Raw genomic sequence first — 55,107 nt, forward strand, 5'->3', positions numbered from 1 at the left:
GCGAGAACGCCGATGCGGCCCTGCCCGAGCTCATAGCCATGGCAATAGGGGCAGTGAAAGACGGCGCGGCCCCAGCGTTCCTGAAGTCCCGGTATCGACGGCAATTCATCGACCACGCCCGTTGCCAGGATCAGCCGCCGCGCCGCGATATTTTCGCCCTGCACCGAGACGACCAGATTGGCCCCGTCGCGGCCCGCCGTATCGGCCGTTCCTTCGACGAAACGCACATTGGGATAGGCCAGCAACTGTTCGCGGCCGTGCGCCGCGATCGCCGCCGGCGCCTCGCCGTCCCGGCTGAGGAACCCATGCGACGATTCGGCAAAGCGGTTCCTGCGCGCGCCCGCATCGACGACGACAACAGAGCGTCTGGCTCTGGCCAATTGGAGTGCCGCCGACAGCCCCGCATAGCTTCCACCCACGATCGCCACATCTACCGGCATCACATCAACCGCCATGGTTCTGCTCCTTCATCTGCTGGCGACGAATGGCGATTCGTCGCTGGAAATCGTTTGAAAGATCCGCCAGGCTTATTCGTTCCAATCGCTGCATGAGAAGCGCCTCGGCATCCCGGAGCGCCCCGTCCATCGCGGCATTGACCGCCTGCTCCACCACGCAGCCGGGAGCCTCGGTTCGGTTGCCGATTGCAAATACGGCCGGTTCACCGAGCGCGGCATGCACGTCCGCAAGGCTGATCGTTGCGAGATCGCGCACGAGCGACCAGCCTCCCCCATGCCCCCTTTCGGAGCGGACGAGACCCGCTTCCCGTAAACCCGCCATGGTTCGTCGGACCACGACGGGATTGGTGGAGAGGCAGGCTGCCAGTTCCTCCGAGGTGATGGTTTCACGCTCCGCCATGTGGAGGAGCGCATGCAGGGTAATGGAGAGTCTGCTATCGCGTTTCATGTAACTCAATGTGTTACGTGACGCCGGGAAAGTCAAGCTTCGAAATCTGGTCTGCACTCGAAATCAGGCGCGCAATTGCGTGCGGCAAGCCGGTCGAGTAGGGTCGCCGGAAACGGACGGGAGCGGCTCAAGCCGAAGCGGAATGACACTGTCGGGCAAGCGCATTCTTCTCATCATCTCCGGCGGCATCGCGGCCTATAAGAGCCTCGATCTGATCCGCCGCCTGCGCGAGCGCGGCGCCGACGTGCGCCCGGTGATGACGGCGGCGGCGCAGCGTTTCGTGACGCCGCTGACCGTCGGCGCGATCTCGGCCTCCCACGTTTTCACGGAGCTTTTCGCGCGCGAGGACGAGCAGGATGTCGGTCACATCCGGCTGGCGCGGCATTGCGATCTCGTGGTCGTGGCGCCGGCAACGGCCGACCTGATGGCAAAGATGGCGCACGGTCACGCCGACGACCTCGCCTCGACGGTGCTCCTGGCGACCGACCGGCCGGTGCTGCTCGCGCCGGCGATGAACCCGAGGATGTGGTCGCACCCTGCCACGCTCCGCAACCGCGCGACGCTCGCCGGCGACGGCGTCCGCTTCGTCGGACCTGCCACCGGCGAAATGGCCGAGAGCGGCGAGGCAGGGGAAGGCCGCATGGCCGAACCTCTGGAGATCGTCGCGGCGGTCGAGGAATTGTTCAGCGAGGCAAGGCCGCTCGCCGGGCGCAAGGCCATCGTCACATCCGGACCGACGCACGAGCCGATCGATCCGGTGCGCTACATCGCCAACCGCTCGTCCGGGAAGCAGGGCCACGCGATCGCCGCAGCACTGGCACGGCTCGGCGCCGAGGTCACGCTCGTTTCCGGGCCGGTGACGATCGCGGACCCCGCCGGCGTCCGCGTCGTCCGGGTCGAGCGCGCCGAGGAGATGCGTGATGCGGTGTTGGCCGCGCTGCCGGCCGATGTGGCCGTCATGGTGGCGGCCGTTGCCGACTGGCGCGTCGCATCGACAGCCGGCAACAAGATCAAGAAGCGGCCGGGAGAAGCCCCTCCTCCGCTGCAGCTTGCCGAGAATCCCGATATCCTGAAGACCGTCGGCCACTACGCATCGCGGCCGAGGCTCGTGATCGGCTTTGCCGCCGAGACCGAGAACGTCGCCGAGAACGGCCGCGCCAAGCTCCAGAAGAAGGGCGCCGATTACATTCTGGCCAACGACGTTTCGCCCGCAACCGGCATCATGGGCGGCGACCGCAATCGCGTGAAGCTTATCGGCCGTGACGGCACCGAGGAATGGCCGGAAATGGGCAAGGACGATGTCGCGGCGAAGCTCGCAGCGCTGATCGTGGCGAAGCTTTCATCCTGAAAACAGACGGGAGGCGGGCGCCATTGCCACATCGGCCGTCCCGAAAAGGCGAACGTCGACGCCGTTTTCCCCGACGATGATCGCGGATCCGTCCGGAACCTCCACCCAGGCGCTGTCGTCGTCGTTGAGCGGCTCGGAGACGAGGCAATAGCCGCCACTCGACCCCATGGGACCTGCATAGAGCGTGGGAGCTTTCCAATCCGTGGCATAGCGGACCGCATAAAGATCGCGGCCGTCGGAGAAGGCCGCCGTGAAGCGCACGAGTGCCGGGCGTCCCAGGCGTTCGGCAAGCCGCTCGACGAAGGCGAGCGCCTCGGCCACGGCACCGAGGGGATCACGGTCGAGACCGAACTGCAGGGCAAGCAGGAAAAGCAGCTCCGAATCCGTCGTGCCGCTGCGCGCCGAATAGAGCTCGTTGTCGAGCATGGTCTCCATCGGCCGCCGCAAATGCTCGAAATCGCCGATCTGTCCATTATGCATGAAGGACCAGCGGCCGAAGACGAAGGGATGGCAATTGTCGCGGCGCGTGCCGCCGCCGGTGGCCGCGCGCACATGGGCGAGGAACAGCGGCGAGCGAATCTGCCTCGCAATGCTCTTGAGATTGCAGTCGGACCAGGCGGGCAGGATGTCCCGGTAGCGGCCCGGCTCCGGGCGGTCGCCATACCAGGCTATTCCGAAGCCGTCGCCATTGGTCGCCGTTTTCGCCCTGACGGCGCAATGGGATTGCTCGATCAGGGAATGCTTGGGCGACGTCACGAGTTCTTCGAGATAAAGCGGCTCTCCGCGATAGGCTGCCCAACGGCACATGCTCGATCACTCCGATTTCGCCCCACCATATGAAAGCGATTCGTCCACCACCGTCACCAGTGATGTTTCAACGCAACATGGTAAAAATGCGTTAACACATTCTTCCCCAAGCATAGCGGGCCGAGCGGGTACGCTCTGTTCCATCAGGCACGTGGACCAGATTTTCGAACAAATATTCCATATTGACAATTCCCGCGCATTTCATTTCATTTCGCCGAGCACAGACGAGGGCCTGGCCCGGGAGAAACGAGATGAGCGGCAAGCGCAGGCTGGGCATTGGCCTGATCGGGACGGGTTTCATGGGCAAGGCGCATGCCCTTGGCTTCACGATTGCGGCACGAGTCTTCGACCTGCCCTTCGAGCTGGATCTCGTGTCCGTCGCGGACGTGACGCAGGAGGGCGCGGAGGCGGCCCGCGGACGGCTCGGCTTCCGCAAGGCGACCGCCGACTGGCGCGAACTTCTGACCGACCCCGAGATCGACATCATCGACATCACCACGCCGAACCTCCTGCACAAGGAGATGGCGCTCGCTGCGTTTGCCCACGGCAAGCACGTCTATTGCGAAAAGCCGCTGGCACCGACGGTCGCCGACTGCGCCGAGATGGTCGCCGCCGCGGAAAAGGCCGGCGTCGTCACCCAGGTCGGCTTCAACTATCTCAAGAACCCGCTCATTTTTCTCGCGAGCGACATTATCGAAAGCGGCGAGATCGGCGAAATACGGTCGTTTCGCGGCATTCACGCGGAAGATTTCATGGCGGATGAGAGCGTTCCGTGGGGTTGGCGGCTGGACCCGCGCAGCGGCGGCGGTGCGCTCGCCGACATCGGCAGCCACATGATCGCCTGCATGCGCCATCTCGTCGGGCCGATCCGGTCCGTGCTGGCAGAGACCGTCATCCACATTCCGCAGCGCCCTGTCGCGCGCGGCGCCACAGCGACCCGGACGGTCGAGGTCGACGACGTCACGCGGGCCTTCGTCCGTTTCGAGAGCGGCGCGAGCGGAAGCTTCGAAGCGAGCTGGATCGCGACCGGCCGCAAGATGCAGCACGATTTCGAGATTTACGGCTCCAAGGGAAGCATCGTCTTCACTCAGGAGCGCCTGAACGAGATCAGGGTCTACTACGCCGGCGACGACATCAGGAGCCGCGGCTTCCGTACGATCTGGGCGGGACCGGAGCATCCGCCCTACGGAGCCTTCTGCGTGGCACCGGGCCACCAGATCGGCTTCAACGAGCTGAAGGCGATCGAGGCCAACGAGTTCCTGGAAGCGATCGCCAAAGGCAGCAAAACCTCGACCGATTTCCGAGAGGGCTACGAAGTGCAGAAGGTCCTTTCCGCGACCTATCACTCCGCGAGGACGAACGAGTGGGTGGAGATTGGCTGACACGATCTGGTCGCGCGGGCACGCCCCTCATCCGGCCTGCCGGCCACCTTCTCCCCGCAAGCGGGGAGAAGGGACATGCCCGATGGTTCGCGGGCGGTCATGGTGGCGAAGGTGGCGCCGCGCGTTTCCTTCGCCCCGCCTGCGGGGAGAAGGTGGCCGGCAGGCCGGATGAGGGGCAGGCTGAGGCGATGCGGGCCTGCGAACTTCGCCTGGGATAAGGAAGCCAAAATGGAACATCCGTTCTATCGCTGCAATGGCTAGTCGATTAGACTGAGGCAAACGACAAGAGCGAGCCCGGAGGCCCGAACGATGCCCACGCCTGAAACGATTGCCGATGTCCCGCAGGATTTCGAAACGCTGAAGGCGGTCATCCTCGAGCGCAAGGCGCAGCTGCCGAAGCGGCTGAAACAGGTGGCGGCCTACTCGCTCGACAATCCGGACGAGATCGCCTTCGGGACTGCGGCGAGCATTGCGACTTCGGCCGACGTCCAGCCCTCCACGCTCGTGCGTTTCGCCCAGCACTTCGGCTTCGAAGGCTTTTCGAGCCTGCAGCAGATTTTTCGCGCACGCCTGCGGGAGCGCACGCCCGGCTACGAGGAACGGCTGAAGGCGCTGCGCCAGAACGATCACAGCAGGCTCGAAAGCGGATCGATCTTCAACGGCTTCGTCGCGGCCGCCCATCGCTCGCTCGACAATATCGCGACCTCGGTCGATCCGGAGGCGTTCGAGCGCGCCGTGGGCATTCTCGCCAAGGCGAACACGATCTACCTCATCGCCAAGCGGCGCTCCTATCCGATCTCCAGCTATATGGCCTACGCTTTCGGCAAGCTGAAGGTGAAGTACCAGCATGTCGGAACGGCCGCCGGAATCGACGAGGACATGCTGGCCATGGCGACGAAGGAGGATGCCGCCTTCGCCGTAAGCTTCTCGCCCTACGCGTCGGAAAGCGCCAGCCAGGCGCGCTTGCTCGCCAACCGCAAGGTACCCGTGGTCTCGCTGACCGACTCCGCCTTCTCGCCGCTCGCCGAATCCTCCAGGGTCTGGTTCGAACTGGTCGAGGCCGATCATGCCGGCTTCCGTTCGCTCTCCGCCAGCATGGCCTTCGCCATGGCGCTGACCGTCGCAATCGCCGAGAAACGGCGTCGCCTCGCCGAGGGCGAGTGAAGCAATATAGAATGGAAATTCCATATTGACGAAACAACGGAATTTATGTTTCATATGCTCGTCACCCATGGCATAGGCATATTTGTCGGCGCCGGTCCGGCGTCCGCGGGGAGGAAGCAGTGAGCCAGATTCCATCGGCCCAAGTTCCATCAGGTGCGGGTGCCAAGCCCCTCGACCTCATCACGATCGGCAGAGCTTCGGTCGACCTCTACGGACAGCAGATCGGCACGCGGCTCGAGGACGTGGCGAGCTTCGCCAAATCGGTCGGCGGCTGCCCCTGCAACATTTCCGTGGGCACAGCGCGCCTCGGCCTGAAATCGGCGCTACTGACACGCGTCGGCGACGAACAGATGGGCCGCTTCATCCGCGAGCAGCTTCAGCGCGAAGGCGTCGAGACGCGCGGCATCGTCACCGACCCGGAGCGGCTGACCGCACTTGCGATCCTCTCCGTCGAGAACGACAAATCCTTCCCGCTCCTTTTCTATCGCGACAATTGCGCCGACAACGCGCTTTGTGAGGACGATATTTCCGAGGATTTCATCCGTTCCGCGCGCGCGGTCCTCGTCACCGGCACGCATTTCGCCAAGCCGAATGCGGACGCCGCCCAGCGCAAGGCGATAAGGATCGCCAAGGAAAGCGGCGCCAGGATCGTCTTCGACATCGATTACCGCCCTAATCTATGGGGTCTTGCGGGCCACGATGCGGGCGAGAGCCGCTACATCGCCTCGGACCGCGTTTCGGCGCATCTGAAGACCGTGCTCGGCGATTGCGACCTGATCGTCGGCACCGAGGAAGAGGTGCTGATCGCCTCGGGCGAAAGCGACCTCCTCGCGGCGCTCAAGACCATCCGCTCGCTCTCCAAAGCCACGATCGTGCTCAAACGCGGGCCGATGGGCTGCATCGTCTATGATGGACCGATCTCGGACGATCTCGAAGACGGTATCGTCGGCAAGGGTTTTCCAATCGAGGTCTATAACGTTCTCGGCGCCGGCGACGCCTTCATGTCGGGCTTTCTGCGCGGCTGGCTCACCGGCGAGCCGCACGCGACTTCCGCCACCTGGGCCAACGCCTGTGGCGCCTTCGCGGTTTCGCGCCTGCTCTGCGCACCGGAAATCCCGACCTGGACCGAACTGCAATATTTCCTCGAACACGGCAGCAAGGAGAAGGCGCTGCGCAAGGACGAGGCGATCAACCACGTGCACTGGGCGACGACGCGCCGGCGCGACATCCCGCTCCTGATGGCGCTCGCCGTCGACCATCGCAGTCAGCTCGAGGACATTGCCGAGGGAAATCCCGAACTGCTCTCGCGCATCCCGGCCTTCAAGGTGCTCGCCGTCAAGGCGGCGGCAGAGGTGGCTCAAGGCCGCTCCGGCTTCGGCATGCTGATCGACGACAAATACGGCCGCGATGCGCTCTATGCCGCCGGTGCCCATCGCGACTTCTGGATCGGCAAGCCGATCGAGCTTCCGGGCTCGCGGCCGCTCACCTTCGAATTCAGCCAGGACCTCGGCAGCCGCCTTGTCGACTGGCCGGTCGACCATTGCATCAAGGTGCTTTCCTTCTACCATCCCGACGATCCGGCCGAACTCAAGGCCGCTCAGGTCGCAAAGTTGCGTTCGGCCTTCGAGGCGGCGCGCAAGGTCGGGCGCGAGATCCTGATCGAGATTATCGCCGGCAAGCACGGAAAACTCGACGACCGGACCATTCCGCGGGCGCTGGAGGAGCTCTATGATGCCGGCCTGAAGCCGGACTGGTGGAAGCTCGAGCCGCAAGCGAGCCGCGCCGCCTGGGCTGCGATCGACGCCGTGATCGAGACGCGCGATCCGCTTTGCCGGGGCGTGGTGCTCCTCGGCCTGGAAGCACCCTACGAGGTGCTGAAGGACGGATTCGCCGCCGCCAGAACGTCGAAGACGGTCAAGGGATTTGCCGTCGGCCGGACGATCTTCGCCGACGCCGCCAAGGCCTGGCTCGCCGGCAGGATGACCGACGAGCAGGCAGTCTCCGACATGGCGGCGAAGTTCAAGGCGCTCGTCGATCTCTGGCTGCAATTGGGTGAGACCAAGGCGGCGTAGCGGTCAAATGAAAAGGCGGCGCAAGGATGCGGCCGCGAGGAGGAAACAAATGAGCCAGAAAACCGTGCGCCTGACCATGGCACAGGCCGTGGCGCGGTTCCTGACCCGGCAGATGACGATCATCGACGGCGAGCGCGTGCCGATCTTCGGCGGCGTCTTCGCCATCTTCGGCCATGGCAACGTCGCCGGCGTCGGCGAAGCGCTTTACGGCGTTCGCGAAACGCTCCCGACCTACCGTGCCCAGAACGAACAGGGAATGGCGAATGCGGCGATCGCCTTCGCCAAGGCGAGCTTCCGCCGCCGCTTCATGGCCTGCACCACCTCGATCGGCCCGGGCGCGCTCAACATGGTGACCTCGGCCGCGCTGGCGCATGTCAACCGGCTGCCGGTCCTGCTCCTTCCCGGCGACGTCTTCGCCAACCGCAGGCCCGATCCGGTGCTGCAGCAGGTGGAGAGTTTCGGGGACGGCACGATCTCGGCGAATGACTGCTTCAAGCCCGTCTCGCGCTATTTCGATCGCATCACCCGGCCCGAGCAGATCATCCCGGCGCTTCGCCGCGCCATGCAGGTGCTGACGGATCCTGCCGATTGCGGCCCGGTGACGCTATCGCTCTGCCAGGACGTGCAGGCGGAAGCCTATGACTATCCGGAATCCTTCTTCGACGAGAAGGTCTGGGTGCCGCGTCGAATCGAGCCTGATCTCGACGAGCTGGCATCGGCAATCGAGGCGCTCAGATCCGCGAAGAAGCCGATCATCATCGCCGGCGGCGGCGTGCTTTATTCGGAAGCGAGCGCCGAACTTGCCGCCTTCGCCGAGAAACACGGCATTCCGGTCGTCGAGACGCAGGCCGGCAAGTCCGCTCTGCCGCATTCGCATCCGCTGAATATGGGTTCCGTCGGCGTCACCGGCACGTCCGCCTCCAACGCATTGGCGGAAGAGGCCGATGTGGTGCTTGCCGTCGGCTCACGGCTGCAGGATTTCACCACCGGTTCCTGGGCGCTCTTCAAAAACGAGGCGCTGAAGATCATCGGCCTCAATGTCCAGGCCTTCGACGCCGGCAAGCACGAGGGACAGCCGCTGATTTCCGACGCGCGGGCCGGCCTCAACCGCATCTCCGGCGGACTCGGCAGCTACAAGGCCGATAGTGCCTGGACCGAGAGGGCAAAAGCGGGCAAGGCCGAATGGCTTGCTGCGGCCGAGAGGGCGACCGCCACCACCAATGCGGCGCTTCCCTCCGATGCCCAGGTCATCGGCGCCGTCCAGCGCGCCCGCGGCGGCAGAAAAACGACGCTCGTCTGCGCCGCCGGGGGGCTTCCGGGCGAGCTGCACAAACTGTGGCAGGCCGAAGAGCCAGGCGGCTATCACATGGAATACGGCTTTTCGACCATGGGCTACGAAGTCGCCGGCGGCCTGGGCGTGAAGCTTGCCAAGCCCGATAGCGACGTGATCGTCATGGTGGGCGACGGCAGCTACATGATGCTGAACTCGGAGATCGCCTCTTCGATCATGCTCGGCGCCAAATTCACCGTCGTGCTGCTCGACAATGCCGGCTATGGCTGCATCAACCGGCTGCAGATGGGAACGGGCGGCGCCAATTTCAACAATCTGTTGAAGGACACGCATCATGTGGAGCTGCCTCAGATCGACTTCGCCGCGCACGCCGCCGCCATGGGCGCCGTGACCCGCAAGGTCGGCTCGATCCCCGAGCTCGAAGCTGCGCTCGCGGAGACCGCCGACGAGGTGCGCACGACCGTCATCGTCATCGATACCGATCCGCTGATCACAACGGAGGCCGGCGGGCACTGGTGGGACGTCGCGGTGCCGGAGGTTTCCGACCGCGATCAGGTGAAGGCCGCCCGCGAAGGCTACGAAAAGGCCCTCCAGGCGCAGCGGTTTGGTTGACATTGGAATCCGGCCAGCGGCCCCTCTCCTCGGGTGTACCCGAGGACTAGTCCTCGGGAGTCCCTTCTCCCCGCACAGCGGGGGAAGGTGGCGGCAGCCGGATGAGGGGCATATCGGCACGCAACAGAGCGAAGCATCCGCCTTAAGATACGACAGCAGAAAGCAAAACACATGATCCGTTACGGAACCAACCCGATCGCCTGGAGCAATGACGACGACCATTCGATCGGCGCGCATCTGACGCTCGAGGACTGCCTCTCCGATTGCCGGAAGATCGGCTTCGACGGCATCGAAAAGGGTCATAAGATGCCGTCCGACCCCGAAGCGCTGAAGCAGAAGCTCTCAAGTTATGATCTCGTCTTCGTCTCGGGCTGGCACTCGACCAACCTCCTGACCCATGATGTCGAAGCGGAGAAGAAGGCTATCCAGCCGCATCTCGACCTTCTGAAGCACAATGGCTGCAAGGTGGCGATCGTCTGCGAGACCTCGAACGCGATTCACGGAGACGATTCCAAGTCGCTCGTGAAGGACAAGCCGGTTCTGCCGGCGGACAAGTGGGAGAAATTCGGCACCGACCTCGAGGCGATCGCCGAATATTGCGCCGGCCAGGGCGTCGATCTCGTCTACCACCACCACATGGGCACGATCGTCCAGACCGGCGAGGAGATCGACCTCCTGATGCGGAACACCGGTCCGGCGACCAAACTGCTGCTCGACACCGGCCATGCCTGGTTCGGCGGTTCCGACCCGGCGGAAGTGGCGCGGAAATATATGGGCCGCGTCCGCCACATTCATTGCAAGAACGTCCGCCCGGCGGTCCGCAAGGTGGTCGAAGGCGAAGGTCTCTCCTTCCTCGAGGGTGTGCGACGCGGCGTCTTCACGGTTCCGGGCGATGAGGAAGGCGGCGTCGATTTCCTGCCTGTTCTCAAAACTGCGGCCGAACACGGCTATGACGGCTGGCTGGTGATCGAAGCCGAACAGGATTCGGCGGTGCGCAACCCCTTCGAATACCAGTCGCTCGGGCTGAAATCGCTGAAGACGTTTGCGAGGGAGGCCGGGCTCGATCGGGCGTAATTGCCCCCTCATCCGGCTGCCGCCACCTTCTCCCCGCGCGCCGGGAGAAGGGATATGCCGCGCCGCCTCCCGTGTCCCTCCCCGCGCCCGGGCCAGTCCTCGGGTAACCCGGGGAGAGGTCAGACCACAGAAACCCGCGTTCAGGAGACCGTACATGTCGAGACTGCTCGTCAAACCCAAGGCCCAGGCCGGCCTGATGCAGGAGATCACGCCCGAGAGCGCCGGCTGGACCTATGTCGGCTTCGCACTTCATCGGCTGCAGCCGGGCGAAACGGCCGGCGGCGAAACGGGGGAGAAGGAGCTCTGCCTCGTGCTCGTCAGCGGCAAGGCGAAGATTTCCGTCGACGGCGAGGACTTCGGCGAGCTCGGCGAGCGCATGACGCCTTTCGAGGGCCGGCCCTATGCGGTCTATGTGCCGAAGGGCAGCAGCTGGCAGGCCGAAGCGGCCACCGCTCTCGACCTCGCCGTCTGCTCCGCGCCGGGCGGCGAAGGCTTCAAGGCGAAGGTCATCCGCCCCGGTACGCATCCGCAGATGACGCGCGGCAAGGGCACCAACACACGCTACGTCACCAACATCATGCCGGAGGACGACGGATCGGCGCAGTCGCTGCTTGTCGTAGAGGTGATCACGCCGGGCGGTCACACCTCCTCCTATCCGCCGCACAAGCACGACGAGGACAATCTCCCGGCCGAAAGCTATCTCGAGGAGACCTATTATCACCGCCTCAACCCGCCGCAGGGTTTTGCCATGCAGCGCGTCTATACCGACGCCCGCTCGCTGGACGAGACCATGGCGGTGGAGGATGGCGACGTAACGCTGGTACCGAAGGGCTACCATCCGGTCGCTGCGATCCACGGCTACGATTCCTATTATCTCAACGTCATGGCGGGGCCGAAGCGGATCTGGAAGTTCCACAATGCGAGGGAACACGAGTGGCTGTTCACCGGCGTTTAACCGGCGGAGGTCGCACTGGACGAATGGAGCCTTCGCCCTATCGTATCTTGCCGAAGCAAGCGACGAGGAGCGATTCATGCATATCGACGGCCAGTGCCATTGCGGCTTCGTTACCTACGAGGCGGAGATCGATCCGGAGCACGTGACGATCTGCCATTGCACCGATTGCCAACGGCTGACCGGCACCGCCTACCGCGTCAGCACCAGCACGCCGCGATCATCGTTCCGGCTGACCGGCGGCGAGCCGAAGCTTTATGTCAAGACCGGCGAAAACGGACGCAAGCGGCTGCAGTTCTTCTGCCCCAATTGCGGCTCACCGGTCTACACGACGGGCACGGACGAGGACGCCGAGGAGATCGGCATCCGCGTCGGCACCGTAAACCAGCGGCGCGAACTTGCACCACGCAAGCAGATCTGGTGTTCCTCCGCCCTGCCCTGGTCCGGCGACATCGGCAAGCTGCCGGGGCTGCCTCGGGATTGACGGTTCAGGCGACCGGATAGGGCCCATCCGTAAAGACCGTGTCGTGGTAGCCCTTGGACCCGATCTCGATCGCGAGCGGGCTGCGAAAATCCTCGCCGCGGCGCAGGCAATTCAACACATGGGCAAAATCGTATTTCGGCCGCCAGCCGAGGCAAGCCGTCGCGCGCGCTCACATAGACCCGATCGATCGTCGGAAAGAGCCGCCACCCGCGTTGCGCATAAAGCGCCTCGCATTCGGGAAAGCGGCTGAAGACGACGGATGGGGCATTCTCCCGAAGAGTTGCGAGATCGTCGCGCGTGAAAGGCGTCGGGGCCGAGACGATGAAGCGGCCAAAGCCGATCTCCCTCGCCCGGTCGAGGGCCGAGAGATGGGCGCTCGCGACGTCCTCGATATCCGCGCGCCGGTAGAGCAATTCGTTCGCCTGCGCATTGGCCGTTTCGAAGCGGCCGCGCATTTCCGCATCGTCATCGGCCTCGGGAAAGAAGCGCGAGGTCCGGAGAATGACGGCCGGCAGACCATGCCGCCGCGCGAAAAGCTCGCAGAACCCTTCCGCTGCGACTTTGCTCACACCGTAGATGTTGCGCGGGATCGGCTGGACATCCTCTGTGATCCAGGCTGCCGGCTCACCGGGCGCCGGTGTCAGGGCCGAACCGAACGCGCTCGTGGTGCTGGTGAAGACAAAGGCGCCGACGCCCGCACCGGCCGCCTCTTCCAGCAGATTGACCGTGCCGGCGACATTGGTATCGACGAATTCGCAATAACCGTGCGTCGCCACATGCGGCTTGTGCAGGGTCGCGGAATGGATGACGGCGCGCACGTCCTTCATTGCCTGACGGACGAAGCGGCGGTCGGCAATCGACCCGACCGCATCGGTGAAAGGGGAGCCCTTGATGTCGATGCCGCGAACGTCGCGGCCCGCCCCGCGCAACACCCGCATCAATGCTTCGCCCAGGTGGCCGGCGCTTCCTGTCACCAATATCGTCATGCGTCGCTCCTTTTACCTCGCTGCCAAGCCTACCAAACCGCCCGCGCTTTGCGACAGGGGGCGGAAGCGCTATACCACCATCGAGGCACAAGGAAGAACGGAGACGGCGAACCGGGCATGGCGAAAGGGCATTTCAGGGTGCTGCCGCGCCGCATCGCCGGCGTCGACGTGGTGGAAGCGACGACGAACCACAGTTTCGCGCGCCATACGCACGAGCAGTTCGGCATCGGCCTGATCCATGCGGGCGCGCAGACGTCGCTGAGCGGCCGCGGAACCGTCGAGGCGGAAGCGGGCGACGTGATCACCGTCAATCCCGGTGAGGTCCATGACGGCGCCCCCATCGGCGACGCGGGCCGGTCCTGGCGGATGCTCTATCTCGATCCGCCGCTGGTCGCCTCGCTCGTCGATGACGTCACCGAAGGGAAAAGGTCGGGTTGCGAATTCTCGGACCCGGTGATCAGAAGCACCGGGCTGGCAGCCCGCTTCGGCGCGATCTTCGCGGCTGCCGGGGCCGCCGACGGCACCGAGACGATGCTTCGCTGGGATGAACTGGCCGTCACCCTGTTCGCGGAGGCGATGCAGCTTGCCCCGACGGATGCACCGGCAGGCGTGCCGAGGTCGGTCGCCTCGGCCATAAGCCTGATCGAGGACGATCCGCTGGCGTCGCTTACGCTCGCGGACCTCGCCCTCGAGAGCGGCCTGAGCCGCTTCCAGCTCGTGCGCGGCTTTTCCAGGGCGACGGGGCTTACGCCCCATGCCTATCTCCTCCAACGCCGGATAGACATCGTCCGGCGGCTGATCGCCGAGGGCACGCCGCTCGCGGAAGCGGCAGCGGCCGGGGGCTTCGTAGACCAGAGCCACATGACACGCGTGTTCGTGCGCAAATACGGCTTCTCGCCCGGTGCCTATGCGCAAGCGGTGAACTGAATTCAACGCCTTGCAATTCCGTACAAGACCGCGCGCTGCCGATCGGTTCTTCTGCCGCCATCATCAATCGGGAACGGTGGCAGGATGTCGAAGCAAGTTCAGGGATATGTCTTTTTGTCGCTCGCCATGGTGCTCGTCGGCAGCACCGTGATCGCGAGCAAGATCATCGCCGCCGGCCTGCCGCCGTTCACGGCAACGGCGCTGCGTTTTGCCATCGCCTTCCCTCTTTTCCTGGGCCTGATGCGAGCAACCGGGGCGTCCTGGCCCAAGCTGCCGAAGAGCGATTGGCTCGTCCTCCTGTTTCAGGCAGGCGCCGGCAGCGTCGGCTATACGACTCTGCTCATTTCCGGCCTGAAGCTCACCTCCGCGGCCGATGCCGGCGTCATCATCGGGACGCTTCCCGTCGTCTCCGCCGCGATCGCCATCATGGTTCTCGGCGAGCGTCCGCATCGCTCCGTGCTCGCCGCCGCTTGCCTGGCGGCGGCCGGCGTTCTCGCGATCGTCTTCCGGCCGGATGCGAACGCCGCGCATTCGCTCGCCGGCAGCGCCCTGATCTTCGGCGCGGTCATCTGCGAAGGCCTGTTCATTCTGCTCAACAAGCGCGTCAGCGTCGCGATTCCGCCGCTTGGCCTGTCGGCGCTGATGACGGGCTTCGGCGGTGCAATTGCGCTCCCGTTCGCGCTTGCAGAGCTTCCTTCGATGGGTGCGACAGGCGTCCCGGCCCTCGCGGCGGTCGCCTATTACGCGCTCGTGCCGACGGTCGGGGGCTTCGTGCTCTGGTATGCGGGACTTCAGAAGGTGAGCGGCACGGAGGCCTCGGTCTTCACCGCCTTGGCACCGGTTTCCGCGCTGCTCCTCGCCGCCGCCGTTCTCGGCGAGACGATCACCGCCAATCAGATGATCGGCATGGCATGCGTGCTGGTCGCCGTGCTGAGCCTCGGCCTTCGCAGGGCCAGTCCGGAGCGGGCCGGAGAGGCGTAATCCGGCGAAGGCGCGATCACGCCGCCTTGGCGACGTGATACTCCTTGATCGCCACCATCTTGACCGCCGGATAGCGCTCCGACTCGTAGCGCAGCGAGAACCCGTCCTGCGCCAGGTATACCGGGTCGCCGTCGAGGTCTCGCGCGATGTCGCCGCGGTGGGTCGCGATGAACTTTTCGAGATCAGCCGGGCTCTCGGCGGAGATCCAGCGGCAGATGGAGAAGCGCGACATCTCGAAGGAGACCGGCAGGCTGTATTCCGCCTGCAGGCGTTCCCTGAGAACGTCGAGCTGAAGCGCGCCGACGACGCCGACGATCGCAGGCGCACCGTCGTCCGGAGAAAAGAGCTGCACGACGCCCTCCTCCGCCATCTGTTGCAGCGCCTCTTTCAGCTTCTTCGCCTTCATCGCATCTTCCAGCCGGACGCGGCGGAGAATTTCCGGTGCGAAGTTCGGCACGCCCTGGAACACGAGCGGCTCGCCCTCCGTCAGCGTATCGCCGATCCTCAGCGTGCCGTGGTTCGGGATGCCGACGACGTCGCCGGCGAAAGCCGTATCGGCGAGCTGGCGCTGCGAGGCAAAGAAGAATTGCGGCGCCGTCAGGCCCATCTGCTTGCCGGTGCGCGACAGCCGCGCCTTCATGCCGCGCTCGAGCTTGCCCGAGCAGACGCGGACGAAAGCGATGCGGTCGCGGTGGTTCGGGTCCATGTTCGCCTGGATCTTGAAGACGAAGGCGGTCATCCTGTCGTCCGTCGCCTCGACGGTGCGGATGTCGGCAACCTGGGCCCGCGGCGGCGGCGCGAAGTCGGCGAGCGCATTGATCAGGTCGCGCACGCCGAAGTTCCGCAGCGCCGAGCCGAAGAACACCGGCGTCAGATGGCCTTCGAGGAAAGCCTTGCGGTCGAAGGGCTTGCACGCCTCGATCGCCAGCGACGTTTCCTCGATGAAGGTGTCGCGTTCGTTCTCGGGCAGACGGTGCGAAGCCATTTCCGGATCGTTGACCTTGGTCAGCCGCTCCTGCGTGTCGGCGCCGCGCACCTCGTCGGTGGCAAGATGATAGGTGCCGCAGAAGGTCTTGGAGCGGCCGATCGGCCAGGTGACCGGCGCGCAGTCGAGCGCCAGCTTCTGCTCGACCTCGTCGAGGATTTCGAAGGGGTCGCGGCTTTCGCGGTCCATCTTGTTGACGAAGGTGATGATCGGGATATCGCGCAGGCGGCAGACCTCGAAGAGCTTGAGCGTGCGCGGCTCGATACCCTTGGCCGCGTCGATCACCATGACGGCTGCATCGACCGCCGTCAGCGTGCGATAGGTGTCGTCGGCAAAGTCTTCGTGACCGGGCGTGTCGAGCAGGTTGAAAACGGTATCGTTGTATTCGAAGGTCATCACCGAGGTGACGACCGAGATGCCGCGCTCGCGCTCGATCTTCATCCAGTCCGAGCGGGTCTGGATACGGTCCTTCTTGGCCTTGACCTCGCCGGCGAGCTGGATCGCGCCGCCGAAGAGCAGAAGCTTCTCGGTGAGCGTCGTCTTACCGGCGTCCGGGTGCGAAATGATCGCAAATGTGCGGCGGCGGGAGACCGCCTCGGCAATGCTTTCGGCCATGATCTGAGTATCCTGTGAGTTGCGGCGTCCTTTACAGGCTCGGGGGCCAATATGCAATTGACTGCGGCAAGCCCGGCCGTGCTTATGACGGAATGACCATGCACACGCCCGAAAATCGACCTGCCCTGACCCCTGGCCTCACCCTCGTCCGTCTGCCTCATGGCGAGGGTCTCGACCTGCCGGCCTACGAGACCGCGGGTGCCGCCGGCATGGACCTGCGCGCGGCCCTGCCGGCCGACGAACCGATGACGATCCGGCCGGGAGAGCGCGCATTGGTCCCGACGGGCTTTATCTTCGAGATCCCCGCCGGTCATGAAGGACAGATCCGGCCGCGCTCCGGGCTGGCCTTCAAGCACGGCATCACCTGCCTCAACACGCCGGGCACCGTCGACAGCGACTATCGCGGAGAGGTGAAGGTGCTGCTCGTCAATCTCGGTGCGGAGGATTTCGCGGTCGAGCGCGGCATGCGTATCGCCCAGATGGTAATCGCCCCGGTGACCCGGCTGGCGATCCGCGAGGCGGGTGGCGCGACGACGACGGCGCGCGGGGCTGGCGGCTTCGGCTCGACCGGAACTAAATAAGCGGTGGCAGGCGCCGCTTGACCGGCGAGGATTTGACGATCGACGTGTTCGTCTGCGCCTTTTCCGCGATGCGATCGAGGATCGTGTCGAGTTCCGCCATGTCGCGCACCAGCATCTTGGCGATGAAGCAGTCGTCCCCCGTGACCTTGTCGCATTCAATGAATTCGGGCGTTTCCTGGATCAGCCTTTCAACGATATGCAGCATGCCCGGCATCGGCCGGATGCGGACGATCGCCTGCAGCGGATAGCCGAGACGCGCCGGATTGACCGAGATCGTGAAGCCGTCGAGCACGCCGCGCTCCTCGAGCTTGCGCAGCCGCTCCGCCGCACTCGGCGAGGAAAGGCCCGCCTCCTGCGCCAGTTCCTTCAGCGACACCCGGGCGTTGGCGGCCAAAATTTCGAGAATGCGGCGGTCGAGCTCGTCCAACATGTAATTCCCTCATAAGCCAAATTAGCCTTACCACCTTAATCCGTTAGGTGTCTTCCTATATTTCCCTCTCAATATCCATATCCCTGCGCCAACAGGCTCATTATTCTTGAAGCACAATGGATGGAGCCAAGGCCATGGATAAGGACATACGGCGCGGAAGCGCGGAAATGACGGCGGCGATGCTTATTTCGGGAACGATCGGCTGGTTCGTGCTGATGTCAGGCCAGCCCGTCGCGGGCGTCGTCTTCTGGCGTTGCGTGTTCGGGGCTGCAACGCTCGCCGCGCTTGCGGCGGTCTTCGGCCTCATCGACCTGAGACATTTGCGGATGAAGGTCATCGTTCTTTCCGCTCTGGGCGGGGTCGCGATCGTCGTGAACTGGCTCCTGCTCTTCGCCGCCTATCCCCGCGCCTCGATCTCCATCGCGACCATGGTCTACAACACGCAGCCCTTCATGCTGCTCGGGCTCGGTGCGCTTTTTCTCGGTGAGAAGATCACCGCCAGCAAGCTCCTCTGGCTCTCGCTCTCCTTCGCAGGCATGATCGCGATCGTCCTCGCCAAGCCCGCGGGCACTTATGAACCCAGCGACTATCTCGCCGGGATAGCACTGTCGCTCGGCGCCGCCTTCTTCTACGCCATCGCGGCGCTCGTCACCAAGCTCCTCAAGGGCACGCCGCCGCATCTGATCGCGCTGGTGCAGGTCATCACCGGAGCGGCCATGCTCGCCCCCTTCGCCCTTGTCGCGCCGCTGCCGCAGGGAATGGTCCAGTGGGCGCTGCTGCTGACCGTCGGTGTAGTTCATACCGGCATCATGTATATTCTGCTTTACGGCGCCATACAGAAGCTGCCGACCCACATGACAGGCGCCCTTTCCTTCATCTATCCGGTAGCCGCGATCCTGGTGGACCGCATCGCGTTCGGCCACGCTCTGCAGCCGGTGCAGATCGCGGGCTCGGTCGCGATCCTCATTGCTGCCGCGGGCACCAATCTCGGCTGGACCCTTAAGCCTTCGTCACCGTCCGCCAAGCGTCCGGCGGAAGGAAGCCTCTAACGCCGCGCCTCCGCGGCCATGCTGATGGCAAGACCCGCGAGCGCCGTGCTCATGAGCCAGCGCTGCACCAGCATGAAGGACGGGCGGCCAGAGAGGAAGGCGGCCACCGCTCCGGCGGTCACCGCGATCAGCGCATTGACGCTGACGCTGATCGCGATCTGCACGCTGCCGAAGACGAGGGACTGCGCGAGCACGTTGCCGGCCTCGGGGCGGATGAATTGCGGCAGCAGCGACAGGTAGAGGATGGCCACCTTCGGGTTGAGCAGGCTGGTGAAGAGGCCCATCGCGAAGAGCTTGCGCGGGCGATCCTTCGGCAGGTCGCGTACTTGAAAGATCGAGCGGCCGCCGGGACGAACCGCCTGCCAGGCGAGATAAAGCAGGTAAAGCGCACCTGCGAAACGAAGGACATCATAGGCAAAAGGGACCGCAAGAAGCAGGGCGGTAATGCCGAGCGCGGCAGACACCATGTAACAGACGAAGCCGAGCGCTATTCCCCCAAGCGAGATCAGCCCCGCCCCCGGTCCCTGGCAGATCGAGCGCGAGATCAGATAGATCATGTTCGGCCCCGGCGTCAGCACCATGCCGAGTGCGATCAGTGCGAAGCCCAGGAGGTTCTGAATTTCGGGCATGGGGCGCCGGTCTCCGATGTTTTCCGGAAGGTGTACGGCTCTACCGCGAAGGGCAACGCCGTTCTTGTCACCCGATCAATTTTCGCGCCTAAATGGGGATGCCAACCGGATTTTCCTCTGCGGCAGATTGCGGTACACCTGCCCCTATCAGGAGGAACGATCGTGACACTTGCGGCTCTTCTCGCCTATAGCGGCGCTCTCTTCATCGCCGGGATCATTCCCGGCCCGGGCGTGACGGCGCTCGTTGCCCGAGCCCTGGGATCGGGCTTTCGGGAAACCTTCTTCATGGGCCTCGGCCTCATCGTCGGCGACATGGTCTATCTGACGGCGGTGGTGCTCGGGCTCGCCTTCATCGCCCAGACATTCACGACCGCGTTCCTGGTCGTGAAGATCGCCGGCGCGCTCTATCTCGGCTATATCGCCTGGAAGCTCTGGACGGCCGGGCTCCTGTCGCAGAACATCGAGGCGCGGAAGTCGACGAGTGCGGCGCTCTCCTTCCTCTCGGGTCTGACGGTCACGCTCGGCAATCCGAAGACGATGCTTTTCTATGTGGCGCTGGTTCCGACGCTGATCGATCTCGCCTCGATCGGGATGCGCGACTACGGACTGCTGCTTGTGGCGACTTTCCTCGTGCTTCTTGCCGTGCTGCTGCCCTATATGCTGCTTGCGGCCCGAGCCCGCTCGCTCCTGAAAGAGCCGCAGGCACTGAAGGTTCTGAACCGGGCCGCGGCCGGCATTCTCGCCGGAACGGCCGCCTACATTGCGACCCGCGCGACCTGAAAAAAGATTTCCCTGCGGGCCGCTTCGCAACGGTTTTTTCCTTCAGCACCATCGATCCAAGGCGTTCCCGCTCTGGAAGGAAGCCCGCATAGCTCCTATTGTCGCAGCGACAACTTCAAGAACGAAGGGAGAAACCATATGCCTGAAGCGCGCAAGCCCGGCCGCGGCCGCGTCTTTTCCTCGATCACCGAGACGATCGGCGACACTCCCATCGTGCGGCTGGACAAGCTCGCCAAGGAAAAGGGCGTGAAGGCGAACCTGCTCGCCAAGCTCGAATTCTTCAACCCGATCGGCTCCGTCAAGGACCGCATCGGCGTCGCGATGATCGAATCGCTCGAGGCGCAAGGGAAGATCACGCCCGGCCGCACGACGCTGGTCGAGCCGACTTCGGGCAATACGGGCATAGCACTCGCCTTCGTCGCGGCCGCCAAGGGCTACAGGCTGATCCTCACCATGCCCGAGACGATGTCGGTCGAACGCCGCAAGATGCTGACGCTTCTCGGTGCCGAACTGGTGCTGACGGAAGGCGCCAAGGGCATGAAGGGCGCAATCGCCAAGGCCCAGGAACTCACCGAGACGCTGCCCGACGCGATCATTCCGCAGCAGTTCGAGAACCCGGCCAATCCGGAAATCCACCGCACGACGACCGCCGAGGAGATCTGGAACGACACGGAAGGCGCAGTCGACATCCTCGTGTCCGGCATCGGCACCGGCGGCACCATCACCGGTGCCGGCCAGGTGCTCAAGGCCCGTAAGCCATCGGTCAGGGTGATCGCCGTCGAGCCCGAAGAATCCCCTATCCTTTCCGGCGGCGCCCCGGGTCCGCACAAGATCCAGGGTATCGGCGCGGGTTTCGCACCGGCGATCCTCGACACGAGCGTCTATGACGAAGTCGTCACGGTAAATGCGGGCGAGGCCATAGAGGCGGCGCGGCTCGTCGCCAGACTCGAAGGCGTGCCGGTCGGCATTTCCGCCGGTGCCGCGCTCCAGGCGGCGATAGAGGTGGGACAGCGCGAGGAAAACGCCGGCAGGAATATCGTCGTGATCATTCCGTCCTTTGCCGAACGGTATCTTTCGACGGTGCTGTTCGAGGGATTGGGAGCCTAGCGCCGGCAGTCGCGGCATCCCCCTCATCCGGCCTGCCGGCCACCTTCTCCCCGCAGGCGGGGCGAAGGAGACTCGCAGCAAACCCGCAGCTCCTTTCTCCGCCGTCTAAATGGAACGAGACGGAGCCCGCATGTCCCTTCTCCCCGTAGAACGCTACGGCATGCACATATCTCTTGCGCGCCGGTGCGGCGGATACTGCTGATGAAAGGGATCCCTCGGGAACCCAACCGGCTCAACCCCGCTCGGTCTCGGTTGCCCCTCAACCGGCTGCCGCCACCTTCTCCCCGCAGGCGGGGAGAAGGGATATGCCGCGCCCGCTCGCTCCCTCGGGCGGACGGTGAATGCGGGGTTCAGTTGGCGCCGCTTGTCCCTTCTCCCCGCCTGCGGGGAGAAGGTGCCGGCAGGCGGATGAGGGGCGGGTGACCGCTAATGCCAATGTTAGCGCATACGGGTTTGATCCCAAGGACCCATCCGCAAGCCTCGCCACAGCTGGAAATGCAGATGCCGCCACTCCGGAGTAAGTCCGCGAAGGGCTGGACAACAAGAGATATGTGCATGCCGTAGCGTCAGAACGGGGAGAAGGTGGCGGCAGCCGGATGAGGGGCGCCCCATCCTCATCGAAGTCGGATCCTACGCGGCGACCGGCAGTCTCTCTCCCGCCACCCTGTAGGAGATCGCTTCGGCGAGGTGGATGCGACCGACCGTCGGCGCCGCATCGAGATCGGCGAGGGTGCGGGCGACCTTCAGCACCCGATGATAGCCGCGCGCCGAGAATTTCATCTTTTCCGCCGCATCGCGCAGTAGCTGCAGGCCGGCGGCGTCGGGCTCGGCGATCTTTTCGATCATCGTCGTCGATGAGCGGGCGTTGCTCGTCAGCTCGGGATGGCCGAGGCCGGCGAAGCGGTCTCTCTGCAGCTCGCGGGCGCGGGCGACGCGGCGGGCGACGGCGGCGCTCGGCTCGGAGGTGCCGGGGCGGATCAAGTCGGCGGCGCTGACGGCCGGGACGTCGACGCGGATATCGATACGGTCCATCAGCGGGCCGGAGATCCGCGCCTGGTAATCGGCCATGCAGCGCGGCCCGCGGGCGCAGCTCCGGCCCGGCTCGCCGGCCATGCCGCAGCGGCAGGGGTTCATGGCGGCAATGAGCTGGATCGCCGCCGGATAGGTGACGCGATGATTGGCGCGCGCGATGATGCAGGTGGCGGTTTCGAGCGGCTGGCGCAGAGCGTCGAGCGCCTGAGGCGCAAATTCCGGAAATTCGTCGAGAAAGAGCACGCCGTTATGGGCGAGCGACGCCTCTCCCGGTTTCGCGCGGAAGCCGCCGCCGATCAGCGCCGCCATGGTGGCGGAATGGTGCGGCGCACGGAAGGGCCGGCGGTCCGAGAGCTTGCCGCCCGGCAATTGCCCGGCGATCGAATGGATCATCGAGACTTCGAGCAGTTCGGCGGGCGAAAGCGGCGGCAGGATGGAGGGGAGCCGCGCCGCAAGCATCGACTTGCCGGAACCGGGCGGGCCGACCATCAGCAGATTATGGTTGCCCGCCGCCGCGACCTCCAGCGCCCGCTTGGCGCTTTCCTGGCCCTTGATGTCGGCAAGATCGGGAAGGCCCCCGGCGGCCGCCCGGACCGCCGGCTCGGGGCGGGAAAGCACCTGCGTGCCGCGGAAATGATTGGCGATCGCGATCAGGCTGCGCGGGGCGAGAATATCGATCTCCGATCCGGCCCAGGCCGCCTCGGGCCCGCTTTCCGCCGGGCAGATCAGCCCCTTGCCGAGCGCATTCGCGCCGATCGCCGCCGGCAGCGCGCCGGCGACGGCTGCGATCGTGCCGTCGAGATTGAGCTCGCCGATGACGACATAACCGGACAGCGCGTCCGCAGGGACAGCGCCGAGCGCCGCCATCAGGCCGAGCGCGATGGCGAGATCGAAATGGCTTCCCTCTTTCGGAAGGTCCGCCGGCGCCAGATTGACGGTCACCCGCTTGGCGGGAAGCGCCAGCCCCGATGCATGAAGCGCCGCCTGGACGCGCTCGCGGCTTTCGGCCACCGCCTTGTCCGGCAGTCCGACGATCTGCATACCGACCTTGCCGGGTGCAACCATCACCTGGACGTCGACCGGAACGCCCTCGATACCCTGAAACGCAACCGTGCTGACGCGCGCGACCATACTGCCCCCTGATTTCGAGCGGAGCGCGAAGGATCATCGTCCTTCCGCAATCCCGCTCCAGCACGGCGGCCCACACACGCCGTCACAACCAAAACCGGTTGCAACGGTAAATCTTGCACGGAATACGCTTGAAAACAAGAACAATGATAGAACACAAGAGCGAGAGTGGCGGTCCGCCGTAAAGATCAGGCGCGCTTCTTCTCGATCGCGTCCCAGAGCAGGCTAGCGACGTCGGCACCGCCGAACTTCTTCACTTCGCGGATGCCGGTCGGCGACGTGACGTTGATCTCGGTCAGGTAGTCGCCGATCACGTCGATGCCGACGAAGAGGAAACCGCGTTCCTTCAGGGCCGGCCCGATGCGGGTGCAGATCTCCCGCTCGCGGGCCGTCAGGTCGGTTGCCTCCGCGCGCCCGCCCACATGCATGTTGGAGCGAGAATCGTGCTCGGCCGGAACGCGATTGATCGCGCCGACCGGCTCGCCGTCGACGAGCAGGATGCGCTTGTCGCCCTTGCGGACCGCCGGCAGATATTCCTGGGCGATATAAGGCTCGCGGAACATCTGGGCGAACATTTCGAGGAGCGACGAGAAATTGCGGTCGTCACGCGCGGAGTGGAACACACCGGCGCCGCCATTGCCGTAGAGCGGTTTCAGGATGATGTCGCCCATCTCCTGACGGAAGCGGGCGATCTCGTCCGGGTCGCGCGTGATCAGGGTCTTCGGCATCAGATCCGGAAACTCGGTCACGAAGATCTTCTCGGGCGAGTTCCTGACCCAGGCCGGATCGTTGACGACCAGCGTCTTCGGGTGCAGCCGCTCGAGCAGATGCGTCGAGGTGATATAGGCCATGTCGAATGGCGGATCCTGGCGAAGCAGGATGACGTCCATGGTCGAAAGATCGATCCGCTCGTCTTCGCCGAGAGTGAAGTGGTCGCCCCTGACGTCGCGCAACTGCATCTGCTGCGCGGTCGCATAGACCCTGCCGTCCCGGAGCGACAGCTTGTCGGGCGTGTAGTGGAACAGGCGATAGCCTCGGGCCTGCGCCTCAAGGCTCATCGCGAAGGTCGAATCGCCCGCAATGGTGATGCCCGAAACATGGTCCATCTGGACCCCGACATTGACGATTCCTGCCATTTTCCCGTTCCCGATCTGGATCCACGATGCGCATAGTTCCTTCGACCGGCTCCGGTCGGAAATCGAATTATACGGCAATTCGACGCGATGCTCCGCCCCTCGTCTTCGCGACGAGCGGCACCGCAGAAAAGCCCGCAAGATGTAGAATGCGTACCGTGGTTAGGCAAGAAGGTTCCCGCCGCTCCCGCCTATCAAAAGGCGTCATCAAAAGGCGTCCGGCAGGTGCCGCGGCCAGCGCCACGGCGTTACGGCGACGATATCGTAGCGCACCGACAGGCGGTGGAAATCGCCCTGGCGCGACAGCCAGAGATCGCTTGCCGCCCGGATGCGCCGTTGCGCCGTGTCTGTGACGGCGAAGACCGCATCCTCCAGGCTCACCCGGGCCTTTACTTCGACGCAGGCGACCAGGTCGCCGCGCCGGGCGATGATGTCGATCTCGCCGAGCCTGGTGCGATAGCGCATGGCAACGATGCGATAGCCCTTCAGCATCAGGCAGAGCGCGGCGCGGTATTCGGCGATGTGGCCCCGCTTCAGCGCCTTCAGCTTGCGGGTGTCCGGTCGCTCAGCCTTCATCGCCATCCTTGAGATGAAGGAGCCGGTCGTAAAGCTCCTTGCGCGCCAGCCCCGTGCGGCGCGCCGCCTCGGTCGCGGCCTTGCCCATCGGCAGGTCGCGGGCGAGTTCCTTGAGCAGTGCGTCGACGTCGGCCGCCTCCGGCTGGGGCTTTGCCTCTGGCGGACCGACCACGAGGACGATCTCGCCTCTCACATTGGCGCTTTCGTCGTAAATCGCCGCGAGTTCGCCGAGCGTTCCGCGGCGGAACTCCTCGAAGGTCTTGGTCAGTTCGCGGCAGACGGCCGCCCTCCTGTCTGCGCCGAGGACCTCGGCCGCAGCAGTGACGGTCGCAGCAATGCGATGCGGGGACTCGAAGAAGATGAGAGTGGCGGGAACGGCCGCGAGTTCGGCGAGCCGGTCGCGCTTCGCCTTGTCCTTCACCGGCAGAAAGCCTGCGAAGAGGAAGGCATCGCTCGGAAGGCCGGAGCCGACGAGGGCCGCAAGCGGCGCCGAGGGGCCAGGTATGGGAACGACCCGGTAGCCCGCCTCGACCGCCTGCTGCGCCAGGCGATAGCCCGGATCGGAGACGAGCGGCGTACCGGCATCGGAGACGAGCGCCACCGATTTCCCATTGCCAAGTGCTGCAAGCAGTCGCGGCCCCGCCTCGGCGGCATTGTGCTCGTGATAGGCGGTGGGCCGATTGACGATGCCGTAGCGGTCCAAAAGCACCCGCGTCACCCTCGTGTCCTCGCAAGCGAGCACATCGGCCCCGGCAAGCGTCTCTAGGGCTCTCAGCGTGATGTCGCCGAGATTGCCGATCGGCGTTGCCACGAGATAAAGGCACGGCTCCAGCGGGCGCGCAGGAATGTTCGTATTGTGCAGGCGAAAACCGCGCTGCCGTTCCTTTTCGGATGCATCCGTCGATTGCTGCTTTTGCAACGCCGCCTTCCCAATCACTCCTGGCCCGATCATTCCGATCGACCATTCCGGCCAAACCGGGTTCGCGCCCTTTATGAGTGAGCGGGGAGCCCGGGGCAAGGGCGGGCCGCGCCTGCAGTCTCGCATTTGGGGAAGAGGGCTCAAAACCCCTTGCTTTTGCGGCTCTCTTTCTGCCATTTTGCCCGTCCACATCCTTCCGGCCGAGCGGCCGGGGCACGCAGTTGACGCCGCGGCGGTCCCCTCGCCCGCGCGGCAATGGTTGAAAGCGGTAGCATCCATGCGTATTACTCTCGAGCGGTCCAACCTTTTGAAATCGCTAAACCATGTCCACCGCGTGGTCGAACGGCGAAACACCATCCCCATCCTTTCGAACGTGCTCCTGCGCTCCGACGGCGCCAGCCTCGAAATGAAGGCGACCGACCTCGACCTGGAGATTACCGAGGCGACGCCGGCGCAGGTGGAACAGGCCGGCGCCACCACCGTTCCGGCGCATCTGCTCTACGACATCGTCCGCAAGCTGCCGGACGGCTCGGAGGTGCGGCTGGCCACCAATGCTGAAGGCACGGCGATGACCGTCGCCTCCGGCCGCTCCAAGTTTTCGCTGCAGTGCCTGCCTCAGTCGGATTTTCCCGATCTGACCGCCGGCACGTTCTCGCACTCCTTCCGCCTGAAGGCGCCCGATCTGAAGGTGCTGATCGACCGCACCCAGTTCGCGATCTCGACGGAAGAGACACGCTACTATTTGAACGGCATCTTCGTGCACACGGTCGAGAGCAACGGCGACCTGAAGCTGCGCGCCGTCGCGACCGACGGCCACCGGCTCGCCCGTGCGGATGTCGAAGCGCCGTCGGGCTCCGAGGGCATGCCCGGCATCATCATTCCGCGCAAGACCGTCAGCGAACTGCAGAAACTTCTCGACAGTCCGGACGTGGTGGTGACGGTCGAGGTCTCGGACGCGAAGATCCGCCTGACGATCGGCTCCATCGTCATGACGTCGAAGCTGATCGACGGAACCTTCCCCGACTATCAGCGCGTGATCCCCGCCAGCAACGACAAGGAGCTGCGCGTCGATTGCCAGTCCTTCTCGCAGGCCGTCGACCGTGTCTCCACGATCTCTTCCGAACGCGGCCGCGCCGTGAAGCTCGCGCTTGCCGACGGCCAGATGACGCTGACCGTGAACAACCCGGATTCCGGCAGCGCCACCGAAGAACTGCCGGTCGGCTACGAAAGCGATCCGCTCGAGATCGGCTTCAACGCCAAATATCTTCTCGACATCACCGGGCAACTGACCGGCAGCGAGGCGGTCTTCCTGCTGGCCGATCCCGGTTCGCCGACGCTCGTGCGCGATCTTGCCGCGGAGGATGCGCTCTACGTGCTGATGCCGATGCGCGTGTAACACGTGCCGCAGACTGCGATAAAGGCCCGCCGTTCGGCGGGCTTTTTCATATGTACCCGTCGCGCATCGTTCATGATCTGTCGCTTTTAGACGCAGTCGGACTTGTTTTTGCCGCAGATGGAAGCACATTATGAATAAGCGCTCACGCAGCCACACGAATCACGATAAGAGCGCAACTGCAAATCATACTGCGAGGGGATTCGATGAGCTTGCGCTTGAGGGTGAAGGAAAAATTCGGTCGGAAATTCGACGAAGAGATCCGCTTCTTCAAGGGCTGGATGAGCAATACCCGCGCGGTCGGCGCGATCCTCCCGACTTCCGCCATCACGGCACGCCGCATGGCCAGCGTAGTCGATCCAGAATCCGGTCTGCCGGTCCTCGAGCTTGGCCCCGGCACCGGGGTGATCACCAAGGCGATCCTCGAGCGCGGCATAGAGCCTGAAAAGCTGGTTTCCATCGAATACTCCACCGACTTCTACAAGCAGCTCAAGGCGCATTTCGACGGCGTGCATTTCATCAACGGCGACGCCTTCGATCTTTCCCGCACGCTTGGGGCCTTCAAGGATCAGCAGTTCGACAGCGTCATTTCCGCCGTACCGTTGTTGAATTTCCCGATGCATCGCCGCGTCGAACTCATAGAAGACCTGCTCTCGCGCATTCCCTTCGGCCGCCCGGTCGTTCAGATCTCCTACGGTCCGATGTCGCCGGTGGTCGCCATGCCGGACCGCTACCGAATCCAGCATTTCGACTTCGTCGTGCGAAACATTCCGCCGGCGCAGCTGTGGATCTACCGCAAGACGCACTGACGGCGCCAAGTCCGGTGTTCGGCATCTATCTCACCCATCCGCAGGTCAGAATCGATCCCGCCGTCTCCGTGCCCCAATGGGGTCTGTCCGAGCTGGGCGAAGAGCGCATGCGCGCCACGGCGAAACAGCCATGGGTCCGTTTGCTCGGACGCATATTGGCCAGTGGCGAGAAGAAGGCGATCGAAACGGCGCGGTTCCTGGCCGACGCTGCCGGCATCCCGGTCGAAACGGACGAAGAGATGGGCGAGAACGACCGTTCCGCGACCGGCTTCCTGCCGCCGGAGGAGTTCGAGAAGGCGGCCGATCAGTTCTTTGCCCGGCCTGAAGAGAGCTTCAAGGGCTGGGAGCGTGCCGTCGACGCCCAGGCGCGAATCTCCAGGGCCGTCTTCCAGGTTCTCGACCGGCACGATCCGGCAGTGCCCATCGCCTTCATCGGCCATGGCGGCGTCGGTACGCTGCTCAAATGCCGGATGACGGGCACGGCGATCGCCCGCAGCACCGATCAGCCGCCGGGCGGCGGCAATCTCTTCGCCTTCCGTCTTGCGGATCGCGCCGTCACATGCGACTGGACGCCGATGGAGTTCTGGCAGGGGTGATCTCGATATGAGCACAAGCGCGCGCGACCGGCTGATCGTCGGCCTTGATCTTCCAACGGTGACCGAGGCCGAGAAAATCGTCTCGACGCTCGGCGAGGAAGTCCTCTTCTATAAGATCGGCTATCAACTGGCCTTCGCCGGCGGCCTCGACTTCGCGCGCGATCTCGCCGCGAGCGGCAAGCAGGTCTTCCTCGACATGAAGCTGCTCGACATCGACAACACGGTGGCCAAGGGCGTGGAGAACATCGTCAAGATGGGCGTGTCGATGTTGACGCTGCACGCCTATCCGAAGGCGATGAAGTCGGCGGTCGAAGCGGCCAGGGGCTCGAACCTCTGCCTTCTTGGCGTGACGGTGCTCACCTCGATGGACGAACAGGACGTCATCGATGCCGGTTATGAATATGATCCGCACAGCCTGGTCCTGCGCCGCGCCGAACAGGCCCGCGCCGCAGGCATGGGGGGCATCGTCTGCTCGGCGGAGGAGGCCGCCGCCGTGCGAAAGATCATCGGCGGCGACATGGCGCTGGTGACGCCGGGCATCCGCCCGGCCGGTGCGGAAAAAGGCGACCAGAAGCGGGTGATGACGCCGGCCGACGCGCTTCGCGCCGGCTCGAGCCACCTCGTCGTCGGGCGGCCGATCGTTGCCGCGCCCGACCCTCTCGCAGCAAGCCGCGCGATCCTGGCCGAAATGGAGAGCGCCCTCTCCCGTTGATCCGCCGTATAGCGCTCGGGCGACGTTCGGGCCTGCTTGACCTGGGGCGCATTTTGCCGGAAGTAACCATCCCGTCTGCGTTTCGTGAAAGACGAGGAGTTCATCATGGCCAAAGGATACTGGATCGCTCGGGTCGATATAAGGGACCCCGAACGCTATAAGGATTACGTGACAGCGGCGACGCCCGCCTTCGAAAAATACGGCGCGACCTTCCTCGCGCGCGGCGGGCAGTTCCGTCGGCTCGAAGGTGCCGCTCGTACCCGCAACGTCGTCATCGAATTCCCCTCGCTGCAGGCGGCCGTCGACTGTTACAATTCGCCCGAATACCAGATTGCCGCGGCCATCCGCCAGGAAGTCGCCGATGCCGAAATGGTCGTCGTAGAGGGTGTTTGAGGCGAGGTTCCGCGACGCATCGGAGCACGCTTCCGAAGCGTGCGGATTGGCCTTCACCTCGCTCGACGCTTGGGCTATGTAGCAAGCAATTCTACCATTGACATCAGGAGTGCGTTTCTCATGACTTTGTCCAACCTTCCGCCGCTGGTGACGATTTTCGGCGGATCCGGATTTGTCGGCCGTCATGTGGTGCGCGCGCTCGCCAAACGCGGCTACCGCATTCGCGTCGCGGTTCGCCGTCCGGATCTCGCCGGCCACCTGCAACCGCTCGGCAATGTCGGGCAAATCTCCTTCGTTCAGGCCAATCTGCGCTACCGCAGGTCGGTCGATCGCGCTGTCGACGGCGCCGACCATGTGATCAACTGCGTCGGCGTGCTCTTCGAAAGCGGCCGCAACACCTTCGAGGCGGTCCAGGATTTCGGCGCGCGGGCGGTCGCCGAGGCGGCCCGGGCGACGGGCGCCACGCTCACCCATATCTCGGCGATCGGCGCCGACGCAAACTCCGAGTCGAGCTATGCCCGGACAAAGGGACGCGCCGAGGCTGCGATCCTCGAAACGCTTCCGGCCGCGGTGATCCTCCGCCCGTCGATCATCTTCGGCCCCGAAGACGGCTTCTTCAACAAGTTCGCCGAAATGGCCCGGTTCTCGCCGGTCCTGCCGCTCATCGGCGGCGGCAATACCAGGTTTCAGCCGGTTTACGTCACCGACGTTGCCGAGGCCGTGGCCCGCTCCGTCGACGGCACGCTCACCGGTGGGACGATCTACGAACTCGGCGGGCCGCAGGTGCTCTCGTTCCGCGAATGTCTCGATATCATGCTGAAGACGATCGACCGCAAGCGCTCCTTCGTGTCGCTACCCTTCGGCATCGCCTCGCTGATGGGCAGCGTCGCCTCGCTCGTGCCGTTCATCACGCCGCCGCTCACCGCCGACCAGGTGGTGTTGCTGAAATCGGACAATGTCGTCTCGGCAAAGGCCGAAGCGGAAGGCCGCACGCTTGCAGGTATCGGCATCGAGCCGACGATGCTCGAGTCGATCCTGCCGACTTATCTCGTACGCTATCGCCCGCATGGGCAATATACGCGCAGCGGCCGCGCCGCCTGAGCCGTCGCATCACTACCGTACGCATTCAGGCCGCCGGCTCCGCCGGCGGCTTTTTTGCGGCCCCCCGCTGTGCCCGTTCGGCAACAGCGTTGCAGTTCTGCCGCAGTTGCAAATCCGAATCCCGTTTACCGCAGATTCAGCCCGCCCTGATATTGATCATGACATGATCGCAGAATAAACACCGCTCGCACTGACCGCTCGGCGAGCGCCGCCGGTGCAGACATCACACTCGAAAGGCATAACGTCCCATGGGCAAGTCGATCGCAATCTTTTTTGCGTCTGCGGCACTGATCATTCTGGCTGGCTCGTTCATGGCACCCGGCACCGTGGCCAGCAGCAACAAGGGCTGCACGCCGGCCTACGGTGTCAACCCGTGCACGACGGCGTCGATCGGGTTTGCCGGCGAGTAAGCCGGACATTTTCGCCTCGGCTTCGAGCCGGGCATGTTGAGTTTTGGCGGGGGCCAGGAGCCGGGTGCGTTTCGAAAGAGACGCATCCGGCTTTATGTTTCCGGACTGCGTTATCCGAGCAGCCACAGACCGACCAGCCCGGCGGTGCCGACGAGGATGCGCCAGATCGCAAAGGGCGTGAAGCCGCGATGCGAGACGAAGTCGAGCAGCGAGCGCACCACGAAAATTCCGGCGATGAATGCGGCGATGAAACCGGCGGCGATCAGTCCGACATCGTCGAAGGAGAGCGCATCCCGGTTCTTGTAGAGGTCGAGCGCAAAGGCTCCGACCATGGTCGGCATGGCCAGGAAAAAGGAAAACTCGGCGGCGGAGCGCTTGTCGGTCCCCATCAGCAGGGCCCCGGCGATGGTCGCGCCGGAACGCGACGTTCCCGGGATCATGGCGAGGCACTGGAAGAGGCCGATCTTCAGCGCGAGCGAAGGCGGATAGTCGAACACGTCGGTGTAGCGGGGCGTCAAAGGCAGCCGGTCGATCGCATAAAGAATGATGCCGCCGACGATCAGCACGACGCAGATGAGCATCGGCGTCTCGAAAAGCACCGACTTGATGAACCCATGCGCTGCAGCACCGATAAGCGCCGCCGGCAGGAAGGCGAGGAGAACCGAGAAGACGAAGCGGCGGGCCTTGACGCTCGTCGGAAGGGCGAGCGCGATCGCCAGCAGCTTCTGGAAGTAGACGAGCAGGATCGCCAATATGGCGCCGAGCTGGATCAGAACGGCAAAGGTGTTTCCCGGCGATTTGAATCCGAGGAAGTGTCCGGCAAGCAGCACATGCGCCGTCGACGAGACCGGGATGAACTCCGTCAGCCCTTCGATGAGCCCGAGGACGAGCGCGCTTATGATCGATTGATCCGCCATGTAAAAGCTATTCCTGATATAATTGGATGTGGGAGGAGAAGGTCGATTCTCTTGTGTTTGCCACCGCAACTACCTATAGCTCGTTGTAACGAGCCGTGGCCAGTTGCATATGCCGCGACGCCGATATCCCCGAAAACAGCTGCAATCTGATCATCGATGCCGACACTGTATCATCACCCCATGTCCCCTGCTTCGCGGTTCGTACGCCTTATTCTCTCAGAATATGGCTATCAGACGGAACTGAGCGAAGAACAGCCATGGGAGAACCGGCGCGACTTCCTGACGCTGAATCCCGCCGGCACTCTGCCCGTCTATGTCGATGACAGCATGCGCGCGCTCTGCGGCGCGACGATCATCTCCGAATATCTCGACGAGACCAGCGGCATCATGAAGCGCGATCGCCGTCTTCTTGCCGAGGACCCGTTTCAGCGCGCCGAAATCCGCCGGCTCACGGAATGGTTCCTGCAGAAGATGGAAGCCGACGTGACGCGCCCGCTCGTGCGCGAGCGAATCTTCAAGCTGCAGATGACCCCGGACCAGGGCGGCGGTGCGCCGGATTCGAAAATTCTCCGCACCTCGCGCAGCAATATCCGCCAGCACATGAAGTATCTCTCGTGGCTCGCCGGATCGCGCCCCTGGCTTGCCGGCGACCGCATCTCCTATGGGGATCTCGCCGCAGCCGCGGCGATTTCCGTGCTCGACTATCTCGGAGAGATCGACTGGTCCGATGCGCCGACCGCCAAGGAATGGTACCAGCGGCTGAAGTCGCGCCCATCTTTCCGGCCGTTGCTCGCCGAGCGGGTGCGCGGCGTGACCCCGGTCTCACATTATGCGGATCTCGACTTTTAAGGACCAGATCATGCCCGGCGACGCTGCAAAAGCGGACAACCAGGGCAGGAAACGACGGACCCTTACCGCCTTCCTGAAAGAGGAAGCCGCGGCCAAGGGGTTCGACATCTGTCGCATCACCCATCCGGACGCCATACCCCAGGCGCCCGAGCGGCTGAGGCAGTTCCTGGCTGCCGGCGCCCATGGTACGATGGACTGGCTTGCCGAGACAGCCGAGCGCCGGTCCGATCCGCGCGTCCTCTGGAGCGAAGTGCGCTCGATCGTCCTCTTCGGCATGAATTACGCTCCCGAGGACGACCCGCGCGAGGTCCTCGCCAGACGCGATCGCGGCGCGATCTCCGTCTATGCCCGCAATCGCGACTATCACGACGTGGTCAAGGGCCGGCTGAAAGAGATCGCCACGCGCTTTGCCGCCCGGGCGGGCGAAGACGTGAAGGTCTTCGTCGACACCGCCCCTGTCATGGAGAAGCCGCTTGCGGAAAAGGCCGGCATCGGCTGGCAGGGCAAGCACACCAATCTGGTCAGCCGCGAATTCGGCTCCTGGCTCTTTCTCGGCAGCCTCTTCACGACAGCCGAACTGGACCTAGACGAGCCCGAGCGCGACCATTGCGGCTCCTGCCGGGCCTGCCTCGACGCCTGTCCGACCGATGCCTTTCCGGCGCCCTACCGCATCGACGCGCGACGCTGCATCTCCTATCTCACGATCGAGCACAAGGGATCGATTGCGCCTGAGTTGCGGCCGCTGATCGGTAACCGCATCTATGGCTGCGACGACTGTCTCGCCGCCTGTCCCTGGAACAAGTTCGCGCGTTCGGCATCGGAAATGAAACTCCAGGCGCGGGACGATCTCAGGGAACCGGAGCTCTCCTTCCTGCTGACGCTCGACGACCCAGGTTTCCGGGCCTTCTTTTCCGGATCACCGGTAAAGCGCATCGGGCGTGATCGTTTCGTCCGAAATGCCTTGATCGCCGCCGGCAATTCCGGTGAGAAGAGCCTGATAGAGGTCTGCAAGGCGCTGGCGGCGGATGCATCGCCGACCGTCAGGGGGATGGCGGTCTGGGCGCTTTCGCGACTGATTTCATCCGCCGATCTGGCGGTCTTCGCCCGGCAATGCGGGCCTGAAACCGATGACGAGGTTCTTGCGGAATGGCAAATGGCGGGAGTGAACCGATGAATGTCCTGATCCTTGGTGCGGGCTATTCCGGCACGGCGATCGCGAGCGCGCTCGCTCCCCTGGCGATGTCCGTGTCCGGCACCACCCGGGCGGCAGAAAAGCTCGGCCGCCTGCAGGCTGCCGGTATCCGCCCGATCCTCTTCGACGGCGCGGAAATATCGGACGAGCTCAAGGATGTGATGAGGGAAACCACCCACCTCGTTCAGTCGATCGCGCCGGGCCGCGATGGCGACCCGATGTTTCGCGCCGGAACGCCGCCGCTTGCCGAACTTCTGCCGCGGCTGGAGTGGGTGGGCTATCTTTCCACGGTCGGCGTCTATGGCGATCACGGCGGCGCCTGGGTCACCGAGGATACGCCGCTCAACCCGGTCTCGCAGCGCTCGCTGGAGCGTGTGGAAGCCGAAAACGCCTGGCTCGAGCACGGCGCACAGCGCGGCATTCCGGTGGCGGTGCTTCGGCTTGCAGGCATTTACGGCCCGGGCCGCAATGCCTTCCGCAATCTCTCCGAAGGCACGGCGCGCCGCGTCATCAAGCCGAACCAGGTCTTCAACCGTATCCGCGTCGAAGACATCGGCGCGGCGACCGCCCTTCTCGCAAAGCGGGGCGTGGGCGGCGTCTTCAACGTGACCGACGACGAGCCGGCGCCACCACAGGATGTGGTCCAGGAAGCCGCCCGGCTGATGGGCGTCGAACCTCCGCCCGAGATCCCGTTCGAAACCGCAGATATGTCCCCCATGGCGCGTTCTTTCTACGGCGAGAACAAGCGTGTCTCCAATGCGCGACTGCGCCAGGCGGGCTTCGATCCGGACTTCCCGAACTATCGCGTGTCGCTTGCACAGCTGTGGACATCGGGAACCTGGGACCGGAAATAAGCACCTATTTCCTCAAGGCCGACCAGAATATCGCGCGGGATGTCAAGCAAGTCTAACGCCGTTTTGAAAGTATTGATTTCACGCGAATCGCCTTGACACGATTATGCTGTCATTATTCGGCCTATACTTCGCCATTTTCCACAACCTTGGCGCTAGTAGCAAGAATTCAACGGTCTCGATTCCCGATTTTTCATGCAAGGCGAAAATTTTAATGATTTTATTTGCGAGAGGCGTCGCTGCGCGGGCCGGCGCGCCGCCAGCAGCGCTTAGTTGCTGATTCCAAAGAACTTCCCTCGCAATTCTAAACTAATTCAATCTGTTGTTTATTTTTAAAATCAACAGGTCTTCAGACATTCCTAATGAGAACTTAACGGTTGAAGCACGTTTTTGCCATGTTTCACCTCAATTAGCTCGATCAACAAAGGGAACTGACGAATTTTTCAAACCGAAGGGGGCATCGCTTGACGCCAGCGAAAATCAAGACTGCTGCCGCGGCAGCACTATTCACCGTCGGGATGGGCCTGGTCTCGGCATCCGAAAGTCAGGCAGCAGGCGCTGGTTGCGGGGGAGCATCCTGGTACGCGCTTTCCTCCAAAACGGCCTCCGGCGAAAGAATGAATGCCGCGCACCTGACCGCCGCGCATCGCAAACTGAAATTCGGCACGAAGGTCCAGGTGACCAACAAGCGCAACGGCAAGTCCGTCGTCGTCCGGATCAATGATCGCGGCCCGTTCATTCGCGGCCGGGTGATCGATCTCTCCAAGGCGGCCGCCTCCAAGATCGGCATGATCCGCTCCGGCACCGCCAGCATCTGTTACACGGTCGTCAATTCCTGACGATGCGCAGGATTCGCCCGGTTCATCTCGGGCGAGCCAGACTGCAAGGGCCGGTCGCGCCCCTTACATAATGCGGCCGCCGTCTTGCTCTTCGATGTCATCGCCGCTACCACGGCGAAAAAGGAGTTCATCGAAGATGCGATTGGGCGGAAGGCTCTCCGGGGCCATCGAGGTTCTTGACGATATCGAAAAGCGCAGGCGACCCGTCGCCGATGCCCTCAAGGATTGGGGCCTGTCCCACCGCTTCGCCGGCTCCGGCGATCGCGCCGCCATCGGCAACATCGTCTATGATGCCCTGCGGATGAAACTCTCCCACGCCTACCTCATGGACAGCGACACCCCGGTAGCCCTCGGCCATGCGGTCATGTACCGGCAATGGGGCTTTCGCGCCGACACGCTTGCGGCGGAACTCGCCGACGACAGGTTCGCGCCCGAAGCGCCTTCGGAAGCGATGATGAAGGCCTTCGCCCAGCGACGGCTCGAAGATGCTCCCCTGCATGTGCAGGGCGATATTCCGGAATGGACGCAAGGCTCGTTCGAAGAGAATTTCTCCGACGACTGGCTCGCCGAGGCGAAGGCTCTTGCCGGCCGGCCGACTCTCGATCTGCGCGTCAACACGCTGAAGGCGACGCGCGAAAAGGTGCTGAAGGCGCTGGAGCGCAGCGGCGCCGAGCCTGCGGCGATTGCCCGGCACGGTGTGCGCATTCCCGCCGGCGAGGGCGCATCGCGCCTGCCGAACGTAACGGCGGAAATCTCGTTCCAGAAGGGTTGGTTCGAGGTGCAGGACGAGGGCTCGCAGATTGTCGCAGACCTCGCCTTGCCTGGCGAGGCCGAGCAGGTCCTCGATTACTGCGCCGGCGGCGGCGGCAAGACATTGGCCATGGCGGCGGCGATGAACAATAAGGGCCAGGTCCACGCTTACGACGCCGACCGCAAACGGCTGGCGCCCATTATCGAGCGTCTGAAGCGTGCCGGCACCCGCAACGTGCAGGTGCACGAGTCGACCGAGTCGCTCACATCGCTCATCGGGCGGGTCGATCGCGTGCTTGTCGATGCGCCATGCACCGGGACCGGAACCTGGCGGCGCCGCCCCGACACGAAATGGCGCCTGACGCAGAAGAACCTCGAGGAACGACTGGCCCAGCAGGAGGAGGCGCTTGCCGGTGCCGCCCAGTTCGTGCGCCCCGGCGGACATCTGATCTACGTCACCTGTTCCGTCCTTCCGGAGGAGAACGAGGCGCAGGTCTACGGCTTCTGCGAGGACAATCCGGAATTCGAGGTCCTCTCGGCCGCCGACAACTGGGCGGCGCTCTTCGGCACCGATAAGCCACAGCCCTGGTCCACCGATATGAAGACCGTCACGCTGACACCGGCATCGACCGGAACCGACGGATTCTTCTTCTGTCTCATGGGCAGGAAGCGTTAGGCAGCCCGGGGATTCCGGCCGTTCGAGGCGGGCGGCAACTTCAAGCCGTTCTAAACTATACACTTTGACACCAGTTTACTTTTGGTCCATGACTCTTGCGCTTTTCACGGGGTTGGAGCTGTACGCTCTATCGACGAGCAACAAGGAGAGGGTCATGTCCAAGAATTTCATCCGCGCCGCGGCGCTGGCGCTCATGACGGCGACATCGGCGCTGGCGTTGCAGCCGGCGAATGCGGCGACGGACGCAGCCGCGGTCGTCAAGCATTACGCGGCCGTTGCGCACGCCAAATACGAAGATGCACTGGCCACGGCAGAAGCGCTGGAAAAGGCCGTGGATGCACTGATTGCAGGCCCGAGCGAGGAAACGCTGAAGGCCGCGCGGGAGGCCTGGCTGAGGGCACGCAACCCCTATCAGGAAACCGAAGTCTATCGCTTCGGCAACACGATCGTCGACGAATGGGAAGGCAAGGTGAATGCCTGGCCGCTGGATGAGGGCCTCATCGACTATGTCGACGCCAGCTACGGCAGCGAGAGCGATGAGAACGCCCTCTTCACCGCCAATGTGATCGCCAACAAGACGATCAAGGTCGACGGACAGGATGTCGATGCCACGAACATCACGCCGGAGCTCCTCTCCGGCACGCTGCAGGAGGCAGGCGGCATCGAGGCGAATGTCGCGACCGGCTATCACGCGATCGAATTCCTGTTGTGGGGGCAGGATCTGAACGGAACGGGCCCGGGCGCCGGCAACCGGCCCTATACGGATTTCGACACCAAGGCCTGCACCAACGGCAATTGCGACCGCCGCGCCGCCTATCTGAAGGCAGCGACGAGCCTGCTCGTCTCCGACCTCGAGGAGATGGTCGCGAACTGGACACCGGACGGCGCTGCGACCAAGGCGGTCGAGGCGGATCCGAAGGCCGGCCTCGTGGCGATCCTTACCGGCATGGGCTCGCTCTCCTATGGCGAACTCGCGGGCGAGCGCATGAAGCTCGGCCTGCTCCTCCACGATCCGGAAGAGGAGCACGACTGCTTCTCCGACAATACCCACAACTCGCACCTGCACGACGCGATCGGCATCCAGTCGGCCTATAGCGGCGAATATACCCGCGTCGACGGCAGCAAGCTTACCGGCCCTTCGCTTTCCGAGCTCGTCGCGGCCAAGGACGCGGCCCTCGACAAGGAAATGAAGGATGGTCTCGCCACAACGGTCGAGAAGATGCAGGTGATGGCCAAGCGCGCAGAAACGGGCGAAGCCTACGACCAGATGATCGGCGAGGGCAACGCGGAGGGCAATGCGACGGTTCAGGCGGCGATCGACGGGCTGATCGCCCAGGCGAAGACCGTCGAACGCGTCATCGCCGCGCTCGATCTCGGCACGGTGGAACTTGAAGGTTCCGACAGCCTGGATAATCCTGGCGCCGTCTTCCAATAAGCTGAAAAGACGGGCCGCGACGGACAGGTGGCGGCCCGGCCTCCCTCGATGAGAACGATCGCCCGCTTTCTAGCGCTAACCGTTGCCGCGCTCATTGGCTTCGCCCCCGCGGCGTCGTGCGATGGCGGTATCGCGCAAAGGGCGGGTGTCGGGTGCGCGCCTGTTCGCGACGACCTTTCCGCCCATGACCTTGAGCGCGTCCTGACGGTCACGCGCCCAACCACCGATTTTTCCAGACCTGAGCCATTCGAGTCGATGCCGGGCGGCGCTGCGACGACGCCTGCACCTCCCGACCGGAGGGCCTTTTCGCACGCCTCCGCCAATCTCCCTTTCGAGGACGAGCAGGATTTCCACCTCGGCAAGGCGCTCTTCGAAAAACTCTGGGTCTCCTCGCCGTCGTCCACGCAGGCCTCGGACGGGCTTGGGCCGCTCTACAATGCGAGGGCCTGCGAGAGCTGTCATGTCCGCGACGGACGCGGCCGTCCGCCCGAGGGGGCCGTCGACGCGACGTCGATGCTCTTTCGGCTCGCCCGTGCCCCGCGCGACGATGCCGAGCGCGCGGAGTTCGCCTCCCATGCACGGCTCAACTTTCCCGACCCGGTCTATGGTGCTCAGCTTCAGGACAGCGCCGTGCCGGGGCTTGCTGCCGAGGGCCGCCTCGACATCACCTATACGGAAGAACCGGTGACGCTTGCCGGCGGCGAAACGGTCCCGCTCCGCAAGCCGCATTACGCGATCGCCGATCCCGGTTACGGACCGCTCGATGCGGCCACGACGCTGTCGCCGCGCGTCGCCTCGCCGATGATCGGCATCGGTCTCATCGAGGCCATCCACGAGGCCGACATTCTGGCGCGCGCCGATCCGGAGGATCGCGACGGCGACGGCATCAGCGGACGGCCGGCCCTCGTGCGCGAGCGCCGGACCGGCCTCGTCACCCTCGGCCGCTTCGGCTGGAAAGCGCAGAACCCGTCCGTGCGCCAGCAGGTCGCCGATGCCTTTGCCGTCGATATCGGCATCTCCACCTCCGATCTCGACCGCAGTCATGGCGATTGCACGGCTGCCCAGACGGGCTGCCTCGATCTGCCGGACGGCGTGCAGCCGCGGCTCGGAGCGGTCGAAGCGCCCGACCCGGTGCTCGACCTCGTGACGTTCTATTCCTCCAATCTTGCCGTGCCTGCTCGCCGCAAGGCGAGATTTCCGGAAACCTTGAGGGGCAAACGGCTCTTCCATGACGCCGGCTGCGCCGCCTGCCACGCACCTAAATTCGTGACCCGCCGCGACGCCACGCACCAGGCGCAGGCGTTTCAGCTCATCTGGCCCTATTCCGACTTCCTCCTGCACGACATGGGCGAAGGCCTCGCCGACGGCCAGCAGGTCGGCGAGGCCAGTGGCCGCGAATGGCGCACACCCCCGCTTTGGGGCATAGGCTTGACCAAGACCGTCAGTGGGCACAGCTTCCTTCTCCATGACGGACGCGCCCGAAATCTGGCCGAAGCCATACTCTGGCACGGCGGCGAAGCGGCGAAGGCACGCAATGCCTTCGCCGCCATGCCGAAGGACGACCGCAAAGCCCTGATCACATTCCTGGAGTCCCTCTGATGCGCCTTCCCTTCGCGAGCCTTCCCCTCGCCCTTGGCCTGATATTCCTGGGTGCCCCCGCGGCGGCGCAGGAAGGCGGTGCGCTTTCCCCGCGCGTCGTCGAGGAGGCGGCCGTGCCGAGCGTGATGACGCAGGCCGTGGACGGCTTCATCATTCCCGGCTATCGCGATCTCGCGCGGGCGACGAACGCCCTCTCCGAAGCGAGCGCCGCGCTCTGCAAGTCACCTTCCGAGGCCGCGCTCGAAGCCGCGCGGTCGGCCTTCTCCGACGTCGTCGAAACGTGGTCCACAATCGAGATCATCCGCCTCGGTCCGGCCCTCGAGCAGAATCGTTTCGAACGCTTCCTCTTCTATCCCGACCGGAAGAGCACGGGCTTGAAGCAGGTGCAGGCAATCCTCGCCAATAAAGACGAGAGCGCCGCCAGGGCGGAAAATCTCAAGGGGAAGAGCGTCGCGGTCCAGGGGCTCGGGGCGCTCGAATTCGTGCTCTACGGCACCGGTGCGGAAGCCCTCTCCGGCGAAAACGGCGGCTTTCGCTGCCGCTATGGGCTTGCCGTCTCGGAAAACCTGAGGAGCATCGCAGGCGAGTTCCTTGCGGAATGGGAAAAGCCGGACGGCATCCAGGCCGCATGGAAGGAGCCAGGCCCGGGCAATCCGCTCTTTCGCGACAACAAGGAAGCCGCGACCGCGCTTCTGGGCGTCCTCGTCCACAGCGTCGAGATGATAAAGGATCAGAGGCTGCGGCCCTTCTACGCCGGAACGGTCGACGGGAAGCCCGATAAAGGCCATCCGAAGCTTGCGATCTACTGGCGCTCGGCCAACACGATGCCGGCGATCTCCGCCAATTTCAGCGCCCTGCACAGGCTCTTCGATACGGCCGGCATGGAGCGCCTTCTGCCGGCTGACAGCCGTTCGATCGCGGGCTCGATCGACTTCCTCTTCAAAGCTCTGATCGCCGCTGCCGACCGGATCGAAGGGCCTGTCGGCGCAGCGCTTGCCGATGAGAGGCAGCGCGCCACGCTCGATTTCATCGCGCTCAACACGGCCGATCTGCTCGACCGGCTCAATCGCGAATTCGGCGGTTCGATCGGGCTTGGCGCCGGTTTCTCCTTCGCCGACGGGGACTGACACGGGAACGTGAAAACGCTGCGGAACCCGATGGTTGACAAGCAGGGCATTTCGGAGCAAAGCGCACCCATGGCCGCCCGCGCGGACATGTCTCACCAACAAGGATCAACTCAAGATGAACCCCGACAGTCGAAGTCGAGCCTTCATGCTCACGGCCGTCCGGACCTGATTTGATCAGGGCTCCGCCGGTCGGATGACTCGGCCCCATGGAGCCCTGAAATGCTGCGCATCTACAAAAGCCAGAACAGCCGTCTTGTGCTCGTCGACCTCCTCGACGGCCTGGCATGCCAGGAACCGGTGATCTGGTTCGATCTCTTCAATCCGTCGAGCGAGGAAACGCGCCTTGTCGAGGAGCGCCTCGGCATTGCCATCCCGACCCGTGACGAGATGCAGGAAATCGAACTTTCCGACCGGCTGTACCAGGAGGACGGCGCCGAGTTCATGACGATGACGGCGACCGCCAAGCTCGACAGCGATTACCCGGCCAAGGTGCCCGTCACCTTCATCCTCAAAGGCGCGACACTCGTGACCGTCCGCCACGCGGAACCGAAGCCCTTCCAGGTCTATGCCAACCGCATCATGAAGCCGAACGGCGCGGCTTGCGAGACGGGAGAGCTCGTGATGCTCGGCCTGCTGGAGGCGATGATCGACCGTACGGCGGATGCCCTGGAGCGCGCCGGCAACGACGTCGATCAGATCTCGCGGGAGGTCTTCCGCAAGTCGAACGCCAGCGCCACCAAGAAGACGCGCGACCTGCAGTCGCTGATCGAGCAGATCGGCCAGAAGGGCGACCTGTTGACCGTCATCCGCGAAAGCCTCGTCAGCATTGGCAGGCTCGTCGCCTATCACGTCGCCATCGAAGGGAGCACGCCCCGCAAGGCGGCCAAGGAGAGCCGGCAGCGGATAAAGCTCGTTCAGCGCGACGCGGCATCCCTTGGAGACCACGCGCTGTTCCTGTCGAACAAGATCAATTTCCTGCTCGACGCGACGCTGGGGCTCATCAACCTCGAGCAGAACCAGATCATCAAGATCTTTTCGGTCGCCGCCGTCGTGTTCCTGCCGCCGACGCTCGTCGCCTCGATCTACGGGATGAACTTCGAGGTGATGCCGGAACTCACCTGGCGGTTCGGCTATCCCTATGCGCTGATACTGATGATCGCCTCGGCCCTGTTGCCGTATGTCTATTTCAAACGCCGAGGTTGGCTGTAAGGTGGAGGTCGAGCCTAAGGTCAAAAGACCCCTCCCCAACCCCTCCCCACAAGGGGGAGGGGCCGGCAAGGCCACCCCGCCCCGATCCACCAATCCGTCGCGCCAAGAGCGACGGTGGAAAATGGCTGGGGTCGCCGCGGGGCAAAGCCGCTCCCCCTTGTGGCCTTGTGGGGAGGGGTTTTCGCCTCGTCTCCGCCCGTTGCAGGAAATCGCATGAAGACCAATACCCTCATCGACCGCCGCAGCTTCGTTAAAATGGCGGGTGCCGCCTGGGCGGCGGCGCTTTCCCCCCGGGGCGCCTTTGCCCTGGAAAGGGCCGATGCCGTCTTCGCCTCGGCCTTCATGGCGCCGGACGGCAGCTACGGGGTCGCGACGCTCACGGAAGCGGGCGAGATCGTGGAGCGGAGGCTGCTGCCGGCGCGTGCGCACGGCATGACCTTCTCCCCGGCAAGCCGGCGGGCGGTCGCCTTTGCCCGGCGGCCGGGCACCTATGCCATGATCTTTGCGCCGGACGGCGCCGCCGAGCCGGTCGTCATCACCTCCGCCGAGGGCCGCCACTTCTTCGGGCACGGCTGCTTCTCGGCCGACGGCCGTCTGCTCTATGCGACCGAAAACGACTTCTCCGCCAATCGCGGCATGGTCGGCATCTATGACGGCCGCCGGGGTTTTGCCCGGATCGGCGAATTCCCGACTTACGGTATCGGCCCCCACGACATGACGTTGGCCGCCGACGGACGCACCCTCGCAATCGCCAATGGCGGCATCGAGACCCACCCCGATTTCGGCCGCACCAAGCTCAATCTCGACCGCATGCAGCCGAGCCTCGCCCTCGTAGACGCCGCGACGGGGGCGCTCATCGAGAAGCATGTGCTGCCGCCTGATCTCAACCGCCTTTCGACCCGCCATGTCGACATCGGCGCTGACGGACGTGTCTGGTTCGCCTGCCAATACGAGGGCGCGCGCAACGACCTTCCGCCGCTGGTCGGGCACTTCGCCAAGGGCGAGGACCTGACCTTCGTCGGTCTGCCGGAACGCACCACGGCGGCGCTCGCCAATTATGTCGGTGCCATCGCGGTCAACCGCCGCGACGGACTGGTCGGCCTCACCTCTCCCAAGGGCAACGTCGCCGTCACCCTGGACGCGAAAACGGGCGCCGTCCTCAGGGAGGAACAGGTAACGGACGCAGCAGGCGTTGCCGCGGCGAAGCACGGTTTTGCCGTCTCCACCTATGGCGGCCGGTTCGAGAAGCGCGTGAGTGCCGTCGCCTGGGACCAGCACATCGTCCGGCTCGGCGATCAGGTCGACGCACCGAAGTCCGAGAGCGTCACGAGATCATCCCAGCGATAAGCAACCTGATCCAGGCTTTCTCTGCCGACGCCGACCCGGCCCTCGCCCACCGCGCGGGCACCGAGCCGCTCGTAGAAGGCCCTGTTGGGGTTGTCTTTCAGCACCCAGGCAAAGAGCGACGTGCCCCCCGTCTCGCGGCAATGGGCGGCGACGCTGCGCACCAGGGCGGAACCGAGCCCGGCGCCATGGAACTCCGGCAGGAGATAGAGCTCGTAGAGTTCCCGATCGAAAGCGGGCGGCATGCCCCTGGCCTTGCCGTAATTGGCGAAGCCGATCACCCGCCCTTCGGCCATGTCGGCGGCGGCCATCATGAAGGAGCCCGGAAAGCGCATGCGCCGCGCGTGCCGGATGGCCTGATCTTCAACGGTCATGGCGTCGAGATAGGCATCCGCGATGATGCCGCGAAACGTCGCACGCCAGGTGCTGACCAGGACCGAAGCGATCATCATGAGATCGTCGGGAACGGCCGGCCGGATTTCGATGCGCCGGAAGCTCTTCATAGGCAACATATAGGTGTCGCCGCTTCGCCGCAAAACCATGAACGGCTGGAAATGATCGTCCCCGGTGCGTTTGAATTACGCTTGCCGCGCTGCAACCGGCATGCCAGTGTCCGGAAAACTCGCACAGTGGTGCTCCGAGGAAATCAAGGCCGGCCGACCGATGGATGAGAGCGATCCCCCCGACTTCAAGAAGCGCATCCGGGAAAGCTTCAGGCGACAGGCCGCCATGCGCACGATCGGGGCCGAGCTCACGCGCGTCGAGCCGGGAACGGTCGAGATCGAGCTGCCCTTCGATGCCAAGCTGACGCAGCAACACGGCCTTCTCCATGCCGGTGTGATTTCCGCCGCGCTCGATGCGGCGGGGACCTATGCCGGCTATTCGGTGATCGACCCCGAGGCATCGCTGCTGACGATCGAGTTCAAGGTCAATCTTCTCTCGCCCGGACGCGGCGAGCGGTTCCTGTTTCGCGGCGAGGTGACGAAGCCCGGCACGACCATCATCGTTTCCGACGGGCGGGCCTATGCGGTCAGGCCCGACGGACCCGCCAAGCTCATCGCCTCGATGACCGGAACGATGATGGTGGTGCGCGGACGCGAGGGTATCGAAGGATGAGTTTCGAGCTGAAGGCCGTAGCGGGGAGAAACATCCTCTATGTGATGGCCGTGGATGCGGAGTACGGCCCTTGCCTCCGTGGCCGGATCGTGCCGCTGATGACGGGCGTCGGACCGGTCGAAGCGGCCGTAAGCCTGACCCGGGCGCTTGCGGAGCTCGACGCCAAAGGCAGCCTGCCGGACCTCGTCGTGTCGCTCGGCTCGGCCGGCTCCGCGACGCTCGAACAGACCGAAGTCTACCAGGCGATCTCCGTCGCCTATCGCGACATGGATGCCTCTCCGCTCGGCTTCGAGAAGGGCGCAACGCCCTTCCTCGATCTGCCGGCGGTCGTCAAACTGCCGCTCAGCATTCCCGGCGTTAGGAAGGCCCGGCTTTCGACCGGCGCCGATATCGTCTCCGGCAACGCCTATGAGCAGATCGACGCCGACATGGTCGAGATGGAGACCTTCGCAGTCCTGCGCGCCTGCCAGGCTTTCGGCGTTCCGCTCATAGGGCTCCGCGGCATCTCGGACGGCAAGGCGGAACTGAAGCATGTCGGCGACTGGACCGAGTATCTGCACGTCATCGACGAGAAGCTTGCGGCCGCCGTCGACCAGCTGGAGGCGGCGCTGGAGAAAGGCGAGATCCAGCTCTGAGCGTTCTGTAGCGGATGCTTGATTGTCCGGGTGCAATGTTATCGTTGCGCCGGCAGCGGGCTTTCATTAAAGGCTCGCCATGATCAAGCTTGCTTGAAGGCCCGCTATGACCCAGACAGCCCATCCCGATACCGTCCTCATCGTCGATTTCGGCAGCCAGGTGACGCAGCTCATCGCCCGGCGCGTGCGCGAATCCGGCGTCTATTGCGAGATCGTGCCGTTCCAGTCGGCCGAGGAAGGCTTCCATCGTCTGAAGCCGAAGGCGGTGATCCTGTCCGGCAGCCCGGCCTCGACGCTGGATACCGGCTCGCCCCGCGCGCCCTCCGTCATCTTCGACAGCGGCCTGCCGGTCTTCGGCATCTGCTACGGCCAGCAGACCATGTGCGCCCAGCTCGGCGGCAAGGTCGAGAGCGGCCATCACCGGGAATTCGGCCGGGCCTTCCTCGAGGTCGAAAAGGATTGCCCGCTCTTCGACGGCCTCTGGTCGCTCGGTTCGCGCCACCAGGTGTGGATGTCGCATGGCGACCGGGTTACCGCATTGCCCGAGGGCTTCGAAGTCGTCGCCACCTCGTCCAATGCGCCCTTCGCCTTCATCGCCGATGAAAAGCGCAAGTACTATGCCGTCCAGTTCCACCCGGAAGTGGTGCATACGCCTGACGGCGCGAAGCTCATCGCCAACTTCGTCCACAAGATCGCCGGCATTACCGGCGACTGGACCATGTCGGCCTATCGCGCCAAGGCGGTCGAGGCGATCCGCAAGCAGGTCGGCGACAAGAAGGTGATCTGCGCGCTTTCCGGCGGCGTCGATTCATCCGTGGCAGCTCTCCTCATCCACGAAGCGGTCGGGGATCAGCTTACCTGCATCCTCGTCGACCATGGTCTGATGCGCAAGGACGAGGCGGCGAACGTCGTCGCCATGTTCAAGGAGCACTACAACCTCCATCTGCTCCATATCGACGCTTCCGATCGCTTCATCGGCGAGCTCGAAGGCGTCAGCGATCCGGAGACCAAGCGCAAGATCATCGGCCGTCTCTTCATCGAGGTCTTCGAGGAAGAGGCCAAGAAGCTCGGCGGCGCCGATTTCCTCGCCCAGGGCACGCTCTATCCTGACGTCATCGAAAGCGTCTCCTTCACCGGCGGCCCCTCGGTGACGATCAAGTCGCACCACAATGTCGGCGGCCTGCCGGAGCGCATGAACATGCAGCTCGTCGAGCCGCTGCGCGAGCTCTTCAAGGACGAAGTCCGCGTGCTCGGCCGCGAACTCGGCCTGCCCGAAAGCTTCATCGGCCGCCATCCCTTCCCCGGCCCCGGCCTCGCGATCCGCTGCCCCGGCGGCATCACGCGCGAGAAGCTGGAAATCCTGCGCGAAGCCGATGCGATCTATCTCGACGAGATCCGCAAGGCCGGCCTCTACGACGCTATCTGGCAGGCCTTCGCCGTGCTGCTTCCCGTGCAGACGGTCGGCGTCATGGGCGACGGGCGCACCTACGAATTCGTCTGCGCGCTGCGCGCCGTCACCTCCGTCGACGGCATGACCGCCGACTTCTACCACTACGACATGGAATTCCTCGGCCGCGCCGCCACCCGCATCATCAACGAGGTCCGCGGCATCAACCGCGTCGTCTACGACGTCACGTCGAAGCCGCCGGGCACGATCGAGTGGGAGTGAGATAAGAGGCTCCCGGCAGTCAGTCGCGATCAAACCATAAGTCGCGTCGGAACGCCGAGCGCTGGCCCCGCCTCGGCAAGTCGACGATCGAGTGTGTGAACCGTAGCGCCATGCTCCGACGCCACGGCAAGATGCAGCGCATCGCCGGCGCGAAGCCCGAGCATGTGTTGATCGGCGAACTTGGCGGCAGCCCGAAACTGTCCGCCCGTCACGGACAGCACGGTCAAGCTCTCGGCGACCAGCTTGTTGAATATCGCAAGCGCCGCGGCGCGCTGCTCCAGGTCGATCTGGCCGGTCCGCAGCTTGATCGCCATGGCCGAGGAAACCTCAGTGACGGTCCAGTCGCTTATCAGCAGTTCAGCCGGATCCTGCTCCGCCAGCCAGCCCTGGACACGCGGCGTCATCGCTTCGTTGGAAAGGGCCGCGACAATCATCGACGTGTCCAGATAGAGCATCAGTAGCGATCGTCATCCCGCATCGAACGCACCAGATCGGCGGCGCTGCCGGACTGTAGCGGCATGGTCGCCGTAAGCGACTGGAGCAGGGCTGCATCGATCCGCTTGCGCGGCCTGGCCACGGCCGTAAGCCGGGCGACAGGCTTTCCGCGCCGAGTGATTTCGATCGAATCCCCCGCCTCGACCCGATCGACAAGCTCACTCAGATGTGCCTTGGCATCCGCCAGATTGACTGCGTCCACGTCACCCTCCTGACCATGTAGATAGTCATATAGCGTGCTGACTTTAAGAATTCCAGTGAATGTCGCCGCCAGCGACGCGGAAACTATCGGCGAAGCGCGAATGACGCTGGTAACGTCCACGGCGATCTGCTGCTTGGCCGACCTTGGTGAAGGGATCGTTGGTGCGGGCGTAGTCGTTGAGCGCGCCCGCGCCGCGATCGAGGCGGACTTCCGCTGCCAGCAGCGCACTTTTCCTCATCCAGCTCTTAGCAGATCTTCGCTGAGGATATCCGTGCGACGGCCATTGTCTCGGAAACGCTACTATATAGTCTGGCTTCGCCGATGCCGCCGGAGAGGAGCCCATGGCAAAGCAGGAATGGAAATGGGTGAGGGTGAAAGCGCTATCCGATAACGACAAAGCCGACATCGCCACCGCATGCGAACGGTTCATCGCCGAGACACCCAAGCCGCGACTGCTGCCGGAAATTCGCCCGACGAAATTCAATTACCCACTCGACATCTTTGGCAGGTGGCGAGGCAGCAAGTACAGCTTTCGCGAAAGTCACCAGGAAGCCGCTCGATTGCTCGCGCGCATCGGCGGCTTGCGTGGCGCGGCCGAGCAAACCATCTATGTGGAATCGCTGAAGACGCGCTATGGCCGCAAGCCCAATTTCATGAAGCTCTTAGGGTGAAACCGTGCGGCGCTCCGAGATAGACAGCCAGAATCGATATCTTCTCAAGCTGCAGCATGATTATCGCCTGGCGGCGGATATCGTCGCCCGCGCGTGGGCCGAGTTCCCTGAAGTTCAGGCGATCGCCGTCATCGGCTCGGTCGCAAAGCCGCTCTGGAAGGAGGTCCCTCGCTTCAGGGAGTTCCGCCGCAGCGGCATCGAGGTCTGGCACGAATGCGGTGATCTCGACATGGCGCTCTGGCTCGACACGCAAGAGCGGCTCGCCGAGCTGCGCAAGGCATGCGCCCGCTCCTTGCGCCAGGCATTCGAAGCCGGAGCCGGTATGAGTGTTCCGGACAACAGGGTCGATACCTTTTTGTTCGAGCCGGGAAGCGATCGCTATCTCGGTCGCCTCTGCCGCTACAACGAGTGTCCCAAGGGCAAACGCGATTGCCTCACGCCCGGTTGCGGTGCGGTTCCTTTCAACCAAATCATCCCCGGATTTGCGCCCCGGGCCGATCTGCTGGCGCCGGCGCGATATGCGATGCTCTACAAGCGCGGCGTCGGCGTGCTGCGCTCGGCTCTCGACCTTCCGACGGTCGAAGAGGATTGAGATCGGCGGCAGCTACGGCCTACAGCCGTTGTCGGGGCTTGCAAGACGACGATGCCAAGCCTCATAACCGGTTTTCCGAATTTGAGGACGAGACGAAGTGGACATTTCCGAGATCATCATCGCCGGCGATACGCCGGGTGTCGAATGGCGGCTGCCGGTGTTCCGGTTCAAGGGGGCAAGTGCTGCGGCGCCGCGCACCTATATCCAGGCGGCGCTGCATGCCAACGAACTGCCGGGCACCGCGCTTCTGCATTTCCTGCTTGAGAAGCTCCGCCAGGCGGATGAGGACGGCGCTATTCTCGGCGATATCACCATCGTTCCGCAGGCAAATTCGATCGGCGCCGCGCAAGCGCATTTCGGCGAGCTGCAGGGCCGCTTCGATCTCGGCTCGCGCACCAACTTCAACCGCGACTTCCCGCTGATCTCCCTTGGCGAGCGTGACGGCCTGCTCGATGAGCCGGACCGATATTCGGCCATCGATCGATTGAAGCGGCACCTTCTCGACATGGCGCTCGGCGCCGAGCTGGTGCTCGATCTTCATTGCGACGACGAGGGGCTGCAATATGCCTATATCGACGAGGCCTTCTGGCCGGAGGCCGCCGACCTTGCCGCGGCCCTCGATATGGAGGCGGTGTTCCTCTCCGACGGGCAAAGCTCAGCCTTCGAGGAGGCGGTCGCCCATGCATGGAAGCACGAGAGCGAAGGCGAGCGCAGGACCGCCCTGCCCGGCCGCCTGTCGGTGACCGTGGAACTGCGCGGCACGAGCGACGTCTATCCGGACATTGCGCGCAAGGACTCCGAGGGCATGTTTCGCTTTCTTGCCGGCCGCGGAGTCGTTGCGAGCACCGGCGCCGGCCTTCCGGCTTTCGCCGGCAAGGCCGTGCCGCTCGACAATATCGAGATGATCCGCGCACCGGAGGCCGGTGCTATCCTCTTCCACCGCAATATCGGCGACAGCGTCGAGGCCGGGGAACTGCTGGCGACCATCCTGGTCAGGCCCGGCGTACCGGGGGGCACCGTCGAGATCCGGGCGCCGCAGGATGGGCTCATCGTCACGCGCGTCTCCACCCGTCTCGCCCGCCGCCGGTCCGACCTGATGAAGATCGCCTGCGCCGAGCCTTCGCGTGCGGCGCGAAAGCCGGGGGCGCTGGAGGCCTGAGGCTGTCGTTTCGACCGGTCGCGGCGCGGAACCCGCTTGCCTTTCCGGCTGGGGGAAACGACTATGATCCGATCCACTGCTCCACAAGGAATACCGGATGTTCGACGCCCTCGCCCGCCAAGCCGACGATCCCTTGCTGGCCCTGATCGGCCTGTTCAGGAAGGATGAGCGCCCCGGAAAGGTCGATCTCGGCGTAGGAGTCTATCGCGACGAGACCGGACGCACGCCGATCTTCCGGGCCGTCAAGGCGGCGGAAAAGCGGCTTCTCGAAACACAGGACAGCAAGGCCTATATCGGCCCCGAAGGGGACCTCGTCTTTCTCGATCGGCTCTGGGAACTCGTCGGCGGCGACACGATCGAGCGGAGCCATGTTGCGGGCGTCCAGACGCCCGGCGGCTCCGGCGCGCTCCGTTTGGCGGCGGACCTCATCGCCCGCATGGGCGGCCGAGGCATCTGGCTCGGGCTGCCGAGCTGGCCGAACCACGCGCCGATCTTCAAGGCGGCCGGGCTCGATATCGCCACCTACGACTTCTTCGACATTCCGTCGCAGTCGGTCATCTTCGATAATCTGGTGAGCGCGCTGGAAGGCGCCGCATCCGGCGATGCGGTGCTGCTGCATGCAAGCTGCCACAACCCGACCGGCGGCGTCCTGAGCGAAGCACAATGGATGGAGATCGCCGCGCTGGTGGCCGAGCGCGGCCTGCTGCCGCTCGTCGATCTCGCCTATCAGGGGTTCGGCCGCGGCCTCGACCAGGATGTCGCGGGCCTCCGGCATCTTCTCGGCGTGGTCCCGGAAGCGCTCGTCGCGGTTTCCTGCTCGAAGTCCTTCGGGCTTTATCGCGAGCGCGCGGGCGCGATCTTCGCGCGGACCAGCTCGACTGCCTCGGCGGACAGGGTGCGCTCAAACCTCGCGGGCCTCGCACGCACCAGCTATTCCATGCCGCCGGATCACGGCGCAGCCGTCGTGCGGACGATCCTTGACGACCCGGAACTCAGGCGCGACTGGACGGAGGAGCTCGAGACGATGCGGCTCAGGATGACGGGCCTCCGGCGGTCGCTTGCCGAGGGACTCCGCACCCGCTGGCAGAGCCTCGGCGCAGTCGCCGATCAGGAGGGCATGTTCTCCATGCTGCCGCTTTCCGAAGCGGAGGTTATGCGGCTCAGGACCGAGCACGGCATCTATATGCCGGCATCCGGCCGCATCAACATCGCCGGGCTGAAGACGGCGGAAGCCGCCGAGATTGCCGGCAAGTTCACCAGTCTCTGATCTCTAGATGACGATGCTTTTAGGCCGGGTCGACCTAAAAGCATGAACGTGACCGGTTCCGATAGGTCAGAGCGGGATGCGGGCGGAAAACCGCACACACTTTTCCTCATCCCGCTCCTGTCCTGTCTCCTGTCCTGTCTCCAGGTCTTTTCCGACGCGCGGCGCCCGGCTATGTCTTCCCGCATCTGGAAGAGCGGGAAGATTCGGCATGACGGTTACGATCTACGGCATCAAGAACTGCGACACGATGAAGAAGGCCCGGAACTGGCTCGACAGCCGCGGCACTTCCTACGATTTCCACGACTACAAGGCGGAAGGCATCGATCGTGCGCGACTCGAGCGCTGGTGCGCCGAACTCGGTTGGGAGACGCTGCTCAACCGCTCGGGCACCACCTTCCGTAAGCTGGATGAGGCCGACAAGCGGGACCTGACGGCCGACAAGGCGATCGCGCTGATGCTCGAGCAGCCGTCGATGATCAAGCGCCCGGTGCTCGAGGCCCACGGCAAGCTGCTCGTCGGCTTCAAGCCGGAACTCTACGAAGCCGAATTCGGGGCGTAGACCATGTCGAAGACAACCCGGGCGACGCAGGCCCTCGCAAAGGCCGGCGTCATTTTCACCGTTCACAGCTATGACTACGATCCCGGCGCCGAACGCGTCGGACTGCAGGCGGCGGAGGCGCTCGGCGAGGACCCTTCCCGTGTGCTGAAGACACTGATGGCCGAGGTGGACGGCAAGCCGGTCTGCTGCATCGTGCCCTCGGACCGGGAGGTGAGCATGAAGAAGCTCGCCGCAGCCTTCGGCGGCAAGTCGGCGAGCATGATGAAACCGGCGGACGCCGAGCGGCTCACCGGCTATCACGTCGGCGGCATCAGCCCCTTCGGGCAAAGAAAGACGGTCCCGACTGCGATAGAGGAAGCGGCCCTTGCCGAAGCGCTGGTTTTCATCAATGGCGGGCAGCGCGGCCTGCAGGTGCGGCTTGCGCCCAAGGATGCGCAAGCCGCATTGCGTGCGGTTGCCGCATCTCTGATCGCCTGATTTCTTTAAAAGGACTGGGACCTGTGGACACTTATGGATAGGGTTTTGACGGCCCAAATTGCGAGGGACTTTCGTGGAAAATCCGGCGCCGCAGGCCGTCCGCCTGCAAGCCGGATTTTTCGCGACAAGGCACCGCAATATGGGCCGCCCGAAGGGTTTTGCACAAATCGCCCACTGCCGGCGGCTTTTCCCTTGCAAAGGGGGCAACCCTTTGCTGCGGAAAAATCCTTGGCATTGACCGATTTGTGCAAAATCAAACCCCTATCCATAAGTGTCCACAGGTCCTAGGTGTCAGCCGAGCCTTGAAAGCAGAGAGGCAAGCGCGCCTGCCTCTTCTTCGCCGAGCTTTGCGCCGACGTGACGCGCGATCGATGGCCCATAGGTCTGCCACATGCGCTCCCGCATGGCACGGCCCTTCCCGGTGACGACCACCCAGCAGCCGCGCGCGTCCTCGTCGAATGCCTCTCGCTGCACGAGGCCTTCCTTCTCCAGCCGGTCGATCAGGCGGGACAGGTTGTATTGGGCAAGCAGCGTGCGGGCTTCGATCTCGAAGGGGCGCAAACGGCCGCCTTCGGCCTTCACGAGCTCCCACAGCACGTCGTACCAGCCAAGCGGCGGCAGGCCCGCCGCCTTGAAGTCCCTTTCGATGGCCGAAAGCGCGCGTCGCTGCGCCCGCATCAGACCGATCCATGCCTCCGTCGCGGCAGCGGTCGGCTCGCTGCTATCCGTCCTCTTCACGCCCATAGATGCACTTACATCTATATTGACGGGTTTGGCAAGCTGCGTTATATGCAGGTGCATCTAAATACAGACAGGAGACGACCATGACGGCGCAGCTCACCCTGATCAGCCACCATCTCTGCCCCTATGTGCAACGCGCTGCGATTGCGCTGCACGAAAAAGGCGTACCCTTCGAGCGCGTCGATATCGATCTCGCCAACAAGCCCGACTGGTTCCTGAAGATCTCGCCGCTCGGCAAGGTGCCGCTGCTTCGCATTTCACAGGATGGCGGCGAAGCGATCCTCTTCGAGAGCACCGTCATCTGCGAATATCTGGAGGAAACACAGGCCGGACCGAAGCTGCACCCCGCCGATCCGCTGGCGCGGGCACGCCATCGCGGCTGGATGGAGTTCGGCTCCGCAATCCTCTCCGACCTCTGGGTCTACGAAACAACGCAGGACGGCGCCACGCTCGAAGCCAAACGCAACGTGCTCAAGTCGAAGTTCGCGACCGTCGAGGCGGAACTCGGCAGCGGCCCCTATTTTGCAGGCAGCGCCTTCAGCCTTGTCGACGCCGTCTTCGCGCCGATCTTCCGCTATTTCGACGTGTTCGACACGATTTCCGACAGCGGCGTCTTTCAGGGCCTGCCGCGCGTCACCGCCTGGCGCGAGGCGCTGGCCGGGAGGCCGAGCGTGAAAGCCGCGGTCGGCGAGGACTACCCGCAGCGGCTGATGGCCTTCCTCGAGAAGCACGAGGCAGCGCTGCTCAAGACGGAAAGGGTGGCTGCCTGAAGGAGCTTCTGTTTTCGGCGGAACCGGTCTAAAACCGCTGACATCCGCAAGAAGACGCGCAGGAGCAGCCATGAACGCCCCCCTCCAATCCACAAGGAATCCAATCGATCCGGTCAAGCTCGAAAAGCTCGCCGAGGTCGCCATCAAGGTCGGTTTGCAATTGCAGAAGGGCCAGGATCTGGTGATGACCGCGCCGATCGCGGCGCTGCCGCTCGTGCGCCTTATCACCAAACACGCCTATATGGCAGGCGCCGGACTGGTGACGACCTTCTATGCCGACGAGGAAGCGACGCTTGCCCGCTATGCCCATGCGCCGGACGAGAGTTTCGACCGCGCCAGCGACTGGCTTTACGAGGGCATGGCCAAGGCCTATGCGGGAGGTGCTGCGCGCCTCGCCATCGCCGGCGACAACCCGATGCTGCTTTCGGCTCAGGATCCGGCGAAGGTCGCCCGCGCCAACAAGGCGAACTCGATCGCCTACAAGCCGGCGCTCGAGAAGATCTCCAACTTCGACATCAACTGGAACATCGTCTCCTATCCGAACCCCTCCTGGGCGAAGCAGATGTTCCCTGACGATCCCGAGGCGGTTGCCGTGGAAAAGCTGG

The 55,107-nt window shown here is 64.3% G+C and carries 57 protein-coding genes and 2 pseudogenes (2 of these 59 only partly in view); 42 read left to right on the forward strand and 17 right to left on the reverse strand.

The window, feature by feature from the left end; translation table 11 throughout:
* Both JOH52_RS04580 and JOH52_RS04585 read right to left on the reverse strand, forming a co-directional pair.
* Positions 1–455, reverse strand: partial view of an NAD(P)/FAD-dependent oxidoreductase gene (locus tag JOH52_RS04580; protein ID WP_010968526.1) — the 5' portion only. Its footprint begins 451 nt before the window's first position; only the first 455 of its 906 coding nucleotides appear in the window; its start codon is at positions 453–455; the stop codon falls past the left edge of the window.
* Positions 445–903 carry an Rrf2 family transcriptional regulator gene (locus JOH52_RS04585; protein WP_010968525.1) on the reverse strand — a complete coding sequence of 153 codons (459 nt, stop codon included), beginning with the start codon at positions 901–903 and terminating at the stop codon, positions 445–447. Before JOH52_RS04585 ends, JOH52_RS04580 begins: the two co-directional genes overlap by 11 nt.
* Positions 904–1,045: 142 nt before the next feature.
* Here JOH52_RS04585 and coaBC point away from each other — a divergent pair, with 142 nt between their 5' ends.
* Entirely contained in the window at positions 1,046–2,251 is a 1,206-nt protein-coding gene (coaBC, locus tag JOH52_RS04590) for a bifunctional phosphopantothenoylcysteine decarboxylase/phosphopantothenate--cysteine ligase CoaBC (RefSeq protein ID WP_010968524.1), read from the forward strand.
* Here the strand turns inward: coaBC and JOH52_RS04595 are convergent.
* Positions 2,243–3,058, reverse strand: coding sequence for a class II glutamine amidotransferase (locus tag JOH52_RS04595; protein ID WP_010968523.1), 816 nt, complete (start codon positions 3,056–3,058; stop codon positions 2,243–2,245). The two genes, coaBC and JOH52_RS04595, sit on opposite strands and share 9 nt — an antisense overlap.
* 251 nt (positions 3,059–3,309) lie before the next feature.
* Between JOH52_RS04595 and JOH52_RS04600 the strand changes: the two genes are divergently transcribed.
* From JOH52_RS04600 to JOH52_RS04630, 7 genes are all read left to right on the forward strand, one after another.
* Positions 3,310–4,440 carry a Gfo/Idh/MocA family protein gene (locus tag JOH52_RS04600; RefSeq protein WP_003527783.1) on the forward strand — a complete coding sequence of 377 codons (1,131 nt, stop codon included), beginning with the start codon at positions 3,310–3,312 and terminating at the stop codon, positions 4,438–4,440.
* 309 nt (positions 4,441–4,749) lie between these two features.
* The gene (locus JOH52_RS04605) at positions 4,750–5,604 is read left to right on the forward strand and encodes a MurR/RpiR family transcriptional regulator (RefSeq protein WP_003527785.1); all 855 of its coding nucleotides are present in this window, start codon (positions 4,750–4,752) and stop codon (positions 5,602–5,604) included.
* A 119-nt stretch (positions 5,605–5,723) separates the two neighbouring features.
* Complete coding sequence (locus JOH52_RS04610; protein ID WP_003527786.1) at positions 5,724–7,676, forward strand: bifunctional 5-dehydro-2-deoxygluconokinase/5-dehydro-2-deoxyphosphogluconate aldolase; 1,953 nt, start codon at positions 5,724–5,726, stop codon at positions 7,674–7,676.
* A gap of 49 nt (positions 7,677–7,725) precedes the next feature.
* On the forward strand, positions 7,726–9,579 hold the full coding sequence (iolD, locus tag JOH52_RS04615) for a 3D-(3,5/4)-trihydroxycyclohexane-1,2-dione acylhydrolase (decyclizing) (RefSeq protein WP_010968521.1): 1,854 nt from the start codon (positions 7,726–7,728) through the stop codon (positions 9,577–9,579).
* Positions 9,580–9,750: 171 nt separating this feature from the next.
* Positions 9,751–10,653 (forward strand): myo-inosose-2 dehydratase, encoded by a 903-nt coding sequence (iolE, locus tag JOH52_RS04620; RefSeq protein WP_010968520.1) that lies wholly within the window; start codon positions 9,751–9,753, stop codon positions 10,651–10,653.
* Positions 10,654–10,807: 154 nt separating this feature from the next.
* Positions 10,808–11,608: a 5-deoxy-glucuronate isomerase gene (gene iolB / locus JOH52_RS04625; protein WP_107010394.1), complete on the forward strand. Its 801-nt coding sequence runs from the start codon at positions 10,808–10,810 to the stop codon at positions 11,606–11,608.
* Between the two features lie 76 nt (positions 11,609–11,684).
* Entirely contained in the window at positions 11,685–12,089 is a 405-nt protein-coding gene (locus tag JOH52_RS04630; protein ID WP_003527790.1) for a GFA family protein, read from the forward strand.
* A gap of 4 nt (positions 12,090–12,093) precedes the next feature.
* Here JOH52_RS04630 and JOH52_RS04635 read toward each other — a convergent pair.
* Positions 12,094–13,075, reverse strand: a pseudogene (locus JOH52_RS04635) (NAD-dependent epimerase/dehydratase family protein).
* A 117-nt stretch (positions 13,076–13,192) separates the two neighbouring features.
* Between JOH52_RS04635 and JOH52_RS04640 the strand changes: the two are divergent.
* Both JOH52_RS04640 and JOH52_RS04645 read left to right on the forward strand, forming a co-directional pair.
* Positions 13,193–14,002, forward strand: a complete 810-nt coding sequence (locus tag JOH52_RS04640; RefSeq protein ID WP_003527793.1) for an AraC family transcriptional regulator — start codon at positions 13,193–13,195, stop codon at positions 14,000–14,002.
* Between the two features lie 84 nt (positions 14,003–14,086).
* Positions 14,087–14,983 (forward strand): DMT family transporter, encoded by an 897-nt coding sequence (locus JOH52_RS04645; RefSeq protein WP_010968517.1) that lies wholly within the window; start codon positions 14,087–14,089, stop codon positions 14,981–14,983.
* A 16-nt stretch (positions 14,984–14,999) separates the two neighbouring features.
* Here JOH52_RS04645 and JOH52_RS04650 read toward each other — a convergent pair whose 3' ends face one another.
* Entirely contained in the window at positions 15,000–16,583 is a 1,584-nt protein-coding gene (locus JOH52_RS04650) for a peptide chain release factor 3 (RefSeq protein WP_003527796.1), read from the reverse strand.
* Positions 16,584–16,681: 98 nt separating this feature from the next.
* On the opposite strand from JOH52_RS04650, the gene dut reads away from it, so the two are divergent.
* Positions 16,682–17,164, forward strand: coding sequence for a dUTP diphosphatase (dut, locus tag JOH52_RS04655; RefSeq protein ID WP_010968516.1), 483 nt, complete (start codon positions 16,682–16,684; stop codon positions 17,162–17,164).
* Here dut and JOH52_RS04660 read toward each other — a convergent pair.
* On the reverse strand, positions 17,157–17,594 hold the full coding sequence (locus JOH52_RS04660; RefSeq protein ID WP_003527801.1) for an Lrp/AsnC family transcriptional regulator: 438 nt from the start codon (positions 17,592–17,594) through the stop codon (positions 17,157–17,159). The two genes, dut and JOH52_RS04660, sit on opposite strands and share 8 nt — an antisense overlap.
* 134 nt (positions 17,595–17,728) lie before the next feature.
* Here JOH52_RS04660 and JOH52_RS04665 point away from each other — a divergent pair, with 134 nt between their 5' ends.
* The gene (locus JOH52_RS04665; protein ID WP_010968515.1) at positions 17,729–18,643 is read left to right on the forward strand and encodes a DMT family transporter; all 915 of its coding nucleotides are present in this window, start codon (positions 17,729–17,731) and stop codon (positions 18,641–18,643) included.
* Here the strand turns inward: JOH52_RS04665 and JOH52_RS04670 are convergent.
* Positions 18,640–19,272 carry a LysE family translocator gene (locus JOH52_RS04670; RefSeq protein ID WP_003527805.1) on the reverse strand — a complete coding sequence of 211 codons (633 nt, stop codon included), beginning with the start codon at positions 19,270–19,272 and terminating at the stop codon, positions 18,640–18,642. The genes JOH52_RS04665 and JOH52_RS04670 overlap by 4 nt on opposite strands.
* Before the next feature lie 162 nt (positions 19,273–19,434).
* Here JOH52_RS04670 and JOH52_RS04675 point away from each other — a divergent pair, with 162 nt between their 5' ends.
* Entirely contained in the window at positions 19,435–20,052 is a 618-nt protein-coding gene (locus tag JOH52_RS04675; RefSeq protein ID WP_003527807.1) for a LysE family translocator, read from the forward strand.
* 138 nt (positions 20,053–20,190) lie between these two features.
* Positions 20,191–21,159, forward strand: a complete 969-nt coding sequence (gene cysK / locus JOH52_RS04680) for a cysteine synthase A (RefSeq protein WP_003527809.1) — start codon at positions 20,191–20,193, stop codon at positions 21,157–21,159.
* Between the two features lie 630 nt (positions 21,160–21,789).
* Here the strand turns inward: cysK and JOH52_RS04685 are convergent.
* The 4 genes from JOH52_RS04685 to rsmI all read right to left on the reverse strand — a co-directional run bounded on the left by JOH52_RS04685 (position 21,790) and on the right by rsmI (position 25,980).
* Positions 21,790–23,322 carry a YifB family Mg chelatase-like AAA ATPase gene (locus JOH52_RS04685; protein WP_003529769.1) on the reverse strand — a complete coding sequence of 511 codons (1,533 nt, stop codon included), beginning with the start codon at positions 23,320–23,322 and terminating at the stop codon, positions 21,790–21,792.
* A gap of 185 nt (positions 23,323–23,507) precedes the next feature.
* On the reverse strand, positions 23,508–24,455 hold the full coding sequence (gshB, locus tag JOH52_RS04690; protein WP_003529770.1) for a glutathione synthase: 948 nt from the start codon (positions 24,453–24,455) through the stop codon (positions 23,508–23,510).
* Positions 24,456–24,659: 204 nt separating this feature from the next.
* Complete coding sequence (locus JOH52_RS04695) at positions 24,660–25,028, reverse strand: YraN family protein (RefSeq protein ID WP_003529772.1); 369 nt, start codon at positions 25,026–25,028, stop codon at positions 24,660–24,662.
* Positions 25,018–25,980 (reverse strand): 16S rRNA (cytidine(1402)-2'-O)-methyltransferase, encoded by a 963-nt coding sequence (gene rsmI / locus JOH52_RS04700; protein WP_015008045.1) that lies wholly within the window; start codon positions 25,978–25,980, stop codon positions 25,018–25,020. Before rsmI ends, JOH52_RS04695 begins: the two co-directional genes overlap by 11 nt.
* Before the next feature lie 244 nt (positions 25,981–26,224).
* Between rsmI and dnaN the strand changes: the two genes are divergently transcribed.
* The 7 genes from dnaN (at position 26,225) to JOH52_RS04735 (ending at position 31,361) form a co-directional block, all read left to right on the forward strand.
* Positions 26,225–27,343, forward strand: coding sequence for a DNA polymerase III subunit beta (gene dnaN, locus JOH52_RS04705; protein WP_014530023.1), 1,119 nt, complete (start codon positions 26,225–26,227; stop codon positions 27,341–27,343).
* A gap of 203 nt (positions 27,344–27,546) precedes the next feature.
* A complete protein-coding gene (gene pmtA, locus JOH52_RS04710) occupies positions 27,547–28,149 on the forward strand; it encodes a phospholipid N-methyltransferase PmtA (RefSeq protein WP_010968512.1) in 603 nt (200 codons plus the stop codon).
* A 14-nt stretch (positions 28,150–28,163) separates the two neighbouring features.
* Positions 28,164–28,745 carry a histidine phosphatase family protein gene (locus JOH52_RS04715; RefSeq protein WP_010968511.1) on the forward strand — a complete coding sequence of 194 codons (582 nt, stop codon included), beginning with the start codon at positions 28,164–28,166 and terminating at the stop codon, positions 28,743–28,745.
* A gap of 7 nt (positions 28,746–28,752) precedes the next feature.
* Positions 28,753–29,457 carry an orotidine-5'-phosphate decarboxylase gene (gene pyrF, locus JOH52_RS04720; protein WP_010968510.1) on the forward strand — a complete coding sequence of 235 codons (705 nt, stop codon included), beginning with the start codon at positions 28,753–28,755 and terminating at the stop codon, positions 29,455–29,457.
* Between the two features lie 105 nt (positions 29,458–29,562).
* Positions 29,563–29,850, forward strand: a complete 288-nt coding sequence (locus JOH52_RS04725) for a DUF1330 domain-containing protein (protein WP_026030294.1) — start codon at positions 29,563–29,565, stop codon at positions 29,848–29,850.
* Between the two features lie 120 nt (positions 29,851–29,970).
* Positions 29,971–30,951: a complex I NDUFA9 subunit family protein gene (locus JOH52_RS04730; RefSeq protein ID WP_013845015.1), complete on the forward strand. Its 981-nt coding sequence runs from the start codon at positions 29,971–29,973 to the stop codon at positions 30,949–30,951.
* Positions 30,952–31,199: 248 nt separating this feature from the next.
* Positions 31,200–31,361, forward strand: coding sequence for a hypothetical protein (locus JOH52_RS04735; protein ID WP_003529782.1), 162 nt, complete (start codon positions 31,200–31,202; stop codon positions 31,359–31,361).
* 110 nt (positions 31,362–31,471) lie between these two features.
* On the opposite strand, the gene JOH52_RS04740 is transcribed toward JOH52_RS04735, so the two are convergent.
* A complete protein-coding gene (locus tag JOH52_RS04740; protein ID WP_010968508.1) occupies positions 31,472–32,278 on the reverse strand; it encodes an undecaprenyl-diphosphate phosphatase in 807 nt (268 codons plus the stop codon).
* Between the two features lie 156 nt (positions 32,279–32,434).
* On the opposite strand from JOH52_RS04740, the gene JOH52_RS04745 reads away from it, so the two are divergent.
* The 10 genes from JOH52_RS04745 (at position 32,435) to JOH52_RS04790 (ending at position 44,152) form a co-directional block, all read left to right on the forward strand.
* A complete protein-coding gene (locus JOH52_RS04745; protein ID WP_003529784.1) occupies positions 32,435–33,127 on the forward strand; it encodes a glutathione S-transferase family protein in 693 nt (230 codons plus the stop codon).
* A gap of 10 nt (positions 33,128–33,137) precedes the next feature.
* Positions 33,138–34,301 carry a tRNA epoxyqueuosine(34) reductase QueG gene (queG, locus tag JOH52_RS04750; protein ID WP_013845014.1) on the forward strand — a complete coding sequence of 388 codons (1,164 nt, stop codon included), beginning with the start codon at positions 33,138–33,140 and terminating at the stop codon, positions 34,299–34,301.
* Complete coding sequence (locus JOH52_RS04755) at positions 34,298–35,173, forward strand: SDR family oxidoreductase (protein WP_010968506.1); 876 nt, start codon at positions 34,298–34,300, stop codon at positions 35,171–35,173. Before queG ends, JOH52_RS04755 begins: the two co-directional genes overlap by 4 nt.
* 461 nt (positions 35,174–35,634) lie before the next feature.
* The gene (locus tag JOH52_RS04760; RefSeq protein WP_003529787.1) at positions 35,635–36,009 is read left to right on the forward strand and encodes a septal ring lytic transglycosylase RlpA family protein; all 375 of its coding nucleotides are present in this window, start codon (positions 35,635–35,637) and stop codon (positions 36,007–36,009) included.
* Positions 36,010–36,145: 136 nt separating this feature from the next.
* Positions 36,146–37,435: an RsmB/NOP family class I SAM-dependent RNA methyltransferase gene (locus tag JOH52_RS04765; protein ID WP_014530020.1), complete on the forward strand. Its 1,290-nt coding sequence runs from the start codon at positions 36,146–36,148 to the stop codon at positions 37,433–37,435.
* Positions 37,436–37,589: 154 nt separating this feature from the next.
* Complete coding sequence (locus tag JOH52_RS04770) at positions 37,590–38,870, forward strand: imelysin family protein (RefSeq protein ID WP_010968505.1); 1,281 nt, start codon at positions 37,590–37,592, stop codon at positions 38,868–38,870.
* Positions 38,871–38,918: 48 nt separating this feature from the next.
* Entirely contained in the window at positions 38,919–40,469 is a 1,551-nt protein-coding gene (locus tag JOH52_RS04775; RefSeq protein WP_010968504.1) for a di-heme oxidoreductase family protein, read from the forward strand.
* Positions 40,469–41,596 carry an imelysin family protein gene (locus tag JOH52_RS04780; RefSeq protein WP_010968503.1) on the forward strand — a complete coding sequence of 376 codons (1,128 nt, stop codon included), beginning with the start codon at positions 40,469–40,471 and terminating at the stop codon, positions 41,594–41,596. The genes JOH52_RS04775 and JOH52_RS04780 overlap by 1 nt, the downstream gene beginning before the upstream one ends.
* A gap of 219 nt (positions 41,597–41,815) precedes the next feature.
* Complete coding sequence (corA, locus tag JOH52_RS04785) at positions 41,816–42,805, forward strand: magnesium/cobalt transporter CorA (RefSeq protein ID WP_010968502.1); 990 nt, start codon at positions 41,816–41,818, stop codon at positions 42,803–42,805.
* Between the two features lie 213 nt (positions 42,806–43,018).
* Entirely contained in the window at positions 43,019–44,152 is a 1,134-nt protein-coding gene (locus JOH52_RS04790; RefSeq protein WP_010968501.1) for a DUF1513 domain-containing protein, read from the forward strand.
* On the opposite strand, the gene JOH52_RS04795 is transcribed toward JOH52_RS04790, so the two are convergent.
* Entirely contained in the window at positions 44,101–44,652 is a 552-nt protein-coding gene (locus tag JOH52_RS04795; RefSeq protein ID WP_015445544.1) for a GNAT family N-acetyltransferase, read from the reverse strand. The genes JOH52_RS04790 and JOH52_RS04795 overlap by 52 nt on opposite strands.
* 160 nt (positions 44,653–44,812) lie before the next feature.
* Here JOH52_RS04795 and JOH52_RS04800 point away from each other — a divergent pair, with 160 nt between their 5' ends.
* The 3 genes from JOH52_RS04800 (at position 44,813) to guaA (ending at position 47,569) form a co-directional block, all read left to right on the forward strand.
* Positions 44,813–45,265 carry a PaaI family thioesterase gene (locus tag JOH52_RS04800; protein WP_010968499.1) on the forward strand — a complete coding sequence of 151 codons (453 nt, stop codon included), beginning with the start codon at positions 44,813–44,815 and terminating at the stop codon, positions 45,263–45,265.
* Positions 45,262–45,900, forward strand: coding sequence for a 5'-methylthioadenosine/S-adenosylhomocysteine nucleosidase (locus JOH52_RS04805; RefSeq protein ID WP_010968498.1), 639 nt, complete (start codon positions 45,262–45,264; stop codon positions 45,898–45,900). The genes JOH52_RS04800 and JOH52_RS04805 overlap by 4 nt, the downstream gene beginning before the upstream one ends.
* Positions 45,901–46,006: 106 nt before the next feature.
* Positions 46,007–47,569, forward strand: coding sequence for a glutamine-hydrolyzing GMP synthase (gene guaA / locus JOH52_RS04810; RefSeq protein ID WP_010968497.1), 1,563 nt, complete (start codon positions 46,007–46,009; stop codon positions 47,567–47,569).
* Between the two features lie 29 nt (positions 47,570–47,598).
* Here the strand turns inward: guaA and JOH52_RS04815 are convergent, their stop codons facing one another.
* From JOH52_RS04815 to JOH52_RS04825, 3 genes and pseudogenes are all read right to left on the reverse strand, one after another.
* A complete protein-coding gene (locus JOH52_RS04815; protein ID WP_003529815.1) occupies positions 47,599–48,024 on the reverse strand; it encodes a type II toxin-antitoxin system VapC family toxin in 426 nt (141 codons plus the stop codon).
* Positions 48,024–48,266, reverse strand: coding sequence for a type II toxin-antitoxin system Phd/YefM family antitoxin (locus JOH52_RS04820; RefSeq protein ID WP_010968496.1), 243 nt, complete (start codon positions 48,264–48,266; stop codon positions 48,024–48,026). Before JOH52_RS04820 ends, JOH52_RS04815 begins: the two co-directional genes overlap by 1 nt.
* Positions 48,267–48,312: 46 nt before the next feature.
* Positions 48,313–48,504: pseudogene (locus JOH52_RS04825) on the reverse strand (VirB8/TrbF family protein); the annotation flags it as partial.
* A 103-nt stretch (positions 48,505–48,607) separates the two neighbouring features.
* Between JOH52_RS04825 and JOH52_RS04830 the strand changes: the two are divergent.
* The 6 genes from JOH52_RS04830 (at position 48,608) to ybaK (ending at position 52,991) form a co-directional block, all read left to right on the forward strand.
* The gene (locus JOH52_RS04830; protein ID WP_010968494.1) at positions 48,608–48,937 is read left to right on the forward strand and encodes a hypothetical protein; all 330 of its coding nucleotides are present in this window, start codon (positions 48,608–48,610) and stop codon (positions 48,935–48,937) included.
* A gap of 4 nt (positions 48,938–48,941) precedes the next feature.
* Positions 48,942–49,529 carry a hypothetical protein gene (locus tag JOH52_RS04835; RefSeq protein WP_010968493.1) on the forward strand — a complete coding sequence of 196 codons (588 nt, stop codon included), beginning with the start codon at positions 48,942–48,944 and terminating at the stop codon, positions 49,527–49,529.
* Positions 49,530–49,626: 97 nt separating this feature from the next.
* Complete coding sequence (locus JOH52_RS04840; protein WP_014530018.1) at positions 49,627–50,688, forward strand: succinylglutamate desuccinylase/aspartoacylase family protein; 1,062 nt, start codon at positions 49,627–49,629, stop codon at positions 50,686–50,688.
* A 97-nt stretch (positions 50,689–50,785) separates the two neighbouring features.
* A complete protein-coding gene (gene tatA / locus JOH52_RS04845; RefSeq protein WP_010968491.1) occupies positions 50,786–51,955 on the forward strand; it encodes a tyrosine aminotransferase in 1,170 nt (389 codons plus the stop codon).
* A gap of 208 nt (positions 51,956–52,163) precedes the next feature.
* Positions 52,164–52,514: an ArsC family reductase gene (locus tag JOH52_RS04850; RefSeq protein ID WP_010968490.1), complete on the forward strand. Its 351-nt coding sequence runs from the start codon at positions 52,164–52,166 to the stop codon at positions 52,512–52,514.
* 3 nt (positions 52,515–52,517) lie between these two features.
* The gene (gene ybaK / locus JOH52_RS04855; protein ID WP_004435416.1) at positions 52,518–52,991 is read left to right on the forward strand and encodes a Cys-tRNA(Pro) deacylase; all 474 of its coding nucleotides are present in this window, start codon (positions 52,518–52,520) and stop codon (positions 52,989–52,991) included.
* 291 nt (positions 52,992–53,282) lie between these two features.
* Here the strand turns inward: ybaK and JOH52_RS04860 are convergent, their stop codons facing one another.
* Positions 53,283–53,735 carry a MarR family winged helix-turn-helix transcriptional regulator gene (locus JOH52_RS04860; RefSeq protein WP_004435420.1) on the reverse strand — a complete coding sequence of 151 codons (453 nt, stop codon included), beginning with the start codon at positions 53,733–53,735 and terminating at the stop codon, positions 53,283–53,285.
* Between the two features lie 80 nt (positions 53,736–53,815).
* On the opposite strand from JOH52_RS04860, the gene JOH52_RS04865 reads away from it, so the two are divergent.
* Together JOH52_RS04865 and JOH52_RS04870 are read left to right on the forward strand one after the other, a co-directional pair.
* Positions 53,816–54,502 (forward strand): glutathione S-transferase family protein, encoded by a 687-nt coding sequence (locus JOH52_RS04865; protein ID WP_010968488.1) that lies wholly within the window; start codon positions 53,816–53,818, stop codon positions 54,500–54,502.
* 70 nt (positions 54,503–54,572) lie between these two features.
* On the forward strand, positions 54,573–55,107 hold the beginning of the coding sequence (locus JOH52_RS04870) for an aminopeptidase (RefSeq protein WP_013845013.1). 722 nt of this gene lie beyond the right edge of the window; only the first 535 of its 1,257 coding nucleotides appear in the window; the start codon lies at positions 54,573–54,575; its stop codon lies off the right edge, out of view.

Source organism: Sinorhizobium meliloti, assembly GCF_017876815.1.
Classification (GTDB): domain Bacteria; phylum Pseudomonadota; class Alphaproteobacteria; order Rhizobiales; family Rhizobiaceae; genus Sinorhizobium; species Sinorhizobium meliloti.

Coding starts and splice junctions, on each gene's coding strand:
- JOH52_RS04585 (WP_010968525.1), bottom strand. CDS start 903: ATGAAACGCGATAGCAGACTCTCCATTACCCTGCATGCGCTCCTCCAC.
- coaBC (WP_010968524.1), top strand. CDS start 1,046: ATGACACTGTCGGGCAAGCGCATTCTTCTCATCATCTCCGGCGGCATC.
- JOH52_RS04595 (WP_010968523.1), bottom strand. CDS start 3,058: ATGTGCCGTTGGGCAGCCTATCGCGGAGAGCCGCTTTATCTCGAAGAA.
- JOH52_RS04600 (WP_003527783.1), top strand. CDS start 3,310: ATGAGCGGCAAGCGCAGGCTGGGCATTGGCCTGATCGGGACGGGTTTC.
- JOH52_RS04605 (WP_003527785.1), top strand. CDS start 4,750: ATGCCCACGCCTGAAACGATTGCCGATGTCCCGCAGGATTTCGAAACG.
- iolD (WP_010968521.1), top strand. CDS start 7,726: ATGAGCCAGAAAACCGTGCGCCTGACCATGGCACAGGCCGTGGCGCGG.
- iolE (WP_010968520.1), top strand. CDS start 9,751: ATGATCCGTTACGGAACCAACCCGATCGCCTGGAGCAATGACGACGAC.
- iolB (WP_107010394.1), top strand. CDS start 10,808: ATGTCGAGACTGCTCGTCAAACCCAAGGCCCAGGCCGGCCTGATGCAG.
- JOH52_RS04630 (WP_003527790.1), top strand. CDS start 11,685: ATGCATATCGACGGCCAGTGCCATTGCGGCTTCGTTACCTACGAGGCG.
- JOH52_RS04640 (WP_003527793.1), top strand. CDS start 13,193: ATGGCGAAAGGGCATTTCAGGGTGCTGCCGCGCCGCATCGCCGGCGTC.
- JOH52_RS04645 (WP_010968517.1), top strand. CDS start 14,087: ATGTCGAAGCAAGTTCAGGGATATGTCTTTTTGTCGCTCGCCATGGTG.
- JOH52_RS04650 (WP_003527796.1), bottom strand. CDS start 16,583: ATGGCCGAAAGCATTGCCGAGGCGGTCTCCCGCCGCCGCACATTTGCG.
- dut (WP_010968516.1), top strand. CDS start 16,682: ATGCACACGCCCGAAAATCGACCTGCCCTGACCCCTGGCCTCACCCTC.
- JOH52_RS04660 (WP_003527801.1), bottom strand. CDS start 17,594: ATGTTGGACGAGCTCGACCGCCGCATTCTCGAAATTTTGGCCGCCAAC.
- JOH52_RS04665 (WP_010968515.1), top strand. CDS start 17,729: ATGGATAAGGACATACGGCGCGGAAGCGCGGAAATGACGGCGGCGATG.
- JOH52_RS04670 (WP_003527805.1), bottom strand. CDS start 19,272: ATGCCCGAAATTCAGAACCTCCTGGGCTTCGCACTGATCGCACTCGGC.
- cysK (WP_003527809.1), top strand. CDS start 20,191: ATGCCTGAAGCGCGCAAGCCCGGCCGCGGCCGCGTCTTTTCCTCGATC.
- JOH52_RS04685 (WP_003529769.1), bottom strand. CDS start 23,322: ATGGTCGCGCGCGTCAGCACGGTTGCGTTTCAGGGTATCGAGGGCGTT.
- gshB (WP_003529770.1), bottom strand. CDS start 24,455: ATGGCAGGAATCGTCAATGTCGGGGTCCAGATGGACCATGTTTCGGGC.
- JOH52_RS04695 (WP_003529772.1), bottom strand. CDS start 25,028: ATGAAGGCTGAGCGACCGGACACCCGCAAGCTGAAGGCGCTGAAGCGG.
- rsmI (WP_015008045.1), bottom strand. CDS start 25,980: ATGATCGGGCCAGGAGTGATTGGGAAGGCGGCGTTGCAAAAGCAGCAA.
- dnaN (WP_014530023.1), top strand. CDS start 26,225: ATGCGTATTACTCTCGAGCGGTCCAACCTTTTGAAATCGCTAAACCAT.
- pmtA (WP_010968512.1), top strand. CDS start 27,547: ATGAGCTTGCGCTTGAGGGTGAAGGAAAAATTCGGTCGGAAATTCGAC.
- pyrF (WP_010968510.1), top strand. CDS start 28,753: ATGAGCACAAGCGCGCGCGACCGGCTGATCGTCGGCCTTGATCTTCCA.
- JOH52_RS04725 (WP_026030294.1), top strand. CDS start 29,563: ATGGCCAAAGGATACTGGATCGCTCGGGTCGATATAAGGGACCCCGAA.
- JOH52_RS04730 (WP_013845015.1), top strand. CDS start 29,971: ATGACTTTGTCCAACCTTCCGCCGCTGGTGACGATTTTCGGCGGATCC.
- JOH52_RS04735 (WP_003529782.1), top strand. CDS start 31,200: ATGGGCAAGTCGATCGCAATCTTTTTTGCGTCTGCGGCACTGATCATT.
- JOH52_RS04740 (WP_010968508.1), bottom strand. CDS start 32,278: ATGGCGGATCAATCGATCATAAGCGCGCTCGTCCTCGGGCTCATCGAA.
- JOH52_RS04745 (WP_003529784.1), top strand. CDS start 32,435: ATGCCGACACTGTATCATCACCCCATGTCCCCTGCTTCGCGGTTCGTA.
- queG (WP_013845014.1), top strand. CDS start 33,138: ATGCCCGGCGACGCTGCAAAAGCGGACAACCAGGGCAGGAAACGACGG.
- JOH52_RS04755 (WP_010968506.1), top strand. CDS start 34,298: ATGAATGTCCTGATCCTTGGTGCGGGCTATTCCGGCACGGCGATCGCG.
- JOH52_RS04765 (WP_014530020.1), top strand. CDS start 36,146: ATGCGATTGGGCGGAAGGCTCTCCGGGGCCATCGAGGTTCTTGACGAT.
- JOH52_RS04770 (WP_010968505.1), top strand. CDS start 37,590: ATGTCCAAGAATTTCATCCGCGCCGCGGCGCTGGCGCTCATGACGGCG.
- JOH52_RS04775 (WP_010968504.1), top strand. CDS start 38,919: ATGAGAACGATCGCCCGCTTTCTAGCGCTAACCGTTGCCGCGCTCATT.
- JOH52_RS04780 (WP_010968503.1), top strand. CDS start 40,469: ATGCGCCTTCCCTTCGCGAGCCTTCCCCTCGCCCTTGGCCTGATATTC.
- corA (WP_010968502.1), top strand. CDS start 41,816: ATGCTGCGCATCTACAAAAGCCAGAACAGCCGTCTTGTGCTCGTCGAC.
- JOH52_RS04790 (WP_010968501.1), top strand. CDS start 43,019: ATGAAGACCAATACCCTCATCGACCGCCGCAGCTTCGTTAAAATGGCG.
- JOH52_RS04795 (WP_015445544.1), bottom strand. CDS start 44,652: ATGAAGAGCTTCCGGCGCATCGAAATCCGGCCGGCCGTTCCCGACGAT.
- JOH52_RS04800 (WP_010968499.1), top strand. CDS start 44,813: ATGGATGAGAGCGATCCCCCCGACTTCAAGAAGCGCATCCGGGAAAGC.
- JOH52_RS04805 (WP_010968498.1), top strand. CDS start 45,262: ATGAGTTTCGAGCTGAAGGCCGTAGCGGGGAGAAACATCCTCTATGTG.
- guaA (WP_010968497.1), top strand. CDS start 46,007: ATGACCCAGACAGCCCATCCCGATACCGTCCTCATCGTCGATTTCGGC.
- JOH52_RS04815 (WP_003529815.1), bottom strand. CDS start 48,024: ATGCTCTATCTGGACACGTCGATGATTGTCGCGGCCCTTTCCAACGAA.
- JOH52_RS04830 (WP_010968494.1), top strand. CDS start 48,608: ATGGCAAAGCAGGAATGGAAATGGGTGAGGGTGAAAGCGCTATCCGAT.
- tatA (WP_010968491.1), top strand. CDS start 50,786: ATGTTCGACGCCCTCGCCCGCCAAGCCGACGATCCCTTGCTGGCCCTG.
- JOH52_RS04850 (WP_010968490.1), top strand. CDS start 52,164: ATGACGGTTACGATCTACGGCATCAAGAACTGCGACACGATGAAGAAG.
- ybaK (WP_004435416.1), top strand. CDS start 52,518: ATGTCGAAGACAACCCGGGCGACGCAGGCCCTCGCAAAGGCCGGCGTC.
- JOH52_RS04860 (WP_004435420.1), bottom strand. CDS start 53,735: ATGGGCGTGAAGAGGACGGATAGCAGCGAGCCGACCGCTGCCGCGACG.
- JOH52_RS04865 (WP_010968488.1), top strand. CDS start 53,816: ATGACGGCGCAGCTCACCCTGATCAGCCACCATCTCTGCCCCTATGTG.